Genomic DNA, 57,671 nt, shown 5'->3' on the forward strand with positions numbered 1-57,671 from the left:
TACAAAGAGAAATTAGACGGACACTTAAAAGCAGACGACTTCTTCGCAGTAGCTACATTCCCAGAGGCTTCATTCCAAATTACTGAAGTGAAAGCTGGTGCAACTGCTAATGACGTAGTAATCTCTGGTAACTTAACGATTAAAGGTATTTCTAAAAATATCACTTTCGATGCTAAAGTGGATGAAGTATCTGATTCAGTAGTTAAATCTTCTGCAGACTTCAATATTGCACGTGAAGACTGGGGCGTAACTTACGAAGGTAAAAAAGACGATTTGATCTCTAAAGAAATCAATTTCAAAGTAACTATCGTAGCTAATAAATAATTAGTAGCTCAAAATATATTTAAGAGGCCTATATATAAAAATATAGACCTCTTATTTTTTGTCAAATAAAGTTTTTCGGTGATTAGTGCCCCAATTTACTAATTGTGTTATTATCGTTTGTAAGCTTTTTCCGTAAGGCGTAATTTCATATTTTACGGATACCGGTTTTGTGTGGGGAGGTTCTCTAAAAATAAGCCTATTTGTTTCCAATGTTTTAAGCTCTTTGCTCAAAACTTTTGCAGATAACCCTGGAATATCATGCTCTATTTTCTTAAATGTATTTACTTCATGCTCTCTAGTTGCCAAGTAGTGAATAATAAGTAATGTCCATTTGCCTCCAATAATTTCTAAGGAGTCCTGTAAGGCGAGTAAATCGGCTGTACAAGCTGGTGGATCTGAAATTGGCTTTGAAATCATATCCTTAAAATTAAGGATATTTTGTTAGAAGATTAAAAAAAGTGGCTCTGGAAAGCCACTCCAATAAACTAATGATGATATATATTGAGAAGTATTTTAGCGTAATTTTTACCCAGTTGTCGATAACCAGCTGGACTAAAATGAAGTCCGTCTGGAATACCTTCACAATCTTTGGAAGAAACTACATGCGCATTCTGAATTGTTTGGGGTAAGGTTTGGATAATAGCATTCATGCTAGCACATTTTCCTCCCTCCTCAGCAGAAAGCATTTCTCCCGCTAGGATAGGGGTGTTTTCCGCTTTTAGATTAAGGTCATTCAATAAATTTGTATACACTCTATTTACCTTATTTGGCCAATCTCTATCGCCTGTATTGGACTCACCTTGATGTAGCAAAATTCCTTTAATGACACCTGATTTTTGAGCAATCTTAGCCATTTCCACTAATCGAGCATACGGATTATTGTCATAGGCTGACAACATGCCTTTCATCCAATTCGGTGCTTTTTCTACGTAAGTAGCCGTGCTGTCTTTATCAAATAACTGTATATGACATCCACCTACCGATACATTGATAATGCCGATGCGCACATTGGGAGCGGTGTTTTCCGCTAGAGTTTTTGCAAAATAATCAGCTGGAGTAAGTCCTGTATGACAACGCGTAAGGGGGGATTGTGCAATATACCATTCTCCTTTTTTACGATTTAATTCTGGACAGTCTACGCTTTGCAATAGCATTACGCGTTTATCAGTAACGGTGTCTTGAGGTTCGAATTTTCCATGGCCTTCCATATTAGATTGTCCAAAACATAGGTAAATATGAAAGTTTGGATCTTGGGCATTCACCAAGCTATAGCTTGTAATAGAAATCAGAAGAAATATTTGCTTTATAAATTTCATTCGAAAAGTCTTAAGTTTTTTAAATTGTTGAAAAAAAGGGAGGAGCATGAATCTACCTCCCTTCCAATGACTGGCTCAGTCATTATATTTATCACAAGGTTCTTATTTCATTTTGCCTAAAGCTTCTGTAACCGCTTTATATGCTGGTTTTCTTACGAAACCTTCTGTCCAAATACCAATAGGCTCACCTCTTCTCCAGAATGAATATTCATTGTCTGGACTATCTAATGGACTCCAAATGGTAATACCGTATTGTTGTGCTTTCGGAATGATTTCGAAATACTTTTCAATTACAAACTTGTACATATCAGCTTGTCTAGCATACATCTCGGCAGTAGCTTGAGGTGTTTTTACACCTACACCGATATCTAACTCCGAAATTTTGATAAGTTTGCCCGTAGCTGCCAATAATTGGAACATACTGACAATATTGTCTTTGTTCGTATTGATATCAATGTGCATTTGTGTACCAATACCATCTACTTTTGCACCTTTGCTTTCCACATATTCCACATAGGCAATCAGCCCTTTACACTTATTGCCACCGCCCTCTAAGCCGTAGTCATTAATGAAAAGTAAATCATTGGTATTACCGTATTTACGTGCAAACTCAATAGCTTTGACAGCATAATCTTTGCCCATATAGTCTTGCCAGTAAAATTCATCATCCGCCATTTCAGCTTTTCCAATACCCGTTTTCAAAGCATATTGATCTGGCCAATCCGACATTGGTTCATTTACGACATCCCAAGCTTTCACATATTCTTTAGTGGTCGTCATCATGCCTTTGATAAAATCCTCAAGTGCATTCGTGATGATATCTTTTTTCTCTTCAGGTGTTTTTTCAATTACATTACCGCCCATACCACCGAAACCTTCGCCATCAGCTGATAATACGCGAGATGAATTGTTACCCCAGCCTATCCATCCATCTATTCCATTCTCAAAGTCTCCGTTTCCAATGATATTTGTATTGCTACCTGCTTTTACCAATTTGACATTGTCTACGTAAATAGTACCATCATAATGTCCGAAATTGAAAATAAAGCGGTTGCGTACAGCGGTAGTTGTCAGTTTCAATTCAAATTCTTGGTAATCTGTCGTTAAAGCCACGGATCCGAAGCTGTTGCCTTGATAATCCGAGGTGCTTTGTAAGTCTGCACCTAATGTACCCGCTTTGCTACCTTTAGCTGCTAATGTCAATACGTATTCTGTATTATTTTCAATACCAGAAATATCAAAGGCCGCCTGTGCTTCCCACGTGTTTACCACCGATGGGTTTATCATTTTTAAAGCAAATCCTTTTTCAATAGGAGCACTTCCGCCACTACCTTCTTCATTATATTTTTCAACAGTAAAATTGTCAAAATAATATGTCGTCGCAGTTTTACCTAAATTGAAAGCTATCGTGGTACAATTTTCGGTGTCGCTACCAATGTTAATTTCTCTTTCAAATTTCACCCATTCACTTGTTGTTTTGAATGAACCGAAGAAATCCCAGTGTTTATAAGAATAAGGAACGGTATGCGCTTGAGAACCGAATTCAGCCGGAGCATCCGACTTTGCATACATTGTGAATCTGTATTTTTCACCCAATTTTGTTGCTGCTGGGAATTTAATGAATAACTGCGTATCCCAATCATTTGCTCTTACTTCAGCATTTACTAATTTTAGAGCACGACCTTCTCCACCTTCACCTTGTCCAGCGGCTGTAAATGATACCACAGCATTCGTGTTAAATTCATAATTGCTATTGTCCGCGGACTCAAAATTATTTGATGTGATCACATCCCAAGTGGGGCTTCCTGAACCAGGAAGTTTGATAGGTGCAATTAATTTATTTAGGTATGCTGCATTTTGTCCAGAATGCCAAGTTAAGGTATGACCAAATATAGCCACATTGTTTTCTTTAGCTGTTTCAATTAACTTTTCAACCCGTGAAAAATCCATTGTTCCATCCGCTTTCACGATGGAAGAGTGTTTCATCTCATAGCCCATCACCATTTCATTAAAGTTGCGATTTACTAATCTGTACATCACACCTTTGTTGATATAGTCATCGATATTAAGTGCTACTCCTAATTTGAAATTTGGATTTGCATTTTGATCGATATAGGAAATTAAAGGGTCATATGAATTAATATCTTCTTGTGCGATTACACTTTCGGGTTTTTCAGCAAAGTAGTCAAGAAACTCGGGTTTTGCGCAGGAGGAGAGTAGTAGACTCACCATTAATCCATAACCTAATTTTGTATGTAAACGTTTCATAATTCTAATTGATTAATAATTTTAGAATATTAAGGTTTAAGAGCTACATTAAATGTTTCCATCTTAACACCTCTATCACGCATAACTAATGTATCTTTTGTGGATACACTCATTTGTGCCATTTCTATTTGGTATTCTAGATATAATCCATCTCGATCTGTATTACCCCAACTGTTTTTTTCTCCTTTTTTGACAAAAGCTCCTCGACCAGTGGCGGTTACTCCATTTGTTGCTGAGCTAATAGTGCAATTGTTATTATTGTCAAATGCTAACATCAATTCGATGTTGATATTTGTGCCATCTACATCTTTGAAGGTCAACGGTAGTTTTGCGTTTTGACGAGATGCAGTTATTAAATTTTTAACTTCATCTTTTTCGACAGAAGCATTTCTACGGTTTAATGTTTGGTTCAAGGAATTGTTTCCATTCTTGCCTACTATTATATCTTGACCACGTCTAAGGTAGTTACCATGCCAAGTATTGATATATTTTATAGCATAAAATGTATAATCTTTAGGTTGAACTTCCCAATCATCTGCAACTGCTCTGCGTTGAAGGCTTCCAATTTTAGGTGTACCGGATAATATAGAATCTGCATTAGTCACATTGGTAATACGTAAGGGTAATACGTATGTGGTATTAATGGATTTGGGATCTGCAAAGAATGCATCGGTTAATTGTACTTCCACACCTCCTGAAGGCTTTCCTTGTGGAATAATCATCTGATTAGAAGCTAATGTATAATAATTTGATGGTAAAGGGAGTACATCGCCTCCCTCAGGGCTATATATTATATTTTGTGTCAACGCATTATCAACGACGAAATCAACTTTGACGTCTTCTTTTGTACTGTATACACCACCAGTAGTAGCCATTACATTGATTTTACCTTGATTATCCAAAGATGTATCAAAAATATCTTCACCCAATGTGATGGTACGTACAGGATATTGGTAGGCAAAGTAAACCGTTTGATATTCGTAATCAGGAAATTCCCAATCTTGATTTTTGCAGCTTGTAATAGCCAACAATAAGGTCGCATAAATTATATTTATTCTTTTCATGAGTTCAAATTTGAAATGTTACCAACCATTATTTTGTTGAAGGTTATTATACTTTAATATTTCACTGTAAGGAATTGGGCCATACTGCATATATGGTTCGAAAACACGGTTTTCTACCGTAATTACATTATAAGTATTGTTTTCTATGCTAATGCCTTGAGCAGGAATTGTTAGATTTTCGTTCCATCTGCGCAAATCCCAGAATCTGAATCCTTCAAAACATAGTTCTAAACGTCTTTCATTACGAATTAACTGACGCATTTGATCTTTGTTGTTTTTTACCTGTTCTAAATATGGATCTCCATTCGTAGTTCCTACACCAGCGCGTGTACGAATAGCTTTGATAATATCATAGGCTGAAAACGAGAATGAACCTCGACCAGTAGGTCCCCAAGCTTCATTTGCAGCTTCGGCATAAGCTAAATAAATTTCTGTCATGCGTAATCGGGGAGTGACATGGTATTGACCAGATACATTTGATGGATTTAAATTTACATCCTGACGTAAAAGCTTACGCATATAATAGCCCGTACGTGTAGATGTCTCAACTTTGTTGAGTCCATCGTTAGTTGGACTATTTACCGCGGTATTGATAGCGGTATTATTTACTCCAGAAGTAGACCCATTGACCAAGATATAATTTTTTAATCTTGGATCTCTATTATCATAAGGGCTATTTGCATTATAGCCGCTTGCCGCATCATTAATTGGATAACCATTAGCCATTGGAAATGCATCTACTAAATTTTGTGTAGGATTTAATCTTCCTCGCCCAAATAAGGTCGGAGGAAAGTGATCTGCCTCTAAGGAGGAAGAAAGGTCACCTCTGTCAACACGCCAGATAATTTCTGCTGTGTTTCTTCCGGACTCCATCTGATTTACACTTGCTGGTAAATAGAATAGTGCACCTTGAGGATCAACACCAGATATGCCACCTTTTTGCTGTATAACATTCCCAGCATAATTTGCTGCTTGTTCCCATTTAGCTGTATTACCATCATTAAAAGCAGGACTAGCTGCTAAAAGAGCTGCTTTAGCGCGAATAGCTTGGCTAATTCTTTTGGTCATACGAAGTCTGAATTTTTCGCCAAAAACTTGGTTATAGTCTGTTAAGTTTACACCTAAGGATTGGTATTTAGCGGGTATTTGGCTTGCATTTGAAATATCTTCAAAATCAAGCGGTAAAAGTTCGTCTGCTTTATCTAAATCTGCATAAATTTGTTGCATACATTCCTCAAAAGTGGCTCTAGGTTTATTAAAGTCAGATTCTGAAGTTTCGTATTCTAGTACAATTGGTATTCCCAATACTTCACCGCTACTTGTTTTGCCAGCATGTGTTTGCAATAAATGGAACATAAATAATGCGCGTAAGCCTAATGCTTCACCTTTCATCCGATCATTGAACATCGAATTAATAGGAGCAGAGGATGACCACTCCACTTTATCTTGAATGGATAGAAAATTATTAATGTATTGAATTGCTGAACGACTGTTTCTCCATTGTTCTAAAGGATTATTCATGGCAGTCCATTGACCCGTAGCAATTTTTAAATAATTGCTCGCGCGATCATTTGTTACCGCATCATCTGTAGCTACATCATTGAATGACCAACTATTTGTAGGTACTCTGTTATAGCCGTTGAGTAAGATACCTTGTGCATATAAAGGTCTTGTATATGCAGTTTCAATATCTAGAAAATTTTCGATTGAAGGTGTAAACATATCTTCACATGACGTGAATGCTATAGTCGATGTAACACCTAATATGAATAGTAATTTTTTCATGTCTTATCTATTAGTCTTGTTCTAGAATAGAGCCTTAACGCCAAAGTTGAAAAATCTGGTTTGTGGTGTACTACCCACTGATAGCTGCATAGTTTCTCTTTCTTTAGCAAAAGTCATTAGATTGAAACCATTTACATAAGTGCCTAACTCACGAAGAATTCCCTTGCCCAAAATAGATTTAGGAAAATCGTATGATATCTGGACTTTGCTTAAATCAAAACGATTTGTACTATACATCCAGAAATCAGAAGCTCTATAATTATTATCACTATTGTTAGTAGTCAATCGGGGATAAGTAGCGGTCGTACTAGTCTCCGGAGTCCAACGATTACGAACGACTTCTGAATATTTGTCTTCCGCATCAACCCAGAAATAAGAATTATTACGCAAAGCATTAGCACCATTACGACTTGTCGCGACAGCGAACAAGGTTAAGTTTTTCCATTTGGCAGTAATATTGAATCCTAAAGAGAAAGGCGCACCGGCCCATCCTCCTTTGCCGAGATAAATTTCATCACGTGTATCAATTGTACCATCACCGTTTTGGTCTATGTATTTGATGTCACCAGGTCTCACTTCACCAAATGATGAAGTAGCTGAATTATCTATGTCGCTTTGATCTCTATAGAATCCATTACTTTGGAGCCCCCAAATAGCATCCAATGGTTTTCCTGTACGGTTTTGGTAAGCAAATTCAAATATCTCATCACGTTTAGAAGCTTGGGTGTCATAATAAAGTCCATTCACTCCTAAAGAAAGACTGCTAGAACTATTAAAAGATTTATTAATATTAATTCCAAAATCAACCCCCTTACGTTCATCTATATTATAATTCACATATGGTAAATCAGAATATACAGGCCAGTATGACATAAAATACATAGGATATATGGTACTTGGCTGGGTCAATAAACCATTCATCTGATTATAGAAATAAGTTGCATTATAACTGATTAAGTTATTAAACATATTGGCTTCAAAGCCAAAGCTAAACTCTCTACGTTTCGGGTAAGTCATATCTTTATTATCTCCACGCACACGATCAAAAGAATGTACAAGTTGACCATCTGCCCAACTGTACCATGCACCTTCTTGATAGGTATAATAGCCTTGATACATATAGAATTGCTCAATATCCACGTCTGTATTCACTATACCAGCAGAAGCTTTAAATCGAAGATCATTAAAAATGCCTCCTTTCATAAATTCTTCTTCACTTAATCTCCACGCTAAGGATAGTGTAGGGGAGAAGGCTTTACGTTTACCTTCCGGTAATTTTGCAGAATGCGGCAATGCTCCGCTGAAGTCAGCATAATATTTGTTTGCAAAATTGTAACCCAGATGTAAGCCTAAGTTTGCATTACTTTGCTTATGATATTCTGCTGATCGTGTTATTTGAAATGCATTAGCCAGAAGAATCGCGGACACATGATGATTGTCGTTATATGTACGGAAATAATTAAGCCTAGCATTCATGCCAATTGTTTGACGATAAATACTACCTCCAATATTCTGAACACCGTTTCTACGATCTTCGCCATATTTTGTCAAACTGCTAATCAAATCTTCTCCATTATAATTATTCCATGCGGCTTGGTAGACTGCATAGGTATTATTGTACGATTGATTGTATTGATTTTGATAATCAATAGCTAAGGCTGTTTGAAAAGTAAGTCCTTCCGTAATTCCTTTCAAATCAAAATCTAATCCTGTATTAAATTGAAATTGCCTATTCATATGACGACTGCTTCCACCAGAATATATAGTGGCAAAGGCATTAGTTTGATCGAGTTGGCTTCCACCTAATAAATACTGTCCATTTACTAAGAAGTTGGTGGTATTTACATAAGTCCAAGAGTTCTCATCTGCTTCCTCGAGCATACTAATGGGAATAAGTGGTGAGAAGCGATGTGGTCTACCAGTCGCTGCTGCTGCCCAATAGTCCGTGTTTACACCTTTTTGGGTGTAGAAGCTAGCAGAAGCATCAACATTAAGTGACATGATGCTATTAAGTCTAGAATCAATGTTTCCGCGCATATTGAATCTATTAGATGTATTTCCCTTCGCTTCACCAAAATTTAAAAGTGATCCGGCCGACCAAAAACCAAAATTTGTATAATATTTAGTTTTGTCACCTCCTCCAGAAACTTCAGCTGTGGCGTCATAGCGATTGAAGCTGTTCTTGATATAATCCGAAGAATAATAGTCTACATTTGGATATCTATAAGGATTAATTCCGACTGCATGATGATATATAGTTTCTTCACTATATAGGTTAGGTAGTCCATCATTTCTTCTGGCCTCATTATATAATGTCATATATTCGGCAGATCCTAAATATTTTGGATAGCTAATTGGCGTATTAATACCCGCATTCGTACGGATATTAATCTTTTGATTATCTTCCTGTCCGCGTTTTGTAGTAATATATATTACTCCTTTAGATGCTAAACTTCCATATAACGCAACTGCATTAATTCCTTTCATTACAGAAATTTCTTCGATCTCTGTAGGCATTACATTATTAGCGTCTCTTGGAAAACCATCTACCAATAATAGATATCCCCCAGTTCCCCAAATATTACCATTGTATCCTGGAATAAAGGCATCCAAATTGTCTAAGCTGTAAGTGGTGTAATTTTTATTTAATAGGTTATTAATATTGATGGCGCTTACTTCGCCCATTACATCTTTTTTCTTTACTTTACGAAAAGCTACTTGAACCAATTCGGTACTATCTGTATACAAACTATCTTGCAGGGCAATAGAAAAAGATATATTATTTGGGTGTGCAAATAGGTATATTCCTGGAGAAGCTAATATTCCCATGGATGCAATACTTAAGCACACCGCTTTCTTTATGTTTTTATACTTCATTGTCTTCATAATTTAATGAATGGATCATCCTCCGGATTACCAGCCTGGATTTTGATAAAACTCAGGATATAAATTCACATCCGATACTTTAAGTGGTAACCAATAATGTTTGGAAGAAAAATTTCTTTCCAATATCACATTCTCTCGAATATTTACAATACGGTTATTTGTTGGATCTTCGGGGTCAAATGATGCTCTGTCGAATTCTACCGACGTCTTTAAGGTATATGGTCTTTCGATTAATAATAGCCATCTTCTTAAATCATTAAAACGGTGTCCTTCATATGCTAATTCCACCGCGCGTTCGCGTCTTAACTCATCCAAGAATGTAGACACTGAACTTTGAAACTTTTGATGCACAGGGGCTACACCAGCGCGCTCACGAATAACATTTACGGCATCCAACGCTGTTTTACTAAAGTTTGATGATTTGCCACTAATACTGTTGTTTCCCATTAAAGCAGCCTCTGCGTACATTAAATACACATCAGCAAGCCGTAAATAGGGTATGTAAATATTCATAGCGTATGAGTAATCGAAATGCCTGTCGTAGTTATTGGCAGCCAACGTCGTAAACTTTCGTAAAGAATAACCTGTCCGAGACCCATTTTGAATACTTCTATATGATCCTCCTGTGTATAATTGCGCGTAGCGTCTGAGATTAGGATCCATATCAGTTTCCGTAATATTTCCAGTAACCACTTTCACGCCGTCAAATAGTATGTCTGTATAGAATCTAGGATCTCTATTTTTCCAAGGATAATTTGGATCATACCCAGATTCTGGATCAGCTTTAGTAATGTCCTTTATTGGTAATCCATTTGCCATACCATAATTGGCATGTACATAGTTTGCTGTAGGATTGAATTTTATTGCGTCACCTTCGGAAATTAAACCAGGGAGGTATTGTTTACTGGTATTATAATGGGTGTCGTTACCATTATTATAAGGTCCTCGAAAAATAGCCTCCGTACTACCTGGCAAAGCCCAGTTTTGATTAATTGTACGGAATACGGTATGAATATTAGTGAAATCCACCAGTTTATATTTTGTCTGACCACCTTCAACCAATCCCAATAATTCACCAAAGACTTCTGCTGCTTTTTTGCAATATTCCGCATGGTAATTTCTATCACCCGTTACAGTTTGGTTCATTAGTGGACTACCTGCCCATAGGTAATTCTTACCTAGGTAGGCAAGGGCCATTATTTTATTGATTCGAAGCTCATTCTTACCTAATGTTCTTCTTCCTGTCACGGTATTGTCCCAATCGAGCGGCAAAAGATTTGCTGCTTCACGAAAATCTGCAGCTGCAAGGTCTGCACATTCATGATAGCTAAGCCTAGGTAATGTCAATTTTTCATCACTTGGTAGTACATAATTGATATATGGCATGCCACCAAAGTATTCCATTAGACGGTGATGAAACCAGCCTCTGAAAAATAATAATTGACCTTTTATTAAGTTACGTTCTTCTGCTGTGGCATCAGTCATTTTGTCAAAATTTTCTAATGCAATGCTAATTTTGCGTAAGCCAAACCAAGCAGCATTCCATAGGTCTTGAGAACCTCTATTACCCCAAGTTGTTGTAAAGTCATTTTGCTCCATCCAACCAGCCCCCCATCCATCGTGTTGCGCTTGCCAGCCCCAAAAATTCCCATTATCTATTTTATGAATAAAGTGATAGTCGCCAGCAGTAGTAGTAATTTCATCTTCACCCCAGTTCCAAGAGTTTGTCCAATAATTGTTTGTGAAATTCACAATACAATGGTATAATTCTTCGGTATAACCTTGAAAATTGACGAAGTTTTTGAATGCATCATCAGGAGAGACAATGGATTCTTCTTCTTTATCTAAATATTTCTCACAAGAAGTTAAGGATGTAACACCTAAGACTCCACAAGAAATAAGCACTTTAATATATTTAGAATATTTCATAATAAATCCAATTAGAATGTAATGTTAGCACCTAAATTAAAACGCTTTACAGTAGGGTAAGCTCCTTGCGATGCCCAACCTGTACCCGCATAATTTGACTCCCTGTCATCTGGCATTTTAGACCACAGCAATAAGTTGTGCCCATTTAAAAAGATACGTATATGCTGTAACCCCATTCTGCGTATGAAGTTATGGTCAGTAGTTAGGTTATAGGCTATTTCTGCTGTTTTTAGTCGAACATAGGATCCATCGTACATAAACCTATCGGCATTATTGTAACTACTTGCTAAAGCTAACCATCTAGGCATAGGCACGTCAGCGTCAATATTGTCTTTCGACCAATATGTACCTTCATGATAAGCCAAATTACGTTGGCGGCCAAAACTTTCAAATACCACTTGACGCGTAACATTATTCACACCATACCATTGTGTCATTAAGCTGAAATTTTTGAAATCAAAACCAAGCGTAAGGTTATATGTGTTTTGAGGAACAGATGGATATGCATATGGGATATTATCTCTTGAATCGATAATTCCATCTCCATTAAAATCCACTATATGATAACTCCCAGGTAACTTATTATGATCATTATTATCATGCGCTGTAGATGAATATAGTTCGTCCCAAGTATTATAGCGACCAGCATTCACATGCGTATAAGTTTGACTGATTTGTTTATTTTCAAGTTTTTGATATTCCGGTAGTAGGGCAGGACTATCACCTTCAATGACTTTATCCTTTGCATGTGTAAAATTCATGTCCCCCCAAATTCTCCAGTTTTGATTGAGAGACTTGTTTGCTTTAATTTCTACCTCATATCCCTCATTTTCAACTATACCCAGATTGGCAACAGGAGCCGCAACGCCTAAATAGTCAGGAATAGCTCGGCTATTTCCAGGGATTAAAACATCAGTTCTTTTGTCTTTGAATATGTTAACTTGTCCAGTAATTAAATTATTAAATAATCCAAAATCAGCTCCAAAGTTTGTTTTTCTAACTTTCTCCCAGCGCACATTTGGATTTCCAAGAACATTTTCTTTGAACCACATGTAGCTACTTGTCTCTGGATTCACACCTACTACCCCCATTTTAGAGTTTCCACCCATAGTCCATTGCGTAAGATATAACCATCTACCTGCGACATTGTCATCCCCAATATCACCTACAGAAGCCCTAAGCTTCAACATATTCAATACGGAATTCCCTTTTAGGAAATTTTCCTCTGAAACTAACCAACCTAGACCTCCAGAATTGAAGAATCCAAATCTATATTCAGGCGCAAATTTCTCTGAACCAGTATATGCGCCATTGTATTCGATCATATACTTATTCTTGAAATTGTAGGTTGCACGAAATACCCAGTCTTCACGGAAATAGGGTTGTTGACTTCCTGTTGCATATTGGTTACGGTTAAATAAACCCATAGCAGTAAGATTGTGGTTTTCAGCAATTGTTGTTCTGTAATCCAACTGAAATTGATAGAAAAGTCTACGATAGGTAGATCCGTTGTTTACGTTTCCTTCTTGTTGAGTCCAGTCAATTCCCTCTACGAAATCAAAACCACTGTTATTTTGATTAAATCTGTATCTGGCTAAGCCAGTTTCAGGATCAATCCATTTTTCTTGAGGGTCATTAAATACATCGTTAATACCTCTTCCTGTCTCTACAAAGGTATTATCGAGAGAAAAAGTTCCTCTTGCTGTAAGACCGTTCACAAACATGTCTAATTTTTGTTCAAGCGTAAAATCAGATGTAATTCGATTAGTGGTTATAAATTGGTAACCCGCTAAAGCTAATGACCTTGCCGAATTGATACCAGCTTGCGAATCATTTGGGTAATAACCCCATGAGCCATCCGAATATCGTGGATAGATTACATCAGGGGCTAGAGTATAAGCAGCTATCCAAAAATCATATTCATTCACACCAATACGTGGACTTTTGCGCGTACCAGTTGATCCTGCTAGGTTAGTAGAGAATTTGGTGGTAGGAGTTAATTGAAAATCCAAATTAGATCTTACGTTAATTCTGTTGAAATTATACCCCGATTCGTAACCTCGGCTGTTGTCTCGATGTCGAAACATATCTCCTTCGAACAAATAATCTGCACTAGCAAAGTATTTTACTTTGGATGTACCACCAGCTATATTAACATTACTGTTTTGGGATAAAGCATATCCTTTAAATAATTCATCTGCCCAATCCACATTAACATAACGTTCTCTTTCCTCCTGATTTGCTGGATAGCGATATTTATCAATTATATTTTGTGACTGATAATACGACCAGCTGTCTGGTGAAAGTGCTAATTCATTTTCAATAGCCAGGTTACGAAGCATCATTGCATCATACGCATCCATTTTTCCAGGTAATTGTGATACTGTCTTTACAATATTATTTACAGTTCCACGCACGGATGCGCGTCCTTCACGCCCTCTTTTGGTTGTAATTAGGATTACACCATTTGCACCACGTACACCATAGATAGCTGTGGCAGAGGCATCTTTTAAGACAGATACAGTTTCAATAGACCCGATATCCACACTGGTCATAGGACGTTCTACACCATCAACCATAATTAATGGCTCTGTATTATTCCAAGTACTGCGACCACGTATTACAATACGAGGATCTTCTTCACCTGGCATACCTGTACTTGCTGTAGTTACTACCCCAGGTACATTTCCTGTTAACGCTGCACCGACACTTGATACACCTCCGGCACGTTCTAAAACCTTCCCTGCTGTTTGTGCTACTGCACCTACAACGGTTTCTTTTTTCTGCGTACCGTAACCGACTACGATGGTTTCCTCGATTTCGATTTCTATAGAATTCAGCGTAATGGTAACGTTAGTTCTGTTTTGAATGTTTTCTTCTGTCCTTTCATATCCAAGTTTGGTCACCACCAAGGTGTTGCTATTCTGCGGTACTTGTATACTGAATTTACCTGCATCATCGGTAGTTACTTGGACATTTGTTCCTTTTACTAATATAGAAGCACCACTTACTGCTTCATTGTTCTGATCTTGGACAGTTCCTTGGACTCTTCTGGATGTTTGTGCCAAACTGTCGACTGGCACACTCAGCGCCAACACTAAGGAAAAGGCAAATGAGAAAATTATTCCCCAAAGTTTTTTCCAATGCCTAATGAGTGTGATGGTAGATTTTATCATCATAGCATTTCTTAAGTTTATAAATTAATTGGTTATACTTAGTAGGTAGAATTATGTTCTTCTATAAGATTTTTTTGGTTAGCTATTATGAAACTATATTACTTTAATAGGTAATGTAGTCTATCTAGTAGCTGCTATTGTAAATCATAGGTTAGTTTTTTGTTTTTCATAGTTTCTTTAGTTTATAAATGGTTATAAATAGATGATTTAAAATAGTTATTCATATATATGTACACTATCTCATAGCAAAAAATAAATGTCGATGTTGGTTACTTGTTTATAATTGTATATCAAAGCTACAGTAAGTAATTTTTTCGATAGGATAAGAATGTCTAAATGAATGATAAGAATGTCTAATCTTAGTTTCTACATTCTAGAGAACACGTTTTAGTGGGTTTTAATCATATTCTAATTTCTGTTGCAATAAATAATTGATTTGAGAAGTTTTCTTTTAACAAGGAGTGATATTTCAGGAAAAGACAGCAAGTCTTAAAATAGAAAAAGGGAGGTTGAATTTTTTCATACCTCCCTTTTCTAGGAATTTTAAAAATATTTATTTTTTATTTGCCTTGAAAAGCTTCAACAATACCGACATAAGCATCCTTACGTTGATAACCAGATTTATTTGTGAAAATTCCTACAGGCTCATTCGGACGCCAAGAAGATGTTTCGAGTTGATCTACAGGGCTTCTAAAAGTAATACCTGCACGTTGTGCAGCAGGGATTTTATTGTTATAAGCTTTTATAAACCAATTATACATGGACGACTGCTGTAAGTATAATGAAGGTGTAGCTATTGTGATAGGGCCACCGATACCAATATCTAAAGCTGAAATCTTAATTAACTTTCCGGTACTTGCTAACCTTTCTAATGCTGTTTCTATTTTAGATTTATCTGCATCGAGATTTAAGGCAAATTCAGTAGCTATTCCGTCCACTCTTGCACCTCTTTGTTCGGTATAAGTTATCAGGTCTTTTAAGCCATTGATTTTGTCAGGGAACTCATCTAAATTCGTTTCGGTAATGAAAATTTTATCATCATTGTTTGCATATTGCTTAATCATATTAATTGCAACAGCTGCATAATCTTTACCTAAATAATCTTGCCAATAGAATGTATTTGCTGGCAAAGTACCTCCTGGATGTTTTCTCAATTGTGTAGGATTATCATTATCAATTGGCTGATATACCACACTCCAGGATTTTACTTTATTTTTTGCTACTTCACTTACAGCTTTGATATATTTATCCAATTCTGCGGTGAGGATGTGTCTTTTCTCTTCAGCAGATTTTACGATGGTTTCACCTGGGATTTCATAATTCATCTTAACATTGTCAATCAAGTAGTCTGGAGCACCAGTTTGTGAGCCTAACGTAAGTACAAAGGAATTCCATTCTTTTTGTGCTTCTGTTAAGTTCAAGGCTGCTATTGGCATAGTAATCATTCCTCTTCCCCAGGCATTAATAGGAATCCCGAAGCTTGAAGGACCTCCATATCCAATAAGGCTAGGATTGCCATAATCCGCGGTAATAGCCATACGCATACCCGCACCATAAAAGCCACAACAACCATCACCTTTGAAATCAATTGTTACGTTTTTGTAGTATTTCAATTTTCTCCCATCAGGTAAGGTGATTCTAAATTGTGGGAAAGCCGTAGATGGATTTTTTAAAATATGTAATACTTTTCCGCTATTACCTGCTGCTACAGGATCATTAACTACGGTTGCTGTGGCATCACTTGTCGTAGTACGATAAGTTGTACCTAATGCATCTCCCTCAAAATCGACGACATTGTCAACGCCAGAAACTCCTGGAAGTACGATATCGGCTATTAATCGATTGAGATAGGTGGATTGCTGATTTTGATGCCATACTAAATGACCACCATGAAGTGGCGTAGTTGAATTAGCCGTGAATACCGTTTCTAAATTTTCTAGAACTACACTACCGTCAGCTTGAACGATATTATTATGATTAAAAGTTCCAGCAGTCAGAGTTAATTCATCAAAATGCTCAGATAACAATCTGTAAAGTAGGCTGTTTGATCCTAAATCTCCAAGACTAACTTCCGCGCCTAATTTAAAATTGGCTTGATTGCCTTTATTGACATAACTTTTTAAAACATCATACTCGTCTCTTGCTTCTTGGTCAATGATACTTTGCGGTTTGTCAACGTAAATTTCTCTATTTTCGAATTTAGTACAAGCGCCAAATAGTGCAGTAGACATTAGCAGCATTGTAATTTTATTTACTGTTCTCATAGATTTCTAAAATTTAATTAATTCTGAAATGGCGTAAAATATTCAGGAGCAACAGCACGGTCACGCGCCACTAAAGTATCTTGCGTAACTATTTTTCCGCTAATCTGTCTTGAATTAGCTCCGCTACCCACGGTAACATTCGAATAATTCACTTCATAGTTGAGATATAAGGCACTTCTGTCTCTATTGCCCCAGCTATTTTTCTCTCCATTGATTACGTATTTGCCTGAGCCAGTAGCGGTATAGCCATTTGAATTAGTGCTAATGGTACATTCACCATTTTGGTTGAAAGTTAAAAGTAGGGTACAAGAGAAAATATTTCCTGCATCAGCATCACGAAATTGCACCGGGAACTCGACTTGACTTAATGTTTTAGTTTTTAAATTATTTACGTCATCATTTTCTACAAAAGCTTTGTGACGTACTACATTTCGGGATACATCTCCAGTCATTGCGTCTTTTCCTCTTCTTAAATAATTTCCGTGCCATGGATTAATAAATTTTAGCGCATAAAACACAAAGTTTTTGTCAGCTAAAATCGTATCCGCATTTTTCACGCTGTTCATTTTCAAAGGCAACACATAATTATTGGAAATCGCTAGCGGATCAGCAAAGAAAGCATCCGTAAGTTGCACGACTACACCACCTAAAATTTCTCCTTTTTTAATAGTTATTTGATTAGAATTAACCGAAAAATAGGTGGAAGGCATGGGCAATAGCTTTGCCCCGCCTGACCCAAAATATAGATTAGATAATAAGTTATTGTCTATGGAGTAATCAATCACTACATCGTTCTGGTTGTATCGAGTACCGCCTAATGTTGCCTTAATTTCCACTTTACGTTCATTATCTAATGAATTGTCAAAATTTAGATCCTCACCAAGTACGATCGTTCGAATAGGGTATTGGTTTGCAAAATACACTGCCTGATAATCAAAATCAGGATGTACGATTTCAGTGTTTTTACAACCCGATACTAAGCCTATTAGGACTGCTAGTATAAGTTTGGTGATTGTTATATTATTGTTTTTCATATAAATATTCATTAACTGGTAACTGAAATGTTATTCCCAACCATTATTTTGATATAGATTATTAAACTTGATCGTTTCCGATTGCGGTATAGGGCCGTAGAGCATATAGCTTTGATACGTACGAGTCTCTACTGTAATAGGCGTATAATTTCCGCTAACTAAGTCGATCCCACGCGCTGTAGTATTTAGATCTTCTTTCCATCTTCTGAGATCCCAAAAGCGGAAGCTTTCAAAACTTAATTCAATTCGACGTTCATTTCTGATCAATTGTCTCATTTTATCTTTATCCGTTTTGCATTCTTCGAGATACGCATCATTATTAGTCAACCCAATACCCGCTCTTCTGCGAATAGCTTTTATAACATCATAAGCCGAGAAACTATGTGTGCCAGTTCCAGTTGGTCCCCAAGCTTCATTTGCAGCTTCGGCGTAAGTTAAATACATTTCAGTATATCTGATTCTTGGCAGATACCTACTTTTGTTGCTTGTACTGTTTGGATTTCTATTTACATCCATTCTCAATCGTTTCTTCATATAATACCCTGTTCTGGTAGAAGTCTCTCTATTGTTTAGGGCATCTACTGTAGTAGATTGACTAGTGGTGTAAATAGGCGTATTATTTATACCAGCTTGTGCACCATTATAAATGATATAATGTGTAAGGCGAGGATCTCTGTTGGCATAAGGATTTGCAGCAGTAAATCCACTATTCGCGTGATTAATAGGATAACCATTCACCATTGGAAAAGCATCCACTAGGTTTTGAGTAGGATTGATAAACCCATTTCCAAATAGGCTAGGAGGTAGGTTTTGTGCTTCCTGATCTCCGTTATTGGTTTGTATATTCTCTCTCCAAATGATCTCAGGTGGGTTATTTCCTTGAGATAACCCATCAATTTCTCCTTGGTTATTGTAGAATGTATGACCGTTTGCTGGAAGTGCATTAGCACCACCTTTGTAATTAATGATTTCTGCTGCTGCATTGGCTGCTGCTTCCCACGAAAAATTATTACTTGCGTGTTGGAATGCTGGACTTGCGGCAAGCAATGCTGCTCTAGCTTTGAAAGATTTTGCAATTAATCCATTAAACAATTGGCGGCTGTGTGTACCCATTACCCTACTGTAATTTCCTGGACTATTGGTTACGTTTCGGAATTTCTCTGGAATCTGATTGGCATTGTTTATATCATTATATTCCATTGGAAGATAATATTCCGCACTATCCAAATCTGTTAATATTTGGTTAATACAGTCTTTGAAGCTTGCTCTTGGGATATTAAAATCGCTGGTCGAAGTTTGGTATTCTTTAATAAGAGGAACACCTAATAATTCGCCATTGGAAGCAATACCACCATGATTACGAACTAAGTAATACATGTATAAAGCGCGTAAACCAAATGCTTCTCCACGTAGACGCATATTGAATAGCTTGGCAACTTCTGGATCATTAGCCCAATTTACTTTCTCCGAATTGGCCAAAAATAAGTTTAGGTATAATAAAGAACCATAACCTGTATTCCAAAAATTCAAAGGATTATAAGACGCTGTCCATGAGCCCGTCGCGATTTGTAGATATTCATTTGTGCGGACATTCGTCACAGCATCATCGGTAGCTACATCGCTGTTGTTGTAATATGTCGGGATCGTTCTATACGTTGTATTTAAGAAGCCCTGTGCAAATCGGGAATCATCATACATTTGATCTTCCGATTTTAGATTTTCAGGATCTGGCTCAAACCACTTTTTACAGCTAACAAAAGAGAGAGCACATAATCCTAAAATAAATATTTTGATTTTCATAATTTCCTAATTTTAATAAGACCTAAAAAGATGCTGTAAATCCTAAATTATAGAAGCGATTTTGCGGCGCAGAACCGAAATTTGTTTCCATCATTTTACGCTCTTTGGAAATAACTAAAAGATTGTCTCCGTTTACATAAACGCCCATTTTCTTCACTAATGAAGAATTTCTGAAAAATTGCTCACCCAAATCGTATGTAAACTGTACTCTTGTTAAATTGAAGCGATTATTATCATACATCCAGAAGGTAGAATTTTGGAAATTGTTCGCGCTACTGGTACTTGTCAAGCGTGGATAAGTGGCCGTTTGTGCAGTACTTTCTGTCCATCTATTCAATACTACATCAGAGTATTTATTCAGACCGCGTACCCAGTAATAAGAGTTGTTTTTAAACCCAATAGCACCATGAATACCTGAACCCATAGCAAAGAATGTAAGGTTTTTGTACTTCAAGGTAAGGTTGACACCATAACTTAATGGATTTGCAGACCAGCCATTGTGGCCCAATTCGACTTGATCTCTTGCGTCTACAATACCGTCTTCATTTACATCTCTGTATTTGATATCACCAGGCTTTAAAGTACCACCGAAAGTTTGTCTTGCATGGTTGTCAATTTCTTCTTGAGATTGAAAGAAACCTTCTGCTATATATCCAAAATAAGCATCCAATGGTTTACCAACACGGTTTTGATAACTGTATTCGTACGCTTCTTCTCTGCGAATTACTTCTGAATCGTATACCATTCCCACAATTCCTATATTGTACGAGAAGTCACTGATCTTATTATTAAAGTTCAAGAAGAAATCTACACCAGTACGCATTTCCTCACCAAAATTGAAGTTTGGAAGAAAGTCACCTTGTCCAGTAAAATAAGAAGGGAATAAGGTAGAACCTCTCGATAATAAACCCTTGATATTTTGCTTGAAGTAATTAGCATTCAAATGAATTCTATTTCCAAAAAAAGAAGACTCCAAACCTAATCTGATTTCGTCACGATTAACAAAAGTAAGATTCGGATTGGCACCTCTACCAGACATTGTAGTATAACCTCCACTGGCACCATCTCTCCAAGTAAACCAACCACCAAGGCCTTCTTGATTACCAAAATTTCCCGCATACAGATAATGTCCATTGATGTCTAAGTCTTGTTTCAATGAAGCGTAGCTACCTGTAACGATTAAATTATTGATAAACGAAGCATTATCTTTGATAAAGCTTTCTTCGCTCAAGCGCCATCCTAAAGTTCCTGTAGGAGAAAAACCTCTTCTTTTATTTTCTGGAAGCTTACTCGAATGAACCACATTTCCATTGAAATTTAAGTAGTATTTATGCTTGAAATTATATCCAAAATGCATCCCTAAATTGGTGTTGCGGAAGGGGTGGTATTCACTACCTCCATCCGTATCTGGATCACTGGAATATTGAGAAATATATCCAAAACCTACCAATTTAGCGCTCACATTGTGATGATCATTAAATTTGCGTGCGTAATCTAATTGAGAAATTGATGTTAATGTTTGATCGTACAATGACGTTCCGATGAACTCATTAGTACTGTTTCCATCATTTCCGAATTTTTGAAGACTTTTAATCACCTCTTTGCCATCAATGGTCACCCATTCTGGTTGATAAGTAGCATAAGGAACACTATAACCTTCGGTATAACGTGTGGTATAGTCCATACTAAATTGTGATCTAAAAGATAAACCTTGTGTGATACCACTCAAATCCGCTTTTGCAGCTACATTAAACATAAATGTTCTATGTTTATTCTTGATGTAACCTGAAGCCATCATTTGGGACAATTGGTTGGTTTGGATTGTCGAAAGACCACCTAAAAGATATTTTCCATCTATAATATTATTCGAGTTTTTCACAATGATTTGCAACTCTTCATTCTCTGGATCCAACATATCGATTGGCACGTAGGGATGAAACCAGTCGTTATTAGGTCGGAAGCTACTTGCCATTCCCCAAAAATCGCCACGTGCATAATATTGGTCAGTCATGATCGCTACGGCGTCTGTGGATGCATTTAACCAATCGGTTAATTTCATATCCACGTTAGAACGCACATTGAGTGAAAAATCATTGTTTTTGTCTGCCACACCATATTTCAAAATATTATTATTGTAAGATAAGCCCACATTTGTGTAGTATTTGGTGCGTTCATTACCACCGCTTATTTCGGTAGTAAGATCGGACTTGTAGCTAAACTTTCTTAAAAAATCATCCGAATAGAAATTTAAATCTGGATAGCGATAGGGATTAGTACCCAAAGCTGTGTTGTAAATTTCTTCTTGCGTATATTTCTCTGCGAGACCATCGTTGCGAAGTGCTTCATTGTACAAGCCCATGTATTCCGCAGCATTCAAATAGGTAGGGTAGGATTTTGGAACAAAAATCCCTGTATTCAACCTGAAATCCACACCTAATGGTTTTTGTGTACCTCTTTTGGTCGTAATCAATACCACACCACGAGAACCCGCAGATCCGTAAAGTGCTACACTACTCGCATCTTTAAGTACAGAGATGGATTCAATTTCATTTAATCTTACATCAGAAGCGCGACGTTCTACACCATCGATTAATATCAATGGAGCTTGTCCCCAAATATTACCTGTGTAACCACTTATTAAGCTCTGAAGATTATCTAGACTATATGTACTAAAGCTTTTATTAAGAAGTTCTGTTATGTTTATTGCCGATACAGCACCTACTATGTCTTTTTTCTGAATACTTCCAAAGGCAACATTGACAAGACTATCTTCAGATGCTTGTGGTATGTTCAATTTATCTTGTCCATTGGAAGTAGAGACTTTTATAGAGAGTGCTAAAAGAATCCAACAAACTTTTATGTTATTTTTTATCATTTTATCAACAGTTTAAATTTTACCAACCAGGATTCTGTGAAAAACCTTCGTAAATATTTACATCAGATACTATGAATGGAAACCAGTAGTGTCTTTTTTCATATTTTCTTTCGAAGATTGTATACTGTCTGTAATTCAGTACTCGAGCGTTTCTTGGGTCTGCGTACACTTGCTGATCTGGCATACCTCTATCAAAATGAATCCCCATTTTGTACACGTAAGGTTTTTCAGTTAATAAAAGCCAACGTCGAAGATCATTGAAACGATGTCCTTCGAAAGAAAGTTCTACTGCTCTTTCTCTTCTGTATTCCGAACGGAAAGCATCTTGTGAGGCTAAGAATTTGGGTGCTACATGACCTACATTTAATCCCGGTCTATCACGTATGATATTGACAGCATCTACAGCAGTCTTGTTGTAATTCGATGATTTACCTGTAGGAGAATTATAACCTTCTGAAGCTGCCTCTGCATACATCAAATACACATCCGCTAATCTCATGAAACTTAAATACATGACGTTGTTGTCCATATATCCTTCCCAATCGTTGGATAGGCGTGAGATATATTTAGCGAGCATATAACCTGTAATAGGAGCTCTATGTGTATTACCCGGGTCGGTTCGGAAGAGACCTTGAGTATGCAAACTTGCATATTGTCTTCTGTGGTCGTTACCTACGTAGCTACCATTGTTAACGACTTTCTCCCCATCTATCATGATGTCGTGATAAAATCTAGGATCTCTGTCTTTCCAAGGAAAGTTTGGATCATAACCAGACTCCGCATCAGGTTGAGATGGGTTGGTCATATTGATCGGTAAACCATTGGCCATGCCGTAATTATCTACATAGTTGGCCGTAGGATAGGCTTTTATACCTCTGGCTATAATGGTATAAGGACGGTAATCCGTAGATTGATTCCATCTGAAACGACCATTTGATTCCGCATGATTTTCAAGCATAATAGCTTCGCGGTATCTTTTTTCTGTACCACCTTCCTGTACACTTATAGCACCTGGAATAGCTCCATTTTGTGCGAACGTGTAGAAAATTTTAGAATAATGTTCAAACGGTATTAAGGAATATCTTCCTGTTGATTCACAAATTTGTAATGCCTCACCAAGCGCTTCAGCAGCTCTTTTACAGAAGTCAGCATTATAGGTACGGCTACCGGTTGATTCTTCATTCATCAATGGACTTCCCGCGTATAACAGGTTTTTGCCTAAGAAAGTTAATGCCATAATTTTGTTCGCTCTGCGATCATTATTTCCTCTGGTAGCAGCTCCTGCTGCAATTTGATCCCAATCCACAGGCAATAAATCAGCGGCTTTACGTAAATCTTCGGCTACTTTTTCAGCTGTTTCTTGATAATTTAAGCGTTGCACTCTTGGTGGCTCTGCTGGTGATAAGGCAACATCAATATAAGGTAAACCTCCCCAATATTGCATCAGCATAAAATGAAACCAGCCTCTAAAAAAGTACAATTGACCTTCAATCAATTTTTTCTCTTCTGGAGTCGCTTCAAGTAATAAATCCAGGTTCGCTAATCCGATATTAGCTTTGCGGATTCCATACCAAGATAATCCCCACAAGTTTCCTTTATCACCTCTGTTGTTACTTGTTGGATTTCCTCCTGTTTTGAACCATGATCCAAATATTGCCGTGTTCCATGCCCAGTAATCACCATGATCTACGTTATAAGCAAATAAGCGGTTATCGCCCATTTCCCATAGTTCATCTTCCCCAAAATTCCAGTTATTGTGAGAACCAATAGCTGTTACCAAGGGCACACAATTGTAAAGTTCTTCGACGAAACCCTGAAAATTTCTATAACTTTCAAAAGCTTGTGTTTCGTCAATATCTGCTAATGGGGATTTATCTAAATATTTTTTACAAGAAGTTATTCCTAAGATTATCGAAACAATCAAAAAGGGAAAAACTAACTTTTTTATATAATTCTTCATAATTAACATGTTTTAAAAGGTAATATCTAGACCTATGTTGTAACGTCTTACTGTTGGATAAGCTCCTCCAGACGAACCAGCCGCGAAATTAGATTCCCTGTCATCAGGCATCTTCGTCCACAGAAGCAAATTGTTTCCATTCAAATAGAGTCTACATGCATTTAACCCAAGTCTATTAATGGTTTGACCTTTAAACGTGTAAGCTAACTCTGCATTCTTAAGTCGTACATATGATCCATCGTATAGGTATCGTGTACCTTCACCGCCAAAAGGAATAGCCGATGAGTATCTTGGCAATGGTACTTGTCCACCACCATTTTCTTTTGTCCAATATGTACCTTCTACGTAGGCTACATTGGAGCCAGAATACGTGTTGAATGTAGGAAATGTAACCTCACGTGTCACATTATTCACTGCATAGAATTGTAAGAAGAATGAAAGGCCTTTGTATTCTGTACCAATACTTGCATTATATGTATTTCTTGGAGATCCAGAATACTCATAAGGTGTAGAGTCAAAACGGTCAATTATACCATCTGCATTAAAATCTATGATATTATAATCTCCAGCCAGCTTCATGTTATCATTAGAAGTACGTGTTGTACTTCCATAGATATCATCCCATGACTCCAGAAAGCCATGATTTAAATATGCTCTGTACTGTCCCAGCTGTGTGCCTTGTTGCTTTTGATAGTCAGGCAATAATGCAGGATCATCTCTAAACAAAATTGTATTTTTTGCATAGGTCATACTGGTGTTCGCCCAAACGCGCCAGCCTGATGCAAAACGATGATTCAGATTTAATGTAATTTCGTATCCTTTACCTTCTACACTGCCCAAATTGGCGATAGGGGCAGACTGACCAAAATAAGATGGAACGGCTCGCGAGCCACCCGAAATTAAGATATCAGTTCTCAGATCTTTGAAGAAGTCTAAATCACCTGATATCAACCCATTGAATAATGAGTATTCAATACCAAAATTTTTCTTTTCGACTTTTTCCCATGAAATATAAGGGTTACCCAAAGTACTAATGCGATAGAAGGTATATGGTGTATTTTGTAATGGACTTCCCATTTGGGTATTACCACCAAAAGCCCATTGGTCATTATATAACCAGCGACCACCCCCGCTATCATCACCAATTTTACCCCAAGAAGCGCGTAGTTTAAGGTTTTTGATAAATTTAACGTTCTCCATGAATTTTTCATTCGTGATTACCCATCCAGCTGCAAATGAAGGGAAGAAGTCAAATCTATAATCTGGTCCAAATTTTTCAGAACCGTTGTATGCTCCGTTTGCTTCGAATAAATAGCGTCTGTCATAATCGTAAACAGTACGGAAAACCCAGTCTTCACGATAATGTGCAAACTCGCTTCCGCGTGCATATTTTTCACGAAGAAATACTCCTGTAGCACTGATATTATGCTTATCAATGGAGGTCGCATAATTTAATTGACCTGAATAGTTGATACGTCTATAAGTCGCACCTTTGTCCACTGAACCACTTTGATTACTCCATCGAATCATATCCATTTGGTCCATATTTGTCGATAAATCGATTGGATCAAATATTATATTTCCTGAATCCGGATCTATCCATTTCTTTACAGGTTGATTAGGATCCGTTACCCCACGACCATTTTCTCTAAAAGAGTTGTCGATAGAATAATTAGCTCTAAAAGTCAAACCTGGTACAAGAACTTTTAAATCCTGATTTAAGGTGAAATCTGTTGTTAACTGTGTTTGAGTACTTTTTTCGGCGCCTGAGAATGCTAAGATGTACATGGAGTTTGGTACATCATAATCACGTTGTGGATAATATCCCCACGTTCCATCAGAATAGATTGGACGCATCGCATCTGGAGCAGTTCTATAAACCGAAGTCCAGAATCTTCCATCATTTCCGCCAACGCCAAATGGATATTGTCTTACGCCATTAGAGCCAAATAATTTGGTAGAAAGTTTTGTTGTTTTCGAAAGGGTAAAATCAAGGTTACTACGAACATTTAACCTGTCGTATCTAAAATTGGATTTATATCCTCTGTTATTCTCAAAAGTCTTGAATAAATCACCTTCGCCCACGTAATCTACAGAAGCAAAGTATTTTACAATATCACTACCACCTTGTACATTGACATTCGCCCCATATGAGGTTGCATATTCGCGAAATAATTCTTTTTCCCAATCGGTGTTTGGATATCTATCCCATTCCTCATCATTGAGCGGGTAGCGGTATTTTAATAATATTTCTTCAGGTCTGATGTGTGACCAAGAGGTTGGTAATATCATTAATTCATTCTCCACTACACGATTACGTAAAGATAAAGCATCATACGAATCGTATTTTTCAGGAAGTTTTGAAGGAACCTTGGCTGTAGAATTTACTCTTCCACGAATGGTTGCTTTTCCTAATGATCCTTCTTTGGTTTTAATTAATATTACACCGTTAGCACCTTTTACCCCGAAAACGGCTGTTGCAGAAGCATCTTTTAGTACCGATATACTTTCGATAGAACCAATATCGATAGTTCCAATAGGACGTTCGATTCCGTCTACAAGAATAAGTGGAGAGCTATTGTTCCAAGATGTTTGCGCGCGAATAAGTATTTGTGGATCTTCACCTCCAGGCATACCCGTGGAAGTTGTGGTCACAAGTCCGGGCAAATTTCCTGTTAAGGCCATACCAAGATTAGTAACACCACCTGTACGTTCTAATACTTCGCCAGTGGTCTGTGTGATAGCGCCTACCACACTTTCTTTTTTCTGCGCACCATATCCCACAACGACAGTTTCTTCGATATCAATAGCTGATTCTTGTAGAAAAATCTCGATAGTGGATTGATTTTCAACTTTGTATTCTAATGGTCGATATCCTACCATTGAGATGTTTAATGTATTTTTGCCTTGCGGAAGGGTTATCGTAAATAATCCTCCAGCTTTGGTAGTGGTCACCGTATTGGCACCTTTCACTCTAATAGAAACTCCTTCTAAAGCTTCATTATTCTCAGTTCTAACAATTCCTTGCACAGTACGACTTGGTTGTGCATTAAGAATTAAAACGTTACAGATCGTGAAAAGCAGAAAAAATACATAGGGTAATGATAATCCCCATATTTTTTTCCAATGCCATATGAACCTGATAGTAAATTTTATCATCATAGCATTTATGTTTGAAATTTAATTGGTTATTTTTTGGAATAGGTCGATGATAATTGGTCAATTATCTATGATTAGCTTGAAATCTATTTTTCACTAATCATTACAAAATTCCCTTAGCTACTGTCTAAGTTTTTCACATAATTTGTTCTCATAACACGGTTTAGTTTTTAGGCATAAAAACTTACAGGCGCAGATTCATTGCAGCTGGTTAAGTTAATTAATTTGTTTTCCGATTTTCGGTTTATAATTGTATATCAAAGTTACTTGTGGGGCTATTCGGGAGCTAGCAAGAATGTCAAAATGACGGATAAGAATGTTTAATCGATAAGCTAAAATTATGTTTTTGAGGGAGTATTATTCGTTTGCAATTTTTTATTTAATATCTTAGAATACATTTACCATGTGCGATCACATGTGATAACCAATACAGCTACCTTTTATAAACAGAAGATGAGGAGATATATATTATTTTTTATAGTTACATTTTTTATTGTGCCTTTATTTGGGCAAGAATTGCCTGTGTCTTTCCAAAGGTATTATTCGAAAGATGGACTATCATCTAATACCATTTATACTATATATCGAGATACCTACGGATTTTTATGGATTGGTACGGAAGATGGACTGAATCGTTATGATGGACGTACCTATAAAGTCTATCGCTATGATGCTAATAATGAGCAAGGATTAAAATCTAATCACATTACTTCGTTGTGCGAAGATCAGCAAGGTAGAATTTGGATTGCTACTACGGGGGGAGGACTTAGTTATTATGACAGAAAACTAGATAAAATTTTTGCATACGAAAAAACTCCAGATGATCGCTGGATGAGTGCCGCAATTACATCACTTACTACGGATTACAATGGTAATATATGGGTAAGCTCCTATGGCAATATTAGTGTAATCAATGCGAAAGATATTAATAAGATGCCCGATGCTTCTTACAATAAGGTTATCAGTTTTTTCTTGGAGCGATTTACACGGTACATTTATAAAGATAAGGAAGGGCAGATGTGGATTTCTTCCATTGGTAATGTGTACAAAATTTCAAAAGATTTTCAACATATCATAGAGTTTAAAATTCCTTCAAAAATCCACAATGGAATTGAAATTAGTTCTATTACTGAGGATGAACAAAAAAGAATTTGGGCAGGGTCTTCTTATGGATTATACTTTTTGGAACATAAGGGGAAGGAATTTAAAGACTTTGATCACTTTGCTCCATCCAAATTGAGCAGTAATAAAGTATATGCGCTAGGGAATGATAGTAAAGGAGGTGTATGGGTAGGAACGGACAACGGCTTAGACATTTTGAATCCCAAAGATCTTACTATTCAACGATTCAAACCTGATATTTCTAATATTCATAGCTTGAGCCATAAATCTATTCGTAGCATTTATGCGGATCAGTTTGGTATATATTGGGTTGGAACTTATCAAGGAGGTCTAAATAAGTATGATACTAATTTAAGTCAATTTGGGTTAAAGGGTATTAACTTATTTGAGCGAAGAGGAGAAAGTACTAATATGATAACTTCCTTTTTGCAGCACAAAGAGGATGTACTGTTAGGTGTTGATGGAGGAGGCGTTTACATTTATGAACGTAATCTGGACAAACTATCGCCTCTTTCTCTTCCAGAAAACATTAATAACTATACAGTTCTAGCTTTAGAAGGAAAGAACGATAAGGTTTGGATTGGTACTTACCAAAAAGGAATATTGGAATATAATTTTACGTCAAAATCATTGAAAAAATACCGCGCAGGTGAAGGAGTGAATGACCTAAACAACGATGAGGTGTTTTGTCTTACCAAGGATCACGCAGGTAATTTGTGGGCTGGCACCAATGGCGGGGGCATAAATATTCTGAATACACAGGACGGAACGATCAAAAAATATATGGTTCAGGGACGCAATGAACATATTGATATTGAGCCACCTAATAATTTTATCCGTGTATTGAAAGAGGATTTGGATAATAATATGTGGATTGGTTCATATGGATCAGGTGTCTCGGTGTATAATCCAAAGACTAAAAAGACGGTGTTTTATGACCGCGAAAATAGCGGCTTGCCAAGCAATTATATTCTATCCATCCATATTGATAACAAAGGTACCGCTTATGTAGGAACTAATGGAAATGGCATTGGGGTACTTCCAAAAGGTGCTAACAAATTTCAGGTTATTTCCGAAAAGGATGGACTGATTAATGGCGTGATACAAAGTATCATAGAAGCAGATAATGGGAAAATTTGGTTTAGTACCAACAGAGGGTTAAGCTGTTACGATCCTGCAAACAAGTCTTTCAAAAATTATACGCAATCCGCTGGTCTGCAGCAAGGCGCTTTTATGTTAGGAGCTGGAATCAAGACTTCTGATGGTGAGATATTTTTTGGAGGACAGAATGGATTTAATCATTTTTATCCTAAAAATTTAAAAATCAATCAGAACCCTGCAAACGTAGTTTTAACCGACCTAAAGATTGATAATAAGATTGTATTACCATCCGAAAATGGACCAATCCAAAGCACTCTGCAAACTTCTGAACAAATTAATTTGAAGTACAAACAAAATTTTTCTATTTCTTTTGCAGCTTTGAATCTTACTGTGCCAGAAGATAACGCCTACGAATATCGTTTGGTGGGATTCGATAAAAACTGGATTCAAGTTGATAAGGAATTGAGTGCTTATTATACGAATTTGGACCCAGGAGAGTATACCTTTGAAGTGCGCGCGAGTAATAATGATGGTGTGTGGAGCGAAAATATAACAAGAATTCATGTTATCGTAAATCCTCCATTTTGGATGACCATCTACGCGTATATTTTTTACCTCATGATGGCTGCGGGAACCTTATTGTATATCCGACACCGTGGTATTCAAAATTTAAAACAAAAATTTGCTTTAGAACAAGAACGTATTCAAGCTAAACAATTAATAGAACAACAAAAACGCGAAGCAGAGACTTTGCATAAGTTGGATCAAATGAAAATCAAGTTCTTGACGAATTTGAGTCATGAATTCCGTACACCAATTTCTTTAATTGTGGGGCCTATTGAGACTTTGATTAATCAAATTCAAGATATTCATGCTCGCACCCAATTGGATTTGGTAAAACGAAATGCACGTCGTTTGCTGAATTTGGTGAACCAACTTTTGGATTTCCGCAAAATGGAAGAGCATGAGCTTAAACTTCAAAATTCCGAAGGTGATCTTGTCGCTGCGGTGAAAGAAGTATTCCAATCTTTCAATGATATGGCTCTTCAGAAAGGAATAGATTATTCGTTCTATAGCTGTCAAGAAAAACTTTATTCCTCATTTGATGAAGACAAGATTGAACGTATTCTGTTTAATTTAATTTCCAATGCTTTCAAATTTACGCCAAAGGGTGGTGATATTGCTGTAAGTATAGTTTCTGCGGATTATCAGGACAACAACAAAATAAAAGTCTCTTTCGAGGTTCGGGATACAGGAATAGGTATTCCTGCGGAGGCACGAGAATCTATTTTCGAAAGTTTTTTCCAACACGATACGGCTGGAAAAGTGCTGAATCAAGGTTCGGGAATTGGCTTATCAATAGCAGAATCCTTTGTCAAAATGTATGAGGGCAAAATACAAGTAGATAGCGAAGTAGGAAAAGGAAGTGTGTTTTATTTTGATCTCCTTTTAAATTATGCCGAAGAACCTTTGGTCGAAGAAGTAGATGAAATTTTGGTAGAGCAAGAGACCTATGATGCGGATGCTCGAAATAAACCTTCTCTTTTAATCGTGGAAGATGATGATGACTTTCGAGATTATTTGCGGGAAATTTTAGCAGAAAATTATAAGGTTTTCGAAGCTGTCAACGGAAAAGAAGGCTGGCAAAAATCATTGTTCCATCACCCTGATATCGTGATTTGCGATGTGCAGATGCCTATAATGAACGGAATGGAATTAGCACAAAAAATGGCACAAGATAAGCGTACAAAGCATATTCCAATCGTATTGATGACAGCTTCCAAGGTGGAAAATGGCTTGGTGTGTGGTTTAGAATCTGGTGCGGTGGATTATATAACTAAACCCTTCGATATCAATGTTCTTTTGGCGAAAGTCAACAGTTTGATGATTCTTAATCAAGCGTTTAAGGATGTATATAGCAAACAAGTTTCTATTGCAGTGCCTGAAGTAGCTGTAGTATCGGAAAAGGATAAATTCTTACAAAATGTATTGAATTATGTATATGAGAATATGGATAATCCACAGCTTTCGGTTGAGGCATTGAGTGCACATCTTTGTATCAGTCGCGCTTCCTTGTACAATAGATTGTTGGAATACACAGGCATGTCTCCGGTAGATTTTATTCGATCGGTGAAACTGGAAAAAGCTGCAAATCTGTTAGAACGTAGTGATAAGACCATTTCGGAAATCGCCTATGAGACGGGTTTTGCGAATCCTAATTATTTTACAAAGGTTTTCAAAGCTAAATATCAAATGACACCGTCGGAATATATTCACTCGACTAAAAAGGATAAAGTGTAGAATTTATTCATAGTGAAAAAAATAAGGGTATAAGTGTTATAAACAGATGTTTTAGACATTTTTACCCTTATTTTTTTTATATGTTTCATCCCTTGCCCGTTGAATCCTATACATTTGTCTTATTACTAGTGAGAAACAATTATAAACCAAGATAAATTACTTATCTATTTTAAGACATGAAATTTTTTATTGATACGGCGAATTTGCAGCAAATACAAGAAGCGCAAGATTTGGGAGTGCTGGATGGTGTGACTACCAATCCCTCTTTGATGGCTAAAGAAGGAATTAGCGGAGAGCAAAATGTTATTGATCATTATAAGGCTATTTGTGCTATTGTGGATGGTGATGTGAGTGCAGAAGTGATTTCGACGACTTACCCTGAAATGATAGCAGAAGGCGAAAAGTTAGCCGCATTGCATCCGCGAATCGTAGTTAAAGTTCCGATAATAAAGGATGGCATTAAAGCCATCAAATATTTTAGTTCTAAAGGAATCAAAACAAACTGCACATTAGTTTTTTCAGCTGGACAGGCATTGTTAGCCGCGAAAGCAGGTGCTACATATGTTTCTCCTTTTATTGGAAGATTAGATGATATCTCAGTGAATGGACTAGATCTTATAGCCGAGATTAGAGAAATCTACGACAATTATGGATATGAGACGCAAATTTTAGCGGCTTCGGTACGTCATAGCGCACATATTTTAGGATGTGCAAAAATTGGTGCTGATGTCATGACAGGACCTATTTCTGCAATTGTGTCTTTGTTAAAACATCCATTGACAGATTCGGGGTTAGCCCAATTTTTAGAAGATCATCGAAAAGTATCACAATTAAACTCTAATTAAAATGGTCATGACTAGAAATAGTGTACACAATTTGGAGGCAATCTGTACTCAAGTACGCCGTGATATTGTACGTATGGTTCATTCTTGTCAGTCTGGACATCCAGGAGGTTCGCTTGGCTGTACAGAATTATTAGTCTGTCTTTATTTTGAAATCATGCAACGCAATGACCAATTTGATATAGATGGGATAGGCGAAGATCTTTTCTTTCTTTCCAATGGTCACATTTCACCAGTTTTCTATAGTGTCTTAGCAAGAGCTGGATACTTTGATGTCGCTGAATTAGCGACTTTCAGGAAGCTAAATTCTCGTTTGCAAGGTCATCCTACTACGCATGAAGGATTACCTGGTGTGCGTATTGCCTCAGGATCTTTAGGTCAGGGTTTATCTGTAGCGATAGGTGCAGCACAAGCTAAAAAACTAAATGGTGATAATAAGCATGTCTTTGTCTTAATGGGTGATGGAGAATTGCAAGAAGGACAAGTCTGGGAGGCTGCTTTGTATGCTCCTCATAATAAAATGGATAACCTTATTGCTGTCATTGACTACAATGGTGCTCAAATTGATGGCGCAACGAAAGATGTGTTATCCTTGGGGAATCTTAAAGCAAAATGGGAAGCTTTTGGATGGAAAGTTATTGAGGTATTAAAAGGAAACCATATTCCTTCAGTATTGGAAGGACTTCATTTGGCCAAATCTTTATCCAATCAAAATCAACCTGTTATTATTTTGTTGAATACCGAAATGGGACACGGCGTTGATTTCATGATGGGATCGCACAAATGGCATGGTGTAGCACCCAATAACGATCAGTTAGCTGAAGCTTTGAAACAAAATCCAGAGACTTTAGGAGACTATTAAGAAGATTATTAGACAGGAGATATTAGATAAAGGAATCGTTCCAAAGAGGATATATCACATCAAAAGTCTCACATCTAAATATAAACATGAAAAAATATACATATACAGAATCAAAAGATACAAGATCAGGTTTTGGTGCAGGGCTGCTGGAAGCAGGAAAGCAAGATGAGCGTGTGGTAGCCTTATGTGCAGATTTGGTAGGTTCTTTGAAAATGCAGGATTTTATCAATGCTTTCCCAGAAAGATTTTTTCAGATTGGTATTGCGGAAGCTAATATGATGGGTATAGCAGCTGGTTTGACTATAGGAGGAAAAATTCCTTTTACAGGTACATTTGCAAATTTTTCTACAGGACGTGTGTATGATCAAATCAGACAGTCTATTGCTTACTCCGACAAAAATGTAAAAATAGCGGCATCACACGCAGGTTTGACTTTGGGTGAAGATGGTGCCACACATCAAATATTAGAAGATATCGGATTGATGAAAATGTTGCCTGGAATGACGGTAATCAATCCTTGTGATTTTAATCAAACTAAAGCCGCAACTATTGCCGTAGCAAAATATCATGGTCCAGTATATTTACGTTTTGGCCGCCCTGTAGTGCCAAATTTTACACCCGTAGACCAAACTTTTGAAATAGGAAAGGCAGTTTTATTAAACGAAGGTACAGATGTGACAATTATTGCTACGGGACATTTAGTTTGGGAAGCAATTCAAGCAGGAGAAAAATTGGAGGAAATGGGAATTAATGCTGAAATCATTAATATTCATACAATAAAACCTCTGGATGAAGAAGCTATTTTGGCATCTGTTAAAAAGACAGGGTGTGTGGTGACAGCAGAAGAACATAACCGCTTAGGAGGCTTGGGAGATAGTGTGGCGCAGGTTCTTGTTAAAAATTATTTGGTACCCCAAGAATATGTAGCAGTAGATGATAGTTTTGGTGAATCTGGGACACCTGCGGAATTGATGCAGAAATATGGTTTGGACGCAGAACATATTGTTCAAGCGGTACAACGTGTCATGAGCCGAAAAAAATAAAAACGATTAGAATTATTTAATCATAACCAATTATAAATAATACATCATGCTCAAAAAAATTCTCTTAATGGGACTTGTTTGGATGTTTGTGTCCAATGGTTTCGCTCAGCATGGCAAAGTAGCCCCTTCGGGTTTCGACGTGAAGAAGGAGCTTACTGCATATGGAAAGATCGATACGATAACCTATTCTTCCAAAACAGTAGGGACGAATAGACGTGCATTAGTATATACGCCACCTGGATTTTCTAAATCCAAAAAATATCCTGTGCTGTATCTATTGCATGGTATCGGTGGTGACGAGAAAGAGTGGTTTAATGGTGGTGTACCCCACATTATCCTTGATAATCTGTACGCTGAAGGAAAATTAGAGCCTATGATTGTGGTAATGCCCAATGGGCGTGCGATGAAAGATGACCGCGCTACAGGAAATATTATGGCGCCAGACAAAGTCGAGGCTTTTGCAACTTTCGAAAAGGATTTGTTAAACGATTTGATACCTTTTATTGAGAAGAAATTTCCTGTCAAAAAAGAGCAATCTAGCAGAGCAATTTTTGGTCTTTCTATGGGAGGTGGGCAATCTTTGAACTTCGGGTTGGGCAATTTAGATCATTTTGGATGGGTAGGTGGTTTTTCTTCAGCTCCTAACACGCGTCAAGGAAAACAATTGTTATCAAATCCAGAAGAAGCGAAGAAAAAACTCAAATTACTATGGATTTCTTGTGGTGATCAGGATGGTTTGATTGGAAATAGTAGACGTGTAAGCGATTATTTGAAACAAAATAATGTTCCGCACGTATTTTACCTGGAGCCAGGAGGTCATGATTTCAAGGTTTGGAAGAATGATCTGTATATGATCTCACAATTGTTGTTTAAGGATGTAGACTACAGCAAACTAAACGATCTGAGTCCTATAGGATTTACGCCAGAAACTAATGTGAGAAGAGCAAAGTATCCCCAAGTTTTACCAAATAGTAAAGTACATTTTCAAATCCATGCACCCGAAGTGAATAAGCTTCAAGTGGATCTTGGAAAAAAGTATGATATGACAAAGGATGCAAATGGTAATTGGACTGTCGTAACAGATTCCATCGGTGAAGGAATTCATTATTATTCACTTTTAGTAGATGGTATGGCTATCGCTGATCCTGCAAGCAAAACCTATTATGGAATGGGAAGGATGGCTAGTGGCATAGAAATTCCATTTGCAGGAGGTGATTATTATGCTCTTAAACAAGTTCCGCATGGTGAGGTACGCATTAAGCGTTATTTTTCTCCTGTATTGCGTGAATGGCGTCAATGCTACATTTATGTCCCTGCAGGATATGACAAATCCGCAGAAAGTTATCCTGTTTTATACTTATTACACGGTGGAGGCGAGGACGAAACGGGGTGGGTGAATCAGGGAAAAACTGATTTAATCATGGACAACCTGATTGCAGAGGGTAAAGCAAAACCTATGGTTATTGTCATGATGGATGGAAATATGACTGTACCTGGCGGTGGTGGCGCATTTTCTGAAGCTCCTTTGAAGGTTTTTGATCGTGAGTTGAAAGAAGTTTTGATGCCTTTTATTACTTCAAATTATAAGGTGAAAACGGGTCGCGAAAACACAGCTTTAGCGGGGTTATCTATGGGCGGTATACAAACATTATATGCAGGTGTGAAGGATTCACAATTATTCTCAGCTTTAGGCGTTTTTAGTTCAGGATGGTTTGCCAATCAAAAAGAATTAACCGATCCTCAATATGCTTTCATGAAAGAACATAAAGACGAAATCAACAGAAACATAAAATCATTCTGGATATCTATGGGTGGCAATGAAGATATTGCATATAATAATTGTCAGATAATGATGTCTAAATTTGATGAGTTAGGCATAAAGTACACTTATTCTGAATATCCAGGTGGTCATACTTGGCCAGTATGGAGAAATAATATTTATAAATTTTCTCAAGAGTTATTTAAATAAATTAATTTTATTAGACTCTTTAGGATATACCAAATAAACCAAGTTATGAGACAGCCGATCCTTAGTATTTATTTTTTTTTAGGACTTATATCTTCTTTTTATCTACATGCTCAGACTAAAGATAAAGGAAGTTTGAAGCTACAATACGATACGCCAGCAGACGCTAGAGTCTGGGAACAAGCGTTACCTATTGGTAATGGCCGTTTGGGCGCTATGGTGTATGGTATACCTGACAAAGAAGAATTACAGCTCAACGAAGAAACTATATGGGGCGGTGGTCCTTATCGCAATGATAATCCGAAAGGTGGATCGAATCTGAAGAATATTCAACAATTGGTGTTTGAAGGTAAATCTCCGGAAGCAGATAAATTGATCAATGAGACATTTTTTACCAAAACACATGGTATGCCTTATCAGACTGCAGGCGGTGTGTTATTGAATTTTGAAGATCATAAAAATTTTCAAAATTACTATCGCGAGTTGGATATTGAGCAAGCAAAAGCAACGACCCGATATGTAGTAGATGGTGTTACATACACCAGAGAAGTGATTTCTTCTTTTTCGGATGATGTGATTGTAATGAAAATATCAGCGAGCAAAAAGGGAGCTCTAAATTTTGAGCTGTCTTATAAAAATCCAGCACAACATTCTATTTATGCGAAGGATAATGCTTTGGTTTTGCAAGGTAAAGGCAGTGATCATGAAGGTATCAAAGGTGAGATAGTCTATCATACGTTGAGTTCGGTTAAAAATGTAGATGGTACGGTTGTAATAGACGACTCCAAAATTCAAGTAAAAAATGCAAGTACGGCTGTAGTCTATATTTCCATTGGAACAAACTTTACTAATTATAAGTCTGTCTCAGCGGATGGATATAAGAAAGCTTTGGAAAAATTGAATAAGGCAAAAGCTGCTAAATTCGAAGAATCGTTAGCTAAGCATTCTAAATTATACTATGCACAATTTGGTCGTTTTCAATTGGATTTAGGAAAACATAACGAATCTTCTACAATCTCTACAACCGAAAGAATCAGACAATTTCAGCAAACACAAGATCCAGCTTTAGTCACGCTTTTAACTCAATATGGACGTTATCTGTTGATTTGTTCTTCTCAGCCAGGTGGTCAGCCAGCTAATTTGCAGGGAATTTGGAATAATTCACTAACACCTCCGTGGGATAGTAAGTACACGATTAATATTAACACAGAAATGAATTATTGGCCCGCTGAAGTAACCAATCTTTCGGAAACGCACAAGCCTTTGATTCAGATGACGAAAGAACTTTCCGAATCGGGCAAAGAAACAGCCAAAGTATTATATAATGCAGAAGGTTGGGTAGCTCACCACAATACAGATATTTGGCGCGTAACAAGTCCCATAGATTTTGCGGCAGCAGGAATGTGGCCAACGGGCGGTACTTGGTTGGCACAGCATGTTTGGGAACATTATCTCTACAATGGGGATAAAAAATATTTAAAAGAAGTATATCCAATTCTAAAAAGTGCTAGCGACTTCCTTCTTTCGACATTAATACCTCATCCTAAACATACGGATAAAGGATGGATGGTCTTGTCACCTTCTATTTCTCCAGAACAGGGACCGATGTCTGCAGGTGTAACCATGGATAATCAACTTGTCTACGATATGTTGACGCGTACAACTATTGCTAATGAAATATTAAATGAAGATATCGCTTACCGTGAAAAATTATTAGCCATGGCTAAGCGTATTCCGCCGATGCAAGTCGGTAAATATACGCAACTGCAAGAATGGTTAGAAGATGTAGATGACCCCAAAAATGAACATCGACATGTATCACATTTGTATGGCTTATATCCAAGTAACCAAATATCGGCTTATACTACGCCCGAACTTTTTGAAGCAGCGCGGAATTCATTAGTATATCGAGGTGATTTTGCGACAGGATGGTCCATTGGATGGAAAGTTAATTTGTGGGCGAGATTATTGGATGGAAATCGTGCGTATAAGATCATTAATAATATGCTAACATTAGCAGATAGAGAAAACCGAAATGGTCGTACGTATCCGAATATGTTTACGGCTCATCCGCCATTCCAAATTGATGGAAATTTTGGATTGACTGCGGGTGTAGCTGAAATGCTTGTTCAAAGTCATGACAATGCAGTACATCTTTTGCCTGCATTACCAGATGCATGGAAGAAAGGGTCGGTAAAAGGTTTAATGGCACGGGGAGGATTCGAAATTGACATGCAATGGTCGGATAGTAAGGTGCAAACTGTAAAAGTCCTTTCTAAGATAGGTGGAAACCTGCGTCTTCGTTCTCATGTACCTTTGACTGGAAAAGGATTGAAAGAAGCACATGGTACTAATCCTAATATTTTAAATAATCGTATAGAGGTGCCAAAACCGTTGGTATCACCACAAGCACAGATAAAAGGATCTGATTTGAAAAAAATATATGAATACGATATCCCTACTGTTGCAGGTAAATCCTATTCATTTACAATCGTTAAGTAAGTATTCGAAGGAAAAAATATGTTATTACTCGGAATAGATTTAGGTACGTCCTCTATTAAAGTCTCGGTCATCGATGCGCAGACAAATAAAAAGATAGCTTCGACTCAATATCCGGAGACAGAAGCTGCGATCCTTTCAGAACAGCCGGGTTGGGCTGAGCAAGATCCATCGACCTGGTGGAATTATACAAGATTGGCTATTCAAAAGTTGAATAGTTTAGGTTTGTATAATCCTAAAAATATCGGCGCAATAGGAATTGCTTACCAAATGCATGGACTTGTAGTGGTTGATAAAGATCACCAACCCTTGCGCAATTCTATTATTTGGTGTGATAGCCGCGCGGTAGAAATTGGAAATGCTGCATTTTCAGAATTAAGCCCGACAGGATTTTTGGATGCTCACCTCAATTCGCCAGGGAATTTCACAGCATCAAAATTAGCTTGGGTAAAACAATTTGAACCCGAAACTTATGAGATGGTACACAAATTTATGCTTCCAGGAGATTTCCTGAGCATGTGTTTTACAGGTGAAATTAATTCTAATATCAGCTCCATTTCGGAAGGTATTCTATGGGATTTTAAGAAAAAAGATATATCAGATACCTTACTTAATCATTATGGTATTTCTTCTGATTTAGTACCTGAGATTTTACCAGTGTTTGGAAATTATGGGAAAGTAAAAGCTGAGGTGGCAGAAGAATTGGGACTTTCCACAGAAGCTTTCGTGAGTTATAAAGCAGGTGATCAGCCTAATAATGCCCTGTCTTTGAATGTTTTTGAAGCTGGAGAAGTGGCTGCGACAGCTGGGACTTCAGGCGTGATTTACGCGGTTACAGATCAATTAGTCTATGACAAAGAATCTCGGGTAAACACATTCGCACATGTCACACACGAAAATGAAAAGCCAAATTTGGGTGTTTTGCTGTGTATCAATGGTACGGGAATTCAAAATAGTTGGATCAAGAAAACAACGGCGTCATCCTATGATTACATGCAAATGAATCAACTGGCTGCGGATATTTCTATAGGTGCTGACGGACTAATCATTTTGCCTTTTGGTAATGGCGCTGAGCGTATGCTCAACAACAAAATGGTACTGGGACATATGGAGAATATTGACTTTGTTCGTCATAGTACAGCTCACTTATGGCGAGCGGCACAAGAAGGGATTGCATTCTCCTTCAGATATGGTTTAGATATTTTAAGACAAAATGGTATTGAACCTAAAGTTATCAAAGCGGGACATGCTAATATGTTTTTGAGCCCAATATTTCAACAGTCTTTTGCAGGCGTCACAAATACGCCGGTAGAACTTTATGATAATGATGGTAGTGTCGGTGCAGCATTAGGCGCAGGGCTAGGTGCAAAAATCTTTAAGTCGCGCAGTGAAGCATTTGCAGGATTAGAAAAACACGCAACTGTAGAGCCATCACATGTCACATTGTATGATGAGTTGTACGATAAATGGAAAAATAGCTTAATTAAAAAACTAACAAAATAAGAGAAAATGGAAATTTTATTAGGAAATCAAGAGTATTTCAAAAACATTGGTCAGATCAAATATGAAGGTGTAGAATCCGATAATCCGTTAGCTTTTCGTTGGTATGATGCCAATCGCGTAGTTGCAGGAAAGACTATGGCTGAACATTTTAAGTTTGCTTGTGCCTATTGGCATTCATTTAATGGCAATGGTTCCGATCCTTTTGGCGGACGTACGCAGTTTTTCCCTTGGGATGTGCGTTCGGATGTAGTGGATAGAGCAAAAGATAAGATGGATGCAGCATTTGAGTTTATGACCAAAATGGGACTTCCATATTACTGTTTTCACGATGTAGATTTAATTGATTACAGTGATAATGTAGTAGAGAATGAAAAGAATTTAGATATTATTACTTCCTACGCACAAGAAAAACAACAACAATCAGGAATTAAGTTGCTTTGGGGAACAGCAAATTTATTTAGTCACCATCGTTATATGAATGGTGCTTCTACTAATCCGGATTTTCATGTGGTATCACATGCTGGTGCTCAGGTAAAAGCAGCTATTGATGCGACCATAAAATTAGGTGGACAAAATTATGTGTTCTGGGGTGGACGTGAAGGGTATATGTCACTTTTGAATACAAATATGAAGCGTGAGCAAGATCATTTGGCTCGTTTCTTACATATGGCAAAGGATTATGCACGTAAAAATGGATTTACAGGTACTTTCTTTATCGAACCAAAACCATGTGAGCCTTCGAAACATCAATATGATTACGATGCCGCTACGGTAATTGGTTTCTTACGCAAATACGATTTGTTAGATGACTTCAAATTAAACCTGGAAGTGAATCACGCGACTTTAGCGGGTCATACTTTCCAACATGAGTTGCAAGTAGCTGTAGACGCAGGTTTACTTGGGTCTATCGATGCGAACCGTGGTGATTACCAAAATGGTTGGGATACAGACCAATTTCCAAATGACTTGAATGAATTGACAGAATCCATGTTGATTATTTTAGAAGGTGGAGGCTTACAAGGAGGAGGTGTAAATTTTGATGCCAAAATCCGTCGTAATTCAACGGATCCTGCAGATTTGTTTTATGCACACATCGGTGGAATGGACAATTTTGCTCGTGCATTGGTGATTGCTGATAATATTTTACAAAAATCAGATTACAATAGCATTCGTGCTGCTCGCTACGCAAGCTATGATAGTGGAGCAGGAGCAGATTTTGAAAATGGCGGCTTAACATTGGAAGATTTAAGAAATTATGCTGTTCAAAATGGTGAGCCAAAATTAATTTCAGGTAGACAAGAATACCTTGAAAACCTAATCAATCGCTTTATATAATTACCAAACCAACTCGATAAATAAGTCCTTAATTCTAGCCTCATATAGCACATATTGATAAAATATAGCAATTAATGTTAAAATGGGGTTAGAATTATTATTCATTAGAAAATAAATGTTAAATTGACGTTTATTGTAACCATTTATACTTTTCTATGATGAGAACCTTTGCTAAAGCAGTGGGCATATTATTTGTCTACGTCTTATTTTTCAGTAGCATTATTTTAGGACAGAAAGCCACCAACCCAATCATATTTGCTGATGTACCGGATATGTCTATGATTCGTGTCAATGACACTTATTACATGAGTAGTACGACTATGCATATGAATCCTGGAGTGCCTATTATGAAATCCAAAGATTTAGTGAATTGGCGATTGATAGGCTATTGTCATCATTCATTAGCTGATATGGATGTATTGAATCTTGAAAATGGAAAAAACACATACGGTCGTGGCACATGGGCCAGTAGTATTCGTTATCACAATGGAACATATTACGTAAGCACATTTGCGCAGACTACAGGTAAAACTTATATCTATACCACAAAAGATATTGAAAAAGGAGATTGGAAAGTTCATGAATTTTCACCATCACTGCATGATCATACCTTGTTTTTTGAGAATGATAAAGTGTATATGATTTGGGGTGGAGGAAAGATAAATATTGTAGAATTAAAATCCGATTTGTCTGGTATCAAACCAGAAACCGAACGTGTATTAATAGAGAATGCCACAGCGGTAAGTATGCCTGCTGGAAAACAAGGAGGACTTCCGGCAGAAGGCTCGCAATTATTCAAAGTAAAAGACAAATATTATTTATTCAATATATCTTGGCCTCCAGGCGGCATGCGTACGGTTATCGTGCATAAAGCTGACAAATTAGAGGGACCATATGAAGGACGTGTCGTGTTGCAAGATAAAGGGGTGGCACAAGGCGGTCTTATTGATATGCCAAATGGTAAATGGTATGCTTATTTGTTTCAAGATCATGGAGCGGTAGGTCGAATTCCATTTTTGGTACCGGTGGAATGGAAGGATGGATGGCCAGTATTGGGCATCGATGGAAAAGTTCCTATGGAATTAGATTTACCAGCAAATCAAAGTTTAATTCCCTATATCGTTAGTTCAGATGAATTTAATAGAAATATGGGGGATCCTGATCTGCCTTTAGTATGGCAATGGAATCATAATCCTGCAAATGATTTATGGTCATTGAGTGAACGTACGGGGTATCTACGTCTGAAAACAGGAAGATTAGACACTGATTTCTTACAAGCGCGTAATACATTGACACAACGTACTATAGGTCCTACTTGTGAAGGTACTACATCTTTGGAGGTAACCAATATGAAAGATGGAGATTTTGCAGGCTTATCGCTTTTACAGAAAAACTACGGTTTAGTAGGAGTTCGTGTAGAGGGAAATAAAAAATCAATCGTGATGGTAAATGCGTCTTCAGGAACACCTGAAGAGGTAGCAACAGTTCCTTTTGAACAAGATATAGTTCATTTTAAAGCTGAATGTGATTTTACAAATAGAAAAGATGTAGCAAATTTCTTCTATAGTTTAGATGGTTCAGATTGGAAACCAATCGGCACGACTTTAAAAATGGCGTATACGCTTCCACATTTTATGGGATACCGTTTTGGCTTGTTTAATTTTGCAACCAAAAATATAGGTGGATATGCGGATTTTGATTATTTCCGTATCGACCAATAAAAATAAAGTAACCAATTATAGTTTTCTGTTATGATAAAAAAATGCATTGCAACGGCTTTTTTATGTGGTTATGCTGCACTAAATGTGCTCGCTCAAAATCCTATTGTACAGACCAGTTTTACACCTGATCCAGCACCAATGGTGTACAAAGATCGTGTATATATGTACGTTGGAGATGATATTCCAGGATATGATTTTTATTATATGACCAAATGGAGGTTATTCTCTTCTGCGGACATGGTTAATTGGACAGATCATGGTGTGCCATTGGCTTTGGAAGATTTTTCTTGGGCTATAGACCGTGCCTGGGCAGCACAATGTGTAGAGCGCAATGGAAAATTTTATTGGTATATCTGTGCACAGACGAATCAAAATAATGTCGGAATAGGCGTAGCTGTATCCGATAGTCCAACAGGTCCATTTAAGGACGCAATTGGTAAGCCCTTGATTATGAACGGCAGTTGGTCAAATATTGATCCAACAGTATATGTAGATGATGATGGTCAGGCTTATATGTATTGGGGAAATGGCACTTTATATTATGTCAAATTAAATGAAGACATGATCTCTTATTCCGGAGATATAGTAGAAGTACCCCAATCTATCGAATCTTTTGGCGGTGTAAGACGTCCTAGAGGAAGTGAAAATCAACAACCTCCAGCAGAACCTAATAAAGATATGTTTATTGAAGGACCTTGGTTTTTCAAGCGGAATGGTATTTATTATCAGATGTTTGCAGGAATGGAAAAAGGAACTGAATGTCTTTCTTATTCAATTAGTGATAGCCCAACAGGTCCTTGGAAATATCAAGGTCGTATTATGGTGAATCAACCCACCAACAGTTTTACTAATCATGGAGGCGTAATTGATTATAAAGGTAAATCGTATCTGTTTTATCATACAGGTTTGTTGCCAGGAGGCGGCAGTTATGGACGTTCATCCGCTATTGAAGAATTCAAGTACAATGCCGATGGAACTATTCCTTTGATTAATATTTCCAAAGAAGGAGTTTCTCCTGTGGGTACGATCAATCCCTATGTGTGCAATGAAGCGGAGACTATTGCTTGGGCAGAAAAGTGTAAAACAACACAAGACGATAAAGTTGGAGTATATGTTACGAATACGCGAATTGGCGGATACATAAAGGTAAGAGAGGTAGATTTTGGTAATACTTCACCAAAAACTTTTAAAGCCTCAATGGCTTCTGGATTAGGTGCGGGTATTGTAGAAGTCTATGTGGATAGTATTGGAGGACCAAAAATAGCAACATTGAAAGTTCCTCGCACAGGCGGATGGAATGAATGGAAAACTTTATCCACTACCATAGAATCTCCAGTGACAGGAAAACATGATGTTTATTTTGCTTTCAAAGGTGAAAACCTAACAGCAGGTAGAGAGCTGTACAACTTTGATCATTGGATTTTTGAGAAATAATGTAGCCCAATGAAGGTATTACGTTGGAATATAATTTTAGTCTTATTGTGCTTAGGTTTAATATCGCAGGCTCAAAACCCTATTGTCCAAACGATGTATACGGCCGATCCAGCCCCTCTCGTACATAAGGATACATTGTTTCTTTATGTCGGAAGGGATGAAGCTGAAGCGCCGAAAAATCATTATCTCATGCGTGAGTATCGATTGTTTTCAACTACAGATATGGTGAATTGGACAGATCGCGGTGCAGTATTACGTACTTCTCAAATATCTTGGTCGGTTGGCGATGCCAGTGCTGCTCAAGTTATAGAATGCAATGGAAAATTCTATTGGTATATTTCTACAATGAATAACACGCCCGGCAAAGGAGGTGTATCCATTGGGGTTTTAGTTGCAGATAGTCCAGCTGGTCCTTTCAAAGATCCATTGGGTAAAGCACTTGTGACCAATGATATGACAACGCAGGCTAAGCATGCTTGGGATGATCTGGATCCAACTGTTTACATCGATGACGATGGACAAGCTTATTTATTCTGGGGAAATGGCATTTGTTATTGGGCTAAATTAAATCCCGATATGATTTCTTTAGCGAGTCCAATTCAGGCTATAAATGCAAAAGATAAAGATGTGTTTGGTCCTGGATTCACGGAAGCACCTTGGGTTTACAAACGGAATGATGTGTATTATATGCATTATGCTTCTGGTTTTCCGGAATCGTTACACTATTCTACAGCGAAAAATATTCAAGGTCCTTGGAGTTATCAAGGGGAAGCGATGCCATTGGAAAAGGGTAGTAACACCAATCATCCAGGCGTCATTGATTACAAAGGAAAATCTTACTTTTTTTATCATAATGACGCGCTACCTAACGGACATAGTTATGCAAGATCGGTAGCGGTTGAAGAATTCCAATATCTTCCAGATGGTAAAATGCCGCTATTGAAAATGACAGATAAAGGAATTACTAAAGCTGTAGGTGTGCTCAATCCTTACACAGTGGTGCAAGCAGAAACAATAGCATTTGCTGAAGGTGTGACCGCATACGATGATAAGGATAGAGGAGTAGTGATAGGGGAAATTCATCAAAATGACTACATCAAAGTGAGAGCAGTAGATTTCGGTGAAAAAGGCGCAACAAAATTTAAAGCAACAGCATCCAGTCGATACCATGGAGGTACGATAGAGATTCGCTTAAATAAGATAGATGGTGAATTGATTGGAAATTTACAAATTCCTTATACGGGTGAATGGTCGAATTATGTAACCAAAAGTGTGGAGGTGAAAAAGATAATAGGAGTTCAAGACGTTTATTTCGTATTCAAAGGAGGTTCTCCACATGAGTTATTTAGGTTTGACAGTTGGGAATTCCAACACTAATTATGAATTAATATGCAAAAGAAACTAATCAGTTATTTACTATATACTTTCTTCGGTGCAACAACTGCTGTTGCGCAGAATCCGATTATTCAAACGAATTACACGGCAGATCCTGCTCCTATGGTTTATAACGATAGATTGTATGTGTATACTACGCACGATGAAGATGAATCTACTTGGTTCAATATGAACAACTGGCGTGTATATTCAACCAATGATATGGTCAATTGGACCGATCATGGGGTAATAATGTCGTATTCAAATTTTGAATGGGCTAAAGGTGACGCTTGGGCAGCACAATGTATCGAGAAGAACGGAAAGTTTTATCTGTATGTTCCTGCTATTGCGAAAGAAAATAATAAACCAGCAATTGGCGTAGCTGTAGGTGATAGTCCCATAGGACCTTTTTACGATGTATTAGGAAAACCATTAGTTCAAACGGATTGGGGTGATATAGATCCAACCGTATTCATAGATGATGATGGACAAGCCCATTTGTATTGGGGAAATCCTGATTTAAAATATATCAAATTGAATGAGGACATGATTTCTTATTCAGGAGAAGTTGTGAACGTGCCGATGGTGGAAAAAGCTTTTGGTAAACGCGAAGGAGATCCTAAAAGGCCAACAGAATATGAGGAGGGACCTTGGCTTTACAAACGTAACAATCTATACTATCTGTTTTGGCCGGGAGGTCCACTTCCGGAATTTATAGGCTATTCTATGAGTAAAAGTCCACAAGGTCCGTGGGAATATGGAGGAGTCGTAATGGCGCGTGAAGGAGGCGCTTTTACAAACCATCCTGGTGTAATAGATTTTAGAGGAAAGACTTACTTTTTTTACCATAATGCCGCTTTACCAGGAGGAACTGGTTTTACACGCTCCGTGGCGGTTGAAGAATTAAAGTTCAATAAAGATGGAAGTATTTCTCCGATCAAAATGACTGAAGGTATTCTAAAGCCTTTGGCAACTATTAATCCTTTTGAAATTAATCAAGCGGAAACGATTTCTTGGTCAAAAGATTTCAAGTCTTTTCAGAATAAAAAGGTCGGTGTTTTTGTAAAAGCTAAAAAGAAAGACGCTTTTACAAGTATAAAAAATGTTGACTTTGGTACATCAGCTGCACGCTCATTATTTGCCCGTGTGGGAACTACACATAATGGTGGCGTTACATTGGAAGTTCGTTCTGGAAGTGTGGATGGAACGCTGATAGCAACAGTAAAAGTACCATTGACTGGAGGAGATGATAGATGGGCGAATGTAGAGGTCAAATTAGATAATGCTATCACTGGCGTTCACGATCTATATTTTATAGCGAAGGGTAATGCGCCTTCAAATATTTTATTTTTTGATTACTGGAAATTTGGCAAGAACTGATAATCTTAGAATGTCATGAAATATTTATTGCAAATAGTACTTCTATTAATCTTGGCTTTACCTGTTCAGGCAGAAGTTCGGCTACCGTCCATGATCAGTGATAAAATGGTTTTGCAACGCGATACAAAATTAAAAATTTGGGGTTGGGCTGATCCACAAGAAAAAGTGACGGTACGATTTGCTGGCAAATATTATTATACAGCAGCTTCCGATGCAGGAAAATGGGTTGTAGAATTACCGGCCCAACCTGCGGGTGGCCCCCATATCCTAGAGATAAACGAAATAGTGATTCGTGATATTTTATTTGGAGATGTGTGGTTGTGTTCGGGACAGTCTAATATGGAAACTCCGATCGAAAGATTAGTGGAAAGATTTCCTGAAGTAAATGTCTCAAATAACCATATGATTAGATATTTCAAAGTGCCGACGCAAAATACTGCGCTTGCTTTACAGGAAAATATTCTCAACGGTGGAAAATGGTTTTCAGGAGTTGCTTCAGAAGTTATGAATTGGACTGCTTTAGCTTTCTTTTACGCACAAGAAGCATATAATCATACTAAAATCCCACAAGGAATGTTGGTTTCGAGTCTAGGGGGATCTGCTATTGAAAGCTGGATTAGTCAGGGTAATTTGAAAGAATTTCCTGCTTCGGTTGTCGATTTTGAAGCTTTGGATAGTCTTAAATACTATGATAAAGATCAAGGAATGCCCTATTGGACACGACATGATTTTGATGACAAGGATTGGAATACAACATTTATTCCTGCTACATGGCGAGAGCAAGGCATCAAGAATAGAGGCGTAGTATATTATCGAAAAACAATTGATATTCCATCTCAAAAAGAAGGAAGACAAGGTAAATTGTATTTGGGCAATTTAACAGATAGTGATTCCGTATTTATAAATGGAAAATTTATAGGTAGTACTTCTTATCAATATCCACCGCGAAAGTATAATATTCCAAGTGGTGTATTACAATCAGGAGAGAATACAATAGTAGTGCGGTTACGTGCCAATAATGGCAATGGTGAGTTTGTTGCAGATAAGGAGTATAAATTGCAAGTGGATGATTTTACTGTATACTTAACAGGAGAATGGAAATACAAAATCGGAATAGATTTAAACAAGATTTCGCAATTTCGATCCAAAATATCCAATAGCAGATCCGCTGGTTCTGGTTTGTTTAATGGTATGATCTATCCGTTACGCGATTATGCTTTGAAAGGTGTGATTTGGTATCAAGGGGAGACGAATGCGGGTAATCCACAACCTTATGAGCGATTGTTAGAACTTTTGGTTTCAGATTGGAGAGAGCTTTTGAATAATCAGCAATTACCTTTTCTTTTTGTTCAGCTTCCTAATTTTATGCAAAAACGGGAACAACCAACGGATTCAGGTTGGGCTAGAATTCGGGATGCCCAGTTTAAAATTTCAAAAAAAGTTCCAAATACTTTCTTGGCAACTACCTATGATACAGGAGAATGGAATGATATCCATCCATTAAATAAAAAAGATATTGCAAAAAGACTAATGTTAGGCGCTCGTTCTGTAGTATATAAAGAAAAATTAATTTCCTCAGGACCAGTTTATGACAGTTTTAAAATTATCAATGATAAAATTGAAATTTCCTTCGAAGAGAACGGAAGTAAATTGAAAGTGAAAAATAATGAGCTATTGAAACATTTTGCAATAGCCGGAGAAGATAAAAAATTTGTTTGGGCGAACGCTGTAATTAAGGGAGACCGAATTGTAGTGAGTCATCCAGACATTAAACAACCTAAAGCCGTTCGCTATGCTTGGTCAGATAATCCAGAAGACGCGAATTTAATAAATCAAGAAGGTTTATTGGCTTCCCCATTTCGAACGGATGATTGGTAACTACCCTATATTATTAACTATGAAAAGACATAACTTTAAATTTAAGAAGAAAATGGCCCTTGTTATAGGAACGACATTCGCATTATTGTCTTCCAGCTATGCTCAAGTGCCGAGTACGCAACTACAACCCAGCAATGCCGCGATAAAGTTCGTACATAAGGCAGCAGGAAATCCATACCTGCCTTTATGGGAACATTTGCCAGATGGCGAGCCACGTGTTTTTGAAGATCCAGATAAGCCAGGTAAATATCGTGCTTATATCATAGGATCTCATGATCTGCGTCTTACGAGTTATTGTGGACCTGATATCAGAATGTGGTCTGCACCAGTGGAAGATTTGTCTAGTTGGCGTGACGAAGGTCCCATTTTTACGTATCAATCTGATGGTAAATGGGATGTCATGTATGCTCCAGACTTAGTAGAGGTAAAACGTAGAAATGGCGTCAAAGAATATTATTTGTATCCACATAGTCGTGGACCCAATCGAGAAGCCATGGTAGCTAAAAGCCATCGTCCTGATGGTCCGTTTAATCCGATCAACTTAACAGAAGACGGCAAGCGTACTATTCCAGGGTCTATCTTGGGTTTTGATCCTGCTGTGTATGTGGAACAAATTGATGATCCAAAAGATCCAGATTATGAAATTGGTTTCAGAGCATATGCGTATTGGGGTTTTCAACGATCTTTAGCAGCAGAATTAGACCAAAATACGATGTATTCTGTTCGTCCTGGCACAAAAGTAATCGATAGATTTATTCCAGCGAGTGCGCGTTATGGTGTCTTGCGTGATCCGGAAGGAACAGTATATCCGCATATTTTACCGGGAGAAGATTTAGGTTCGTTTAACTTTTTCGAAGCTTCGTCTATTCGTAAAGTAGGTAATAAGTTTGTTTCGGTATACAGTGGTTATTCGGGGCCAGAGTATGGGATGGGAAGTTCAAATTCTACATTACGTTATTTGGTAGGAGATTCTCCTCTAGGACCATGGAAAAGTGGGGGCGTGTTGGTGGATTCAAGAGGGCCTGTGTTGAATGAGGATGGATCAGCTTTGATTGGCACAAATGGTGGACACAATACACATGGAAGTTTAGAGTTAATAAACGGGCAATGGTACGTGTTTTACCATAGACCACCGCGTAATTTTGGTTTTGCACGACAAGCAGTCGTAGCGCCAGTAAAAATTGAATGGGATGAAAAATCAGTAGCCGACGGAGGTTCTGTTCGTATTCGCGCTTTTGATCCTTATGGTGAGAATAGCATTTGGACAGCAAAAGATAGCAAAGGCAATGAATATAAAGGTGCTGAAGTGACTTCCGAAGGTTTTCATTTTTATGGATTAGACCCCTATCAGTATTATTCTGCAGGATATGCTAGTTATTTGTCTGACGTAGGCGCACAACAGGATTCTTGGGATATTTGGGACAATCATATGCCAGTACATGCTAAAAATGGTCTTATTCTGGGTTATAAATATTTTGGATTTGGCGGTTTAGCAAAAGACCAATATGGATTGAAAGCTTTTAAAGGCACGCAGAAAGGCAATAAGACAGCATTCAATTTATTCTTAATTCCAAAATCAAAAAAATCATTTAAAGTACAGGTTTGGTTGGATGGCCCTTGGGCAAATGCCACTTGGAAGGGGACAAAAATTGGAGAAATTGTAGTTCCAGCGAACGCGAATTCAACAGAACAAAAATTCACTATAGATGTATCCAAGTTTGTTGATCATTTGAATAAGAAACACGCCATTTTCTTGGTTACTGAAGGAAGCGAAGGAGAATTATTGTACGAATTGAGTGGATTGGGCTTTAGTGCTAAAAACAAACCTTTAGTAAGACCATTAGTTCCTCAAGTAAATATTATGGTAAATGGTAAAGCTATAGAAATTCCTAAAACACCCGTGCGTTCGACGGATATGAATGGTATAGTAGGATATGATTTGTATGAAGCAAAATATGCTGAAAAATTAACTGATTTACCAAAAGTTACTGCGAGTTCGGATAACAAAAATGTAAAGGTTTCTATCACTCAAGCCAAATCTTTACAGGAGCCTGCAGTCGTAAAATTTGATTACAATGGAGTGGTTAAAACTTACCAGGTAAGTTTCGCTCAATAATTAGGTAATATATAAAATCGTGAATCCGAGGGTATTATTTGCACTGCAAATAATGCCCTCTCTTTTTATTAAGATGTTCTTCTCGGAAAGTCTTTTCGTTGCGGAAATTCTCGATTTATAGTGATAAATCGGCTTTTTAAACATTTTTATTCTTTAATAATACATATGTATCATATGCTAATTGAATGGACTACTACTTTTACAATATAAACAAAGGCAGATTTGCCATAACTAATTATAAACTGGATTGTAAACCAAATTTTATTTCTACCGTGATTCGTCTGAAATATACACTTATATTTTTATTGCTACTTTTTTGTGGGAAGATACATGCGCAAGAAATTTCTACTAGTCAATTTGTGTATACAAATCAGCAGGAAGGCTATATGAGTTTGGTAGAATCTGGAAATCCAATTCCTATTCTTTATGATACGCAGGATTGGAAAGGCGTAGTGAGAGCCATCCACAATTTGGAAGAAGATTTTATACAGGTTACTTCTAAGAGACCTTCAAATAATGTAACTAAGAAATCTATACTAATAGGTACAATCGGTCATTCAACTTATATCGATCAAATAATAAAATCAAAAAAAATAAACGCTAAAGATTTACAAGGCAAAAATGAAAAGTTTATTGTGAAGTTGGTTATAAATCCGATGCCAGGTGTTGATTCTGCCTTGGTTATCGCAGGTAGTGATAAGCGCGGAACTATTTATGGTATTTATGAATTGTCTAAGCAGATTGGTGTTTCGCCATGGTATTATTGGGCAGACGTACCAGTGATAAAGCAAAACAACCTATATTTTAAGCCTGGAACTTATACAGCAGGTGAGCCAGCTGTAAAATACCGAGGTATATTCTTGAATGATGAATATCCAGCTTTGACTCGCTGGGCAAATCGCACATTTGGAGGCTATAATAGCAAATTCTATGAGAAAGTATTTGAATTGATTCTTCGTCTAAAAGGAAATTTCCTGTGGCCAGCTATGTGGGGTAATGCTTTTTATGATGACGATAAATCAAATGGTGCGCTGGCTGATGAAATGGGGATTGTGATGAGTACTTCCCACCATGAACCTTTGGCTCGTGCTCAACAGGAGTGGAAAAGACATGGAAATGGTGGTGCGTGGGATTATAGTGTGAATGAGCAAGGGCTAAAAGAATTTTGGCGAGGAGGTGTTGAGCGCGCTAAAGATTGGGAAACTGTATTTACGATTGCAATGCGTGGTGATGGCGATGAACCAATGAGTGAAGAACAGAATGTGAGCCTTTTGGAAAAAATAGTGAAGGACCAACGTCAGATTATTGAGAATGTGACGAAAAAGAAAGCGAGTGAGACACCACAAGTGTGGGCACTATATAAAGAGGTGCAAGACTATTATGAAAAAGGAATGCGCGTACCAGATGATGTGACTTTATTGTTTTGTGATGACAATTGGGGAAATGTACGTAAACTTCCTGATCTCAATGCGAAGCTTCGTAAAGGCGGCTATGGCATGTATTATCACTTTGATTATGTGGGTGCTCCTCGTAATTCCAAGTGGATTAATGTTTCGCAGATTTCAAGGGTATGGGAGCAAATGAATTTAACATACGAGCACGGTGTCGATAGAATTTGGGTGGTAAATGTTGGTGATTTGAAACCGATGGAATATCCTATATCTTTTTTCTTAGATATGGCGTGGAATCCAAAACAATTTAAACCTTCTAATTTATTAAATCATACCGAATCTTGGTGTGCACAGCAATTTGGAGAAAAATATGCAAAAGAGGCAGCGCGACTAATCGATCAGTATACGAAATTTAATCACCGCGTGACACCTGAATTATTAGATCATCGTATCTATAGCTTGCAAAATTACAACGAATTTGAAAGGGTAGTAGCCGAATATAAACAATTATTGGTTGATGCGTACAGGCTTTACAGTGAGATTCCGATAGCATACAAAGATGCCTTTGATCAGTTGGTATTATTCCCTATTAACGGCATGTCCAATTTGTATGACCTGTATTATGCGAAAGCAAAGCATGATGAATTGGTCAAGAATAATAATGTAGAAGCTAATTATTGGGCAGATAAAGTGAAAGCTAGCTTTGAGCGAGATTCTTTGTTGACCGAGCATTATCATAAACTTTCGAATGGAAAATGGAAGCATATGATGGATCAAGTTCGGATAGGTTATAGAATGTGGAATGATCCTCCAAAAAGTATTATGCCAGCGGTTACTTATGTGACTCCATCTTCTAATGCTTCGAAGGTTTTCGTTGAAGAGAATGGATATGTCTCTATTGAAGCTAAAAATTATTTTAAAGCAAATAATTCGGGAGAAGTCTATTGGGAAGAGATTCCAAATTTAGGAAAGACAGAATCAGCTATCACAACATTTCCAGTAACAGCGCCATTAAATAATAATGTATATGTAGAATATAAAGTCCAAATTTCTACTCCTGGAGAGCATAAATTAAATGTGTTGACATCGCCTACATTGAATTTTAATGCCAATAAAGGATTGCGATATGCAATATCCATAAATGGACAGCCTGAGATTATTCACAATATAAATGGCCATTATAAAGGGGAATTGGGAAGATGGCAAGCACAGCGCATTATTGAGAATTTAACTACGCACAAGTTTAAATCAGTAGGAGAATACACCATTCGTATTCGTCCCTTGGAGCATGGCATAGTGATTCAAAAACTAATCTTGGATACTGGAGGGCTGAAAAGGTCATATTTGGGTCCGCCTCAAAGTAAAATGAAACTATAACTAATCAATTATAAAATCGAGATATGAATCTAGATGCACAAACAAAGAGTGAATCCAAAGGCTTTTATAAGCTTTCTCAAGTCCAACGAATAGGTTTTGGTTCTGGGGATTTGGCTCAAAATTTAATCTATCAAACCGTGTCGATGTATTTGCTGATATTTTATACCAATGTTTTTGGTATATCAGCTGCAGCAGCTGGCGTTATGTTTTTGGTAGTACGCATTATTGATGTGATTTGGGATCCAATTGTGGGGGCATTGGTCGACAAAGGTAATCCGAAGTTAGGAAAGTACAGGTCATATTTAATTTTAGGAGGTATTCCGCTGACAGGTTTTGCTATACTTTGTTTCTGGAATGGTTTTTCAGGATCATTGACCTATGCATATATTACGTATGTAGGTTTATCGATGCTTTATACCCTGATAAATGTGCCATATGGGGCTTTGAACGCATCATTAACTCGCGATACGGACGAAATCACCAAGCTTACATCTACGCGTATGTTTATGGCAAATTTGGGAGGATTAGCCGTGGGTTATGGAGTGCCAATTATAGTCCAATATTTTTCACCTGATGGAAAAATAAATTCTAGTGCCTCAGGAGAAGCTTGGTTCATCACGATGACAATATACGCGCTTGTCGGTCTAGTATTGTTGATTTTCTGTTATACACAGACCAAAGAGCGGGTCATTATGGATGAGAAAGAAACAGAAAATGTGAAGGTTTCTGATCTATGGCTAGAATTTAAGCATAATGGTCCTTTGCGCATTTTAGCGTTCTTCTTTATTACAGCTTTTGCGATGATGGCAATTGGGAATTCCGCAGGATCATACTATATGATTTATAATATTCAGTCTCCAGAAATGCTCCCTTATTTTATGGCTTTGGGCTCAATACCAGCTTTTATTTTTATGCCTTTGGTGCCTGCTATCAAAAGAGCTATTGGCAAAAAGCAGATGTTTTATGTCTTTTTGACTGTAGCTATAATAGGCATGGTGATGCTTTATATTATCTCAGTCGTACCCACACTTAAATCTCAAATTTGGTTGGTTTTTGTAGCACAATTTATAAAATCAACAGGTATTATTGTGGCAACAGGTTATATGTGGGCATTGGTGCCAGAAGTAATATCTTTTGGGGAATACACTACAGGAAAACGTATATCTGGAATTGTAAACGCATTGACAGGAATCTTTTACAAAGCTGGGATGGCTTTAGGTGGGGTAGTGCCAGGATTAGTTTTGGCCTATGTCGAATTTGATAAGGATAATGTCCTTGCACAATCTGCTAAAGCACAACAAGGTATATTGTGGTTAGTGGTGGTGATACCCGCAATACTTCTGTTTGTAGCTATGTTCATTATCTCCAAATATGAATTAGAAGATGATGTTATCGATAAAATAAACTATGAAATTGAAACTAGAAACTCTAAATAAATACATACTACATGAATATAATTAAGACAATCCTTTTGGTGGGTGTAACATCAGTTTGTGTTGCATGTTCATCAACGAAGTCGCAAACTGTCTCCAATACAAAGGCTTCCAGCAATACATTGAAAGATGCTTATAACGGCAAATTTTATATAGGAACGGCTCTAAATCTTAATCAGATTTGGGAGCGGAATGAAAAAGCGAAAGAAGTAATCGAAACGCATTTCAATTCTATTGTAGCAGAAAATTGTATGAAAAGTGAAAATCTCCAACCGCGAGAGGGAGAATTTAACTTCACAGATGCCGATAAATTCGTGGAGTATGGAGAGAAGCATGGCATGCATATCATAGGTCACACTTTGATTTGGCATTCACAAGCGCCTACATGGTTTTTTAAAGATGCTAATGGCAATGACGTGAGCCGTGAAGTGTTAATTGAACGTATGCGTAAACATATCCATACAGTAGTAGGAAGATACAAAGGAAGAATCCGAGGCTGGGATGTGGTGAATGAAGCGATTTTGGATAATGGTGAATGGCGTAAAAGTAAATTCTATCAGATTGTAGGTGAGGATTTCATTAAGTTGGCTTTCCAATTCGCACATGAAGCCGATCCTAATACAGAATTGTATTATAACGATTATTCTACTGCTATTCCAGCGAAGCGTGAGGGTATATATAAAATGGTGAAGCAAGTGATAGATAGTGGTGTCAAAGTACATGGAATCGGTATGCAAGAGCACAATGGCTTAGATCACCCTTCTATTGAGGAGACAGAAAATTCTATCCTAAGATTCTCTAGTTTAGGAGTAAAAGTAATGGTTACTGAAATGGAAATTTCTGTACTTCCAAATGGTCGTCCAAATATGGGGGCGGAAATTAGTGATCGTGTTGCATACAGAAAAGAATTAAATCCATATGTGGATGGTTTGCCGGATGAAAAAATGAAAGAATTGGGAGCACGCTATAAAGAGTTCTTTTCACTCTATCTAAAACATCAAGATAAAATCGACCGGGTGACACTTTGGGGTGTTGGCGATGGAGATTCATGGAAAAATGGTTTCCCTGTGCCAGGAAGAACAGATTATCCGCTATTATTTGATCGCGAGTATAAAGTAAAACCGTTTGTACAGGATTTAATTGAGTTGGGTAG

Annotated in this window: 32 protein-coding genes (2 of these 32 running past the window's edge); 18 read left to right on the top strand and 14 right to left on the bottom strand. The window is 37.4% G+C overall.

Translation table 11 applies throughout. The features are described from left to right. A protein-coding gene (locus tag H8B04_RS00575) for a YceI family protein (RefSeq protein WP_190301115.1) crosses the window boundary here: on the top strand, positions 1-324 show its 3' portion. 306 nt of this gene lie to the left of the window's left edge; 324 of the gene's 630 nt are visible here — the last part of the coding sequence; its start codon lies beyond the left edge, outside the window; the stop codon is at positions 322-324. 51 nt (positions 325-375) lie between these two features. Here H8B04_RS00575 and H8B04_RS00580 read toward each other — a convergent pair whose 3' ends face one another. The 14 genes from H8B04_RS00580 to H8B04_RS00645 form a co-directional block, all read right to left on the bottom strand. Further along, positions 376-741: a winged helix-turn-helix transcriptional regulator gene (locus H8B04_RS00580; protein WP_165289918.1), complete on the bottom strand. Its 366-nt coding sequence runs from the start codon at positions 739-741 to the stop codon at positions 376-378. Positions 742-809: 68 nt separating this feature from the next. Continuing rightward, entirely contained in the window at positions 810-1,640 is an 831-nt protein-coding gene (locus H8B04_RS00585) for a sialate O-acetylesterase (protein WP_165289919.1), read from the bottom strand. A gap of 102 nt (positions 1,641-1,742) precedes the next feature. Beyond that, a complete protein-coding gene (locus H8B04_RS00590) occupies positions 1,743-3,908 on the bottom strand; it encodes an endo-1,4-beta-xylanase (protein ID WP_190301116.1) in 2,166 nt (721 codons plus the stop codon). Between the two features lie 29 nt (positions 3,909-3,937). Next, a complete protein-coding gene (locus H8B04_RS00595) occupies positions 3,938-4,972 on the bottom strand; it encodes a DUF5627 domain-containing protein (RefSeq protein ID WP_190301117.1) in 1,035 nt (344 codons plus the stop codon). An 18-nt stretch (positions 4,973-4,990) separates the two neighbouring features. After that, positions 4,991-6,757 carry a RagB/SusD family nutrient uptake outer membrane protein gene (locus tag H8B04_RS00600; protein ID WP_165289922.1) on the bottom strand — a complete coding sequence of 589 codons (1,767 nt, stop codon included), beginning with the start codon at positions 6,755-6,757 and terminating at the stop codon, positions 4,991-4,993. A gap of 21 nt (positions 6,758-6,778) precedes the next feature. Beyond that, positions 6,779-9,634, bottom strand: a complete 2,856-nt coding sequence (locus tag H8B04_RS00605) for a SusC/RagA family TonB-linked outer membrane protein (protein WP_165289963.1) — start codon at positions 9,632-9,634, stop codon at positions 6,779-6,781. Between the two features lie 36 nt (positions 9,635-9,670). Further along, the gene (locus tag H8B04_RS00610; RefSeq protein ID WP_190301118.1) at positions 9,671-11,572 is read right to left on the bottom strand and encodes a RagB/SusD family nutrient uptake outer membrane protein; all 1,902 of its coding nucleotides are present in this window, start codon (positions 11,570-11,572) and stop codon (positions 9,671-9,673) included. 11 nt (positions 11,573-11,583) lie between these two features. Beyond that, positions 11,584-14,751 carry a SusC/RagA family TonB-linked outer membrane protein gene (locus tag H8B04_RS00615; protein ID WP_223815182.1) on the bottom strand — a complete coding sequence of 1,056 codons (3,168 nt, stop codon included), beginning with the start codon at positions 14,749-14,751 and terminating at the stop codon, positions 11,584-11,586. Positions 14,752-15,308: 557 nt separating this feature from the next. Next, on the bottom strand, positions 15,309-17,012 hold the full coding sequence (locus tag H8B04_RS00620) for an endo-1,4-beta-xylanase (protein WP_165289924.1): 1,704 nt from the start codon (positions 17,010-17,012) through the stop codon (positions 15,309-15,311). Positions 17,013-17,029: 17 nt separating this feature from the next. After that, positions 17,030-18,046 (bottom strand): DUF5627 domain-containing protein, encoded by a 1,017-nt coding sequence (locus H8B04_RS00625; RefSeq protein WP_190301119.1) that lies wholly within the window; start codon positions 18,044-18,046, stop codon positions 17,030-17,032. A 30-nt stretch (positions 18,047-18,076) separates the two neighbouring features. Beyond that, entirely contained in the window at positions 18,077-19,846 is a 1,770-nt protein-coding gene (locus tag H8B04_RS00630; RefSeq protein WP_190301120.1) for a RagB/SusD family nutrient uptake outer membrane protein, read from the bottom strand. 22 nt (positions 19,847-19,868) lie between these two features. Beyond that, positions 19,869-22,721 (bottom strand): SusC/RagA family TonB-linked outer membrane protein, encoded by a 2,853-nt coding sequence (locus H8B04_RS00635; protein WP_190301121.1) that lies wholly within the window; start codon positions 22,719-22,721, stop codon positions 19,869-19,871. Between the two features lie 19 nt (positions 22,722-22,740). After that, on the bottom strand, positions 22,741-24,681 hold the full coding sequence (locus H8B04_RS00640; RefSeq protein WP_165289928.1) for a RagB/SusD family nutrient uptake outer membrane protein: 1,941 nt from the start codon (positions 24,679-24,681) through the stop codon (positions 22,741-22,743). A gap of 12 nt (positions 24,682-24,693) precedes the next feature. Continuing rightward, the gene (locus H8B04_RS00645; protein ID WP_223815183.1) at positions 24,694-27,843 is read right to left on the bottom strand and encodes a SusC/RagA family TonB-linked outer membrane protein; all 3,150 of its coding nucleotides are present in this window, start codon (positions 27,841-27,843) and stop codon (positions 24,694-24,696) included. A gap of 492 nt (positions 27,844-28,335) precedes the next feature. Between H8B04_RS00645 and H8B04_RS00650 the strand changes: the two genes are divergently transcribed. The 17 genes from H8B04_RS00650 to H8B04_RS00730 form a co-directional block, all read left to right on the top strand. Then, on the top strand, positions 28,336-32,364 hold the full coding sequence (locus tag H8B04_RS00650) for a hybrid sensor histidine kinase/response regulator transcription factor (RefSeq protein ID WP_190301122.1): 4,029 nt from the start codon (positions 28,336-28,338) through the stop codon (positions 32,362-32,364). Positions 32,365-32,540: 176 nt separating this feature from the next. Beyond that, on the top strand, positions 32,541-33,209 hold the full coding sequence (gene fsa / locus H8B04_RS00655; protein ID WP_165289930.1) for a fructose-6-phosphate aldolase: 669 nt from the start codon (positions 32,541-32,543) through the stop codon (positions 33,207-33,209). Positions 33,210-33,216: 7 nt separating this feature from the next. Then, positions 33,217-34,068, top strand: a complete 852-nt coding sequence (locus H8B04_RS00660; RefSeq protein WP_165289931.1) for a transketolase — start codon at positions 33,217-33,219, stop codon at positions 34,066-34,068. 86 nt (positions 34,069-34,154) lie between these two features. Beyond that, positions 34,155-35,111: a transketolase family protein gene (locus tag H8B04_RS00665; RefSeq protein WP_165289932.1), complete on the top strand. Its 957-nt coding sequence runs from the start codon at positions 34,155-34,157 to the stop codon at positions 35,109-35,111. Positions 35,112-35,157: 46 nt separating this feature from the next. Next, the gene (locus H8B04_RS00670; RefSeq protein ID WP_190301123.1) at positions 35,158-37,080 is read left to right on the top strand and encodes an alpha/beta hydrolase-fold protein; all 1,923 of its coding nucleotides are present in this window, start codon (positions 35,158-35,160) and stop codon (positions 37,078-37,080) included. A 45-nt stretch (positions 37,081-37,125) separates the two neighbouring features. Next, a complete protein-coding gene (locus tag H8B04_RS00675; protein ID WP_190301124.1) occupies positions 37,126-39,579 on the top strand; it encodes a glycoside hydrolase family 95 protein in 2,454 nt (817 codons plus the stop codon). Positions 39,580-39,597: 18 nt separating this feature from the next. Beyond that, positions 39,598-41,079, top strand: coding sequence for a xylulokinase (locus H8B04_RS00680; protein ID WP_190301125.1), 1,482 nt, complete (start codon positions 39,598-39,600; stop codon positions 41,077-41,079). A 6-nt stretch (positions 41,080-41,085) separates the two neighbouring features. Next, positions 41,086-42,414, top strand: coding sequence for a xylose isomerase (xylA, locus tag H8B04_RS00685; RefSeq protein ID WP_190301126.1), 1,329 nt, complete (start codon positions 41,086-41,088; stop codon positions 42,412-42,414). A gap of 155 nt (positions 42,415-42,569) precedes the next feature. Further along, positions 42,570-44,135, top strand: coding sequence for a glycoside hydrolase family 43 protein (locus H8B04_RS00690; RefSeq protein ID WP_223815185.1), 1,566 nt, complete (start codon positions 42,570-42,572; stop codon positions 44,133-44,135). A 30-nt stretch (positions 44,136-44,165) separates the two neighbouring features. Next, positions 44,166-45,569 carry a glycoside hydrolase family 43 protein gene (locus tag H8B04_RS00695; RefSeq protein ID WP_190301127.1) on the top strand — a complete coding sequence of 468 codons (1,404 nt, stop codon included), beginning with the start codon at positions 44,166-44,168 and terminating at the stop codon, positions 45,567-45,569. 9 nt (positions 45,570-45,578) lie between these two features. Then, on the top strand, positions 45,579-46,946 hold the full coding sequence (locus tag H8B04_RS00700) for a glycoside hydrolase family 43 protein (RefSeq protein ID WP_190301128.1): 1,368 nt from the start codon (positions 45,579-45,581) through the stop codon (positions 46,944-46,946). Positions 46,947-46,958: 12 nt separating this feature from the next. After that, positions 46,959-48,323, top strand: a complete 1,365-nt coding sequence (locus H8B04_RS00705) for a glycoside hydrolase family 43 protein (protein ID WP_190301129.1) — start codon at positions 46,959-46,961, stop codon at positions 48,321-48,323. Positions 48,324-48,338: 15 nt separating this feature from the next. Next, entirely contained in the window at positions 48,339-50,201 is a 1,863-nt protein-coding gene (locus H8B04_RS00710) for a sialate O-acetylesterase (RefSeq protein ID WP_165289940.1), read from the top strand. Between the two features lie 19 nt (positions 50,202-50,220). Further along, positions 50,221-52,317, top strand: coding sequence for a glycoside hydrolase family protein (locus tag H8B04_RS00715; protein ID WP_190301130.1), 2,097 nt, complete (start codon positions 50,221-50,223; stop codon positions 52,315-52,317). A 386-nt stretch (positions 52,318-52,703) separates the two neighbouring features. Then, entirely contained in the window at positions 52,704-55,085 is a 2,382-nt protein-coding gene (locus H8B04_RS00720) for a glycosyl hydrolase 115 family protein (protein ID WP_223815186.1), read from the top strand. 23 nt (positions 55,086-55,108) lie between these two features. Beyond that, positions 55,109-56,521 carry an MFS transporter gene (locus H8B04_RS00725; protein ID WP_165289943.1) on the top strand — a complete coding sequence of 471 codons (1,413 nt, stop codon included), beginning with the start codon at positions 55,109-55,111 and terminating at the stop codon, positions 56,519-56,521. Between the two features lie 11 nt (positions 56,522-56,532). Then, positions 56,533-57,671: the 5' portion of an endo-1,4-beta-xylanase gene (locus tag H8B04_RS00730; protein ID WP_190301132.1), read on the top strand. Its footprint extends 10 nt past the window's final position; the window shows 1,139 of its 1,149 coding nt (coding positions 1-1,139); its start codon is at positions 56,533-56,535; the stop codon falls past the right edge of the window.

Source organism: Sphingobacterium litopenaei (genome assembly GCF_014692495.1).
Taxonomy (GTDB): Bacteria; Bacteroidota; Bacteroidia; order Sphingobacteriales; family Sphingobacteriaceae; genus Sphingobacterium; species Sphingobacterium litopenaei.

Excerpts from the sequence above, each read along its gene's own strand:
- H8B04_RS00580 (WP_165289918.1), bottom strand. The coding sequence starts at position 741 with ATGATTTCAAAGCCAATTTCAGATCCACCAGCTTGTACAGCCGATTTA.
- H8B04_RS00585 (WP_165289919.1), bottom strand. The coding sequence starts at position 1,640 with ATGAAATTTATAAAGCAAATATTTCTTCTGATTTCTATTACAAGCTAT.
- H8B04_RS00590 (WP_190301116.1), bottom strand. The coding sequence starts at position 3,908 with ATGAAACGTTTACATACAAAATTAGGTTATGGATTAATGGTGAGTCTA.
- H8B04_RS00595 (WP_190301117.1), bottom strand. The coding sequence starts at position 4,972 with ATGAAAAGAATAAATATAATTTATGCGACCTTATTGTTGGCTATTACA.
- H8B04_RS00600 (WP_165289922.1), bottom strand. The coding sequence starts at position 6,757 with ATGAAAAAATTACTATTCATATTAGGTGTTACATCGACTATAGCATTC.
- H8B04_RS00605 (WP_165289963.1), bottom strand. The coding sequence starts at position 9,634 with ATGAAGTATAAAAACATAAAGAAAGCGGTGTGCTTAAGTATTGCATCC.
- H8B04_RS00610 (WP_190301118.1), bottom strand. The coding sequence starts at position 11,572 with ATGAAATATTCTAAATATATTAAAGTGCTTATTTCTTGTGGAGTCTTA.
- H8B04_RS00615 (WP_223815182.1), bottom strand. The coding sequence starts at position 14,751 with ATGATGATAAAATCTACCATCACACTCATTAGGCATTGGAAAAAACTT.
- H8B04_RS00620 (WP_165289924.1), bottom strand. The coding sequence starts at position 17,012 with ATGAGAACAGTAAATAAAATTACAATGCTGCTAATGTCTACTGCACTA.
- H8B04_RS00625 (WP_190301119.1), bottom strand. The coding sequence starts at position 18,046 with ATGAAAAACAATAATATAACAATCACCAAACTTATACTAGCAGTCCTA.
- H8B04_RS00630 (WP_190301120.1), bottom strand. The coding sequence starts at position 19,846 with ATGAAAATCAAAATATTTATTTTAGGATTATGTGCTCTCTCTTTTGTT.
- H8B04_RS00635 (WP_190301121.1), bottom strand. The coding sequence starts at position 22,721 with ATGATAAAAAATAACATAAAAGTTTGTTGGATTCTTTTAGCACTCTCT.
- H8B04_RS00640 (WP_165289928.1), bottom strand. The coding sequence starts at position 24,681 with ATGAAGAATTATATAAAAAAGTTAGTTTTTCCCTTTTTGATTGTTTCG.
- H8B04_RS00645 (WP_223815183.1), bottom strand. The coding sequence starts at position 27,843 with ATGATGATAAAATTTACTATCAGGTTCATATGGCATTGGAAAAAAATA.
- fsa (WP_165289930.1), top strand. The coding sequence starts at position 32,541 with ATGAAATTTTTTATTGATACGGCGAATTTGCAGCAAATACAAGAAGCG.
- H8B04_RS00660 (WP_165289931.1), top strand. The coding sequence starts at position 33,217 with ATGACTAGAAATAGTGTACACAATTTGGAGGCAATCTGTACTCAAGTA.
- H8B04_RS00665 (WP_165289932.1), top strand. The coding sequence starts at position 34,155 with ATGAAAAAATATACATATACAGAATCAAAAGATACAAGATCAGGTTTT.
- H8B04_RS00670 (WP_190301123.1), top strand. The coding sequence starts at position 35,158 with ATGCTCAAAAAAATTCTCTTAATGGGACTTGTTTGGATGTTTGTGTCC.
- H8B04_RS00675 (WP_190301124.1), top strand. The coding sequence starts at position 37,126 with ATGAGACAGCCGATCCTTAGTATTTATTTTTTTTTAGGACTTATATCT.
- H8B04_RS00680 (WP_190301125.1), top strand. The coding sequence starts at position 39,598 with ATGTTATTACTCGGAATAGATTTAGGTACGTCCTCTATTAAAGTCTCG.
- xylA (WP_190301126.1), top strand. The coding sequence starts at position 41,086 with ATGGAAATTTTATTAGGAAATCAAGAGTATTTCAAAAACATTGGTCAG.
- H8B04_RS00690 (WP_223815185.1), top strand. The coding sequence starts at position 42,570 with ATGATGAGAACCTTTGCTAAAGCAGTGGGCATATTATTTGTCTACGTC.
- H8B04_RS00695 (WP_190301127.1), top strand. The coding sequence starts at position 44,166 with ATGATAAAAAAATGCATTGCAACGGCTTTTTTATGTGGTTATGCTGCA.
- H8B04_RS00700 (WP_190301128.1), top strand. The coding sequence starts at position 45,579 with ATGAAGGTATTACGTTGGAATATAATTTTAGTCTTATTGTGCTTAGGT.
- H8B04_RS00705 (WP_190301129.1), top strand. The coding sequence starts at position 46,959 with ATGCAAAAGAAACTAATCAGTTATTTACTATATACTTTCTTCGGTGCA.
- H8B04_RS00710 (WP_165289940.1), top strand. The coding sequence starts at position 48,339 with ATGAAATATTTATTGCAAATAGTACTTCTATTAATCTTGGCTTTACCT.
- H8B04_RS00715 (WP_190301130.1), top strand. The coding sequence starts at position 50,221 with ATGAAAAGACATAACTTTAAATTTAAGAAGAAAATGGCCCTTGTTATA.
- H8B04_RS00720 (WP_223815186.1), top strand. The coding sequence starts at position 52,704 with ATGAGTTTGGTAGAATCTGGAAATCCAATTCCTATTCTTTATGATACG.
- H8B04_RS00725 (WP_165289943.1), top strand. The coding sequence starts at position 55,109 with ATGAATCTAGATGCACAAACAAAGAGTGAATCCAAAGGCTTTTATAAG.